Source organism: Novosphingobium sp., assembly GCF_031424035.1.
GTDB lineage: Bacteria > Pseudomonadota > Alphaproteobacteria > Sphingomonadales > Sphingomonadaceae > Novosphingobium.
Genome location: NZ_JANPGP010000035.1, coordinates 56,306 through 110,267 on the forward strand (window position 1 = coordinate 56,306; position 53,962 = coordinate 110,267).

The 53,962-nt window shown below is 63.1% G+C and carries 54 protein-coding genes (1 of these 54 only partly in view); 28 read left to right on the plus strand and 26 right to left on the minus strand.

Annotation, left to right across the window (positions count from 1 at the left end):
- From RMO89_RS05190 to radA, 7 genes are all read right to left on the minus strand, one after another.
- On the minus strand, positions 1-746 hold the beginning of the coding sequence (locus RMO89_RS05190) for an aminoacyl--tRNA ligase-related protein (protein WP_310531638.1). Its footprint begins 802 nt before the window's first position; only the first 746 of its 1,548 coding nucleotides appear in the window; it begins with the start codon at positions 744-746; its stop codon lies beyond the left edge, outside the window.
- A 58-nt stretch (positions 747-804) separates the two neighbouring features.
- Entirely contained in the window at positions 805-1,383 is a 579-nt protein-coding gene (gene phaR / locus RMO89_RS05195) for a polyhydroxyalkanoate synthesis repressor PhaR (RefSeq protein WP_310531639.1), read from the minus strand.
- 98 nt (positions 1,384-1,481) lie between these two features.
- Complete coding sequence (gene alr / locus RMO89_RS05200) at positions 1,482-2,516, minus strand: alanine racemase (protein WP_310531640.1); 1,035 nt, start codon at positions 2,514-2,516, stop codon at positions 1,482-1,484.
- Positions 2,506-4,146, minus strand: coding sequence for an MFS transporter (locus RMO89_RS05205; protein WP_310531641.1), 1,641 nt, complete (start codon positions 4,144-4,146; stop codon positions 2,506-2,508). Before RMO89_RS05205 ends, alr begins: the two co-directional genes overlap by 11 nt.
- 51 nt (positions 4,147-4,197) lie before the next feature.
- Positions 4,198-4,617 (minus strand): iron-sulfur cluster assembly scaffold protein, encoded by a 420-nt coding sequence (locus tag RMO89_RS05210; protein ID WP_310531643.1) that lies wholly within the window; start codon positions 4,615-4,617, stop codon positions 4,198-4,200.
- 10 nt (positions 4,618-4,627) lie between these two features.
- A complete protein-coding gene (locus tag RMO89_RS05215) occupies positions 4,628-5,161 on the minus strand; it encodes a CvpA family protein (protein WP_310531644.1) in 534 nt (177 codons plus the stop codon).
- An 11-nt stretch (positions 5,162-5,172) separates the two neighbouring features.
- On the minus strand, positions 5,173-6,540 hold the full coding sequence (gene radA / locus RMO89_RS05220; RefSeq protein ID WP_310531645.1) for a DNA repair protein RadA: 1,368 nt from the start codon (positions 6,538-6,540) through the stop codon (positions 5,173-5,175).
- 71 nt (positions 6,541-6,611) lie between these two features.
- Between radA and RMO89_RS05225 the strand changes: the two genes are divergently transcribed.
- On the plus strand, positions 6,612-8,936 hold the full coding sequence (locus RMO89_RS05225; protein ID WP_310531646.1) for a patatin-like protein: 2,325 nt from the start codon (positions 6,612-6,614) through the stop codon (positions 8,934-8,936).
- 177 nt (positions 8,937-9,113) lie between these two features.
- Here the strand turns inward: RMO89_RS05225 and dnaJ are convergent, their stop codons facing one another.
- Together dnaJ and dnaK are read right to left on the minus strand one after the other, a co-directional pair.
- Positions 9,114-10,250: a molecular chaperone DnaJ gene (gene dnaJ, locus RMO89_RS05230; protein WP_310531648.1), complete on the minus strand. Its 1,137-nt coding sequence runs from the start codon at positions 10,248-10,250 to the stop codon at positions 9,114-9,116.
- Positions 10,251-10,373: 123 nt separating this feature from the next.
- The gene (gene dnaK, locus RMO89_RS05235; protein WP_310531649.1) at positions 10,374-12,284 is read right to left on the minus strand and encodes a molecular chaperone DnaK; all 1,911 of its coding nucleotides are present in this window, start codon (positions 12,282-12,284) and stop codon (positions 10,374-10,376) included.
- 175 nt (positions 12,285-12,459) lie between these two features.
- Between dnaK and RMO89_RS05240 the strand changes: the two genes are divergently transcribed.
- The 4 genes from RMO89_RS05240 (at position 12,460) to RMO89_RS05255 (ending at position 15,340) form a co-directional block, all read left to right on the plus strand.
- Positions 12,460-12,942 carry a copper chaperone PCu(A)C gene (locus RMO89_RS05240; RefSeq protein ID WP_310531650.1) on the plus strand — a complete coding sequence of 161 codons (483 nt, stop codon included), beginning with the start codon at positions 12,460-12,462 and terminating at the stop codon, positions 12,940-12,942.
- Positions 12,943-12,945: 3 nt separating this feature from the next.
- Positions 12,946-13,446: a vgr related protein gene (locus RMO89_RS05245; RefSeq protein ID WP_310531651.1), complete on the plus strand. Its 501-nt coding sequence runs from the start codon at positions 12,946-12,948 to the stop codon at positions 13,444-13,446.
- 2 nt (positions 13,447-13,448) lie between these two features.
- Positions 13,449-14,057, plus strand: a complete 609-nt coding sequence (locus RMO89_RS05250) for a hypothetical protein (protein ID WP_310531652.1) — start codon at positions 13,449-13,451, stop codon at positions 14,055-14,057.
- Between the two features lie 110 nt (positions 14,058-14,167).
- Positions 14,168-15,340, plus strand: coding sequence for an indoleamine 2,3-dioxygenase (locus tag RMO89_RS05255; RefSeq protein WP_310531653.1), 1,173 nt, complete (start codon positions 14,168-14,170; stop codon positions 15,338-15,340).
- Here RMO89_RS05255 and RMO89_RS05260 read toward each other — a convergent pair.
- The 3 genes from RMO89_RS05260 to hrcA form a co-directional block, all read right to left on the minus strand.
- The gene (locus RMO89_RS05260; RefSeq protein WP_310531654.1) at positions 15,337-16,140 is read right to left on the minus strand and encodes an SDR family oxidoreductase; all 804 of its coding nucleotides are present in this window, start codon (positions 16,138-16,140) and stop codon (positions 15,337-15,339) included. The genes RMO89_RS05255 and RMO89_RS05260 overlap by 4 nt on opposite strands.
- 83 nt (positions 16,141-16,223) lie before the next feature.
- Positions 16,224-16,796 (minus strand): nucleotide exchange factor GrpE, encoded by a 573-nt coding sequence (locus RMO89_RS05265; RefSeq protein WP_310531655.1) that lies wholly within the window; start codon positions 16,794-16,796, stop codon positions 16,224-16,226.
- A 40-nt stretch (positions 16,797-16,836) separates the two neighbouring features.
- The gene (gene hrcA, locus RMO89_RS05270) at positions 16,837-17,877 is read right to left on the minus strand and encodes a heat-inducible transcriptional repressor HrcA (RefSeq protein ID WP_310531656.1); all 1,041 of its coding nucleotides are present in this window, start codon (positions 17,875-17,877) and stop codon (positions 16,837-16,839) included.
- An 83-nt stretch (positions 17,878-17,960) separates the two neighbouring features.
- Here hrcA and RMO89_RS05275 point away from each other — a divergent pair, with 83 nt between their 5' ends.
- From RMO89_RS05275 to RMO89_RS05300, 6 genes are all read left to right on the plus strand, one after another.
- On the plus strand, positions 17,961-18,392 hold the full coding sequence (locus tag RMO89_RS05275) for a BPSL0067 family protein (protein ID WP_310531657.1): 432 nt from the start codon (positions 17,961-17,963) through the stop codon (positions 18,390-18,392).
- Between the two features lie 25 nt (positions 18,393-18,417).
- Positions 18,418-19,134 (plus strand): ribonuclease PH, encoded by a 717-nt coding sequence (rph, locus tag RMO89_RS05280; RefSeq protein ID WP_310531658.1) that lies wholly within the window; start codon positions 18,418-18,420, stop codon positions 19,132-19,134.
- Between the two features lie 161 nt (positions 19,135-19,295).
- Positions 19,296-19,919 (plus strand): RdgB/HAM1 family non-canonical purine NTP pyrophosphatase, encoded by a 624-nt coding sequence (gene rdgB / locus RMO89_RS05285; protein WP_310531660.1) that lies wholly within the window; start codon positions 19,296-19,298, stop codon positions 19,917-19,919.
- A 181-nt stretch (positions 19,920-20,100) separates the two neighbouring features.
- A complete protein-coding gene (gene hemW / locus RMO89_RS05290) occupies positions 20,101-21,264 on the plus strand; it encodes a radical SAM family heme chaperone HemW (RefSeq protein WP_310531661.1) in 1,164 nt (387 codons plus the stop codon).
- A gap of 1 nt (position 21,265) precedes the next feature.
- Positions 21,266-22,162 carry a tyrosine recombinase XerC gene (locus RMO89_RS05295; RefSeq protein ID WP_310531662.1) on the plus strand — a complete coding sequence of 299 codons (897 nt, stop codon included), beginning with the start codon at positions 21,266-21,268 and terminating at the stop codon, positions 22,160-22,162.
- Positions 22,159-22,671, plus strand: coding sequence for an ACT domain-containing protein (locus RMO89_RS05300; RefSeq protein WP_310531663.1), 513 nt, complete (start codon positions 22,159-22,161; stop codon positions 22,669-22,671). The genes RMO89_RS05295 and RMO89_RS05300 overlap by 4 nt, the downstream gene beginning before the upstream one ends.
- A 92-nt stretch (positions 22,672-22,763) precedes the next feature.
- Here RMO89_RS05300 and gshB read toward each other — a convergent pair whose 3' ends face one another.
- From gshB to rsmI, 3 genes are read right to left on the minus strand one after another with little or no spacing between them, the layout of a single operon-like run.
- Positions 22,764-23,720, minus strand: coding sequence for a glutathione synthase (gene gshB / locus RMO89_RS05305; RefSeq protein ID WP_310531664.1), 957 nt, complete (start codon positions 23,718-23,720; stop codon positions 22,764-22,766).
- A gap of 14 nt (positions 23,721-23,734) precedes the next feature.
- Entirely contained in the window at positions 23,735-24,082 is a 348-nt protein-coding gene (locus RMO89_RS05310) for a YraN family protein (protein WP_310531665.1), read from the minus strand.
- Complete coding sequence (gene rsmI / locus RMO89_RS05315; RefSeq protein WP_310531666.1) at positions 24,079-24,906, minus strand: 16S rRNA (cytidine(1402)-2'-O)-methyltransferase; 828 nt, start codon at positions 24,904-24,906, stop codon at positions 24,079-24,081. Before rsmI ends, RMO89_RS05310 begins: the two co-directional genes overlap by 4 nt.
- Before the next feature lie 38 nt (positions 24,907-24,944).
- Here rsmI and RMO89_RS05320 point away from each other — a divergent pair, with 38 nt between their 5' ends.
- Positions 24,945-26,099, plus strand: coding sequence for a penicillin-binding protein activator (locus RMO89_RS05320; protein ID WP_310531667.1), 1,155 nt, complete (start codon positions 24,945-24,947; stop codon positions 26,097-26,099).
- Between the two features lie 84 nt (positions 26,100-26,183).
- Positions 26,184-28,184 (plus strand): DNA topoisomerase IV subunit B, encoded by a 2,001-nt coding sequence (parE, locus tag RMO89_RS05325; protein ID WP_310531668.1) that lies wholly within the window; start codon positions 26,184-26,186, stop codon positions 28,182-28,184.
- A 6-nt stretch (positions 28,185-28,190) separates the two neighbouring features.
- On the opposite strand, the gene RMO89_RS05330 is transcribed toward parE, so the two are convergent.
- Positions 28,191-28,628, minus strand: coding sequence for a nuclear transport factor 2 family protein (locus tag RMO89_RS05330; protein ID WP_310531669.1), 438 nt, complete (start codon positions 28,626-28,628; stop codon positions 28,191-28,193).
- An 86-nt stretch (positions 28,629-28,714) separates the two neighbouring features.
- Between RMO89_RS05330 and RMO89_RS05335 the strand changes: the two genes are divergently transcribed.
- The 5 genes from RMO89_RS05335 to ygiD are packed head-to-tail and all read left to right on the plus strand — an operon-like array spanning position 28,715 to position 32,877.
- Entirely contained in the window at positions 28,715-29,557 is an 843-nt protein-coding gene (locus RMO89_RS05335; protein ID WP_310531670.1) for a MoxR family ATPase, read from the plus strand.
- On the plus strand, positions 29,557-29,985 hold the full coding sequence (locus RMO89_RS05340; RefSeq protein ID WP_310531671.1) for a GFA family protein: 429 nt from the start codon (positions 29,557-29,559) through the stop codon (positions 29,983-29,985). Before RMO89_RS05335 ends, RMO89_RS05340 begins: the two co-directional genes overlap by 1 nt.
- A 3-nt stretch (positions 29,986-29,988) precedes the next feature.
- Positions 29,989-30,831 (plus strand): DUF817 domain-containing protein, encoded by an 843-nt coding sequence (locus tag RMO89_RS05345; protein WP_310531672.1) that lies wholly within the window; start codon positions 29,989-29,991, stop codon positions 30,829-30,831.
- 4 nt (positions 30,832-30,835) lie between these two features.
- Complete coding sequence (locus RMO89_RS05350) at positions 30,836-32,017, plus strand: VWA domain-containing protein (RefSeq protein WP_310531673.1); 1,182 nt, start codon at positions 30,836-30,838, stop codon at positions 32,015-32,017.
- A gap of 56 nt (positions 32,018-32,073) precedes the next feature.
- Positions 32,074-32,877, plus strand: coding sequence for a 4,5-DOPA dioxygenase extradiol (ygiD, locus tag RMO89_RS05355; protein WP_310531674.1), 804 nt, complete (start codon positions 32,074-32,076; stop codon positions 32,875-32,877).
- Here the strand turns inward: ygiD and RMO89_RS05360 are convergent.
- The gene (locus tag RMO89_RS05360; RefSeq protein WP_310531675.1) at positions 32,874-34,070 is read right to left on the minus strand and encodes a DUF1343 domain-containing protein; all 1,197 of its coding nucleotides are present in this window, start codon (positions 34,068-34,070) and stop codon (positions 32,874-32,876) included. The two genes, ygiD and RMO89_RS05360, sit on opposite strands and share 4 nt — an antisense overlap.
- Positions 34,067-34,609 carry a DOMON-like domain-containing protein gene (locus tag RMO89_RS05365; protein ID WP_310531676.1) on the minus strand — a complete coding sequence of 181 codons (543 nt, stop codon included), beginning with the start codon at positions 34,607-34,609 and terminating at the stop codon, positions 34,067-34,069. Before RMO89_RS05365 ends, RMO89_RS05360 begins: the two co-directional genes overlap by 4 nt.
- 45 nt (positions 34,610-34,654) lie before the next feature.
- On the opposite strand from RMO89_RS05365, the gene tyrS reads away from it, so the two are divergent.
- From tyrS to RMO89_RS05390, 5 genes are all read left to right on the plus strand, one after another.
- Positions 34,655-35,881 carry a tyrosine--tRNA ligase gene (tyrS, locus tag RMO89_RS05370; RefSeq protein WP_310531677.1) on the plus strand — a complete coding sequence of 409 codons (1,227 nt, stop codon included), beginning with the start codon at positions 34,655-34,657 and terminating at the stop codon, positions 35,879-35,881.
- A gap of 90 nt (positions 35,882-35,971) precedes the next feature.
- Entirely contained in the window at positions 35,972-36,310 is a 339-nt protein-coding gene (locus tag RMO89_RS05375) for a PilZ domain-containing protein (RefSeq protein ID WP_310531679.1), read from the plus strand.
- Positions 36,311-36,378: 68 nt separating this feature from the next.
- Entirely contained in the window at positions 36,379-37,650 is a 1,272-nt protein-coding gene (locus RMO89_RS05380) for an MFS transporter (RefSeq protein ID WP_310531681.1), read from the plus strand.
- A complete protein-coding gene (gene cysK / locus RMO89_RS05385; RefSeq protein WP_310531682.1) occupies positions 37,647-38,564 on the plus strand; it encodes a cysteine synthase A in 918 nt (305 codons plus the stop codon). Before RMO89_RS05380 ends, cysK begins: the two co-directional genes overlap by 4 nt.
- The gene (locus RMO89_RS05390) at positions 38,561-39,277 is read left to right on the plus strand and encodes a dienelactone hydrolase family protein (protein ID WP_310531683.1); all 717 of its coding nucleotides are present in this window, start codon (positions 38,561-38,563) and stop codon (positions 39,275-39,277) included. The genes cysK and RMO89_RS05390 overlap by 4 nt, the downstream gene beginning before the upstream one ends.
- On the opposite strand, the gene RMO89_RS05395 is transcribed toward RMO89_RS05390, so the two are convergent.
- The 5 genes from RMO89_RS05395 to RMO89_RS05415 form a co-directional block, all read right to left on the minus strand.
- On the minus strand, positions 39,274-40,557 hold the full coding sequence (locus RMO89_RS05395; RefSeq protein WP_310531685.1) for a cytochrome P450: 1,284 nt from the start codon (positions 40,555-40,557) through the stop codon (positions 39,274-39,276). The genes RMO89_RS05390 and RMO89_RS05395 overlap by 4 nt on opposite strands.
- Before the next feature lie 100 nt (positions 40,558-40,657).
- A complete protein-coding gene (locus RMO89_RS05400; protein WP_310531687.1) occupies positions 40,658-42,460 on the minus strand; it encodes an acyl-CoA dehydrogenase C-terminal domain-containing protein in 1,803 nt (600 codons plus the stop codon).
- Between the two features lie 20 nt (positions 42,461-42,480).
- Positions 42,481-42,924, minus strand: a complete 444-nt coding sequence (locus RMO89_RS05405; RefSeq protein WP_310531688.1) for a MerR family DNA-binding transcriptional regulator — start codon at positions 42,922-42,924, stop codon at positions 42,481-42,483.
- 36 nt (positions 42,925-42,960) lie between these two features.
- Complete coding sequence (gene hisI / locus RMO89_RS20465) at positions 42,961-43,563, minus strand: phosphoribosyl-AMP cyclohydrolase (protein WP_409035516.1); 603 nt, start codon at positions 43,561-43,563, stop codon at positions 42,961-42,963.
- Positions 43,564-43,620: 57 nt separating this feature from the next.
- Complete coding sequence (locus tag RMO89_RS05415) at positions 43,621-44,424, minus strand: ComF family protein (RefSeq protein ID WP_310531690.1); 804 nt, start codon at positions 44,422-44,424, stop codon at positions 43,621-43,623.
- A gap of 52 nt (positions 44,425-44,476) precedes the next feature.
- Here RMO89_RS05415 and RMO89_RS05420 point away from each other — a divergent pair, with 52 nt between their 5' ends.
- Entirely contained in the window at positions 44,477-45,211 is a 735-nt protein-coding gene (locus tag RMO89_RS05420; protein WP_310531691.1) for a methyltransferase domain-containing protein, read from the plus strand.
- On the opposite strand, the gene ppdK is transcribed toward RMO89_RS05420, so the two are convergent.
- The 3 genes from ppdK to RMO89_RS05435 all read right to left on the minus strand — a co-directional run bounded on the left by ppdK (position 45,195) and on the right by RMO89_RS05435 (position 51,003).
- Positions 45,195-47,864 carry a pyruvate, phosphate dikinase gene (gene ppdK, locus RMO89_RS05425; RefSeq protein ID WP_310531692.1) on the minus strand — a complete coding sequence of 890 codons (2,670 nt, stop codon included), beginning with the start codon at positions 47,862-47,864 and terminating at the stop codon, positions 45,195-45,197. The two genes, RMO89_RS05420 and ppdK, sit on opposite strands and share 17 nt — an antisense overlap.
- Before the next feature lie 239 nt (positions 47,865-48,103).
- On the minus strand, positions 48,104-50,104 hold the full coding sequence (glyS, locus tag RMO89_RS05430; protein WP_310531693.1) for a glycine--tRNA ligase subunit beta: 2,001 nt from the start codon (positions 50,102-50,104) through the stop codon (positions 48,104-48,106).
- Complete coding sequence (locus RMO89_RS05435) at positions 50,101-51,003, minus strand: glycine--tRNA ligase subunit alpha (RefSeq protein WP_310531694.1); 903 nt, start codon at positions 51,001-51,003, stop codon at positions 50,101-50,103. The genes glyS and RMO89_RS05435 overlap by 4 nt, the downstream gene beginning before the upstream one ends.
- A 130-nt stretch (positions 51,004-51,133) precedes the next feature.
- Here RMO89_RS05435 and RMO89_RS05440 point away from each other — a divergent pair, with 130 nt between their 5' ends.
- Genes RMO89_RS05440 through RMO89_RS05455 form a run of 4 tightly spaced genes read left to right on the plus strand, consistent with a single transcriptional unit; the run spans position 51,134 to position 53,770 of the window.
- The gene (locus RMO89_RS05440) at positions 51,134-51,328 is read left to right on the plus strand and encodes a helix-turn-helix transcriptional regulator (RefSeq protein WP_310531695.1); all 195 of its coding nucleotides are present in this window, start codon (positions 51,134-51,136) and stop codon (positions 51,326-51,328) included.
- The gene (locus RMO89_RS05445) at positions 51,315-51,959 is read left to right on the plus strand and encodes a hypothetical protein (protein ID WP_310531697.1); all 645 of its coding nucleotides are present in this window, start codon (positions 51,315-51,317) and stop codon (positions 51,957-51,959) included. The genes RMO89_RS05440 and RMO89_RS05445 overlap by 14 nt, the downstream gene beginning before the upstream one ends.
- A 45-nt stretch (positions 51,960-52,004) precedes the next feature.
- A complete protein-coding gene (locus RMO89_RS05450; RefSeq protein WP_310531699.1) occupies positions 52,005-52,913 on the plus strand; it encodes a TraB/GumN family protein in 909 nt (302 codons plus the stop codon).
- A gap of 2 nt (positions 52,914-52,915) precedes the next feature.
- On the plus strand, positions 52,916-53,770 hold the full coding sequence (locus tag RMO89_RS05455; protein WP_310531700.1) for a TraB/GumN family protein: 855 nt from the start codon (positions 52,916-52,918) through the stop codon (positions 53,768-53,770).
- Positions 53,771-53,962: the final 192 nt, after the last annotated feature.

The following is a 53,962-nucleotide window of genomic DNA, read 5'->3' on the forward strand; positions in this document are numbered from 1 at the left end:
AGGTAATGGCTGGTGCCGGCCTGCAGCGCCTTGCCGTCCTGCATCATCGCTTCGATCGAATAGGTCGCAACGGCGCCGGGGAAGCGCTCGTTCTCGGGCTTTTCACCGGCGATCACAGGCATGGCGAGCACGTCTTCGGAGAAGGAGCGGTACATCTCGAGCGCGCGCAACGTTTCTTCCATCGCGCCTTCGCGGTCGGCGTGGGCCGTGTGGCCTTCCTGCCAAAGGAACTCGCTGGTGCGCAGGAACATGCGCGTGCGCATTTCCCAGCGGACGACATTTGCCCACTGATTGGTCAGTAGCGGCAGATCGCGCCACGACTGAATCCACCGCGCCATGGCTGCGCCGATCACCGTTTCGGAAGTCGGACGAACGATCAGCGGCTCTTCCAGCTTGGCGTCGGGATCGGGCACCAGTCCGCCCTTGCCGTCAGCGATCAGCCGGTGATGCGTGACGACCGCCATTTCCTTGGCAAAACCGTCAACGTGCTCGGCTTCCTTGGCGAAGTAGGACAGCGGGATGAACAGCGGGAAATAGCAGTTCTGCACGCCTGCGGCCTTGATCCGCGCGTCCATCACCTGCTGGATGCGTTCCCAGATGCCGTAGCCCCACGGCTTGATCACCATGCAGCCGCGGACGCCCGATTCTTCGGCCATGTCAGCTTCGGAAATGACTTCCTGATACCATGCGGCGAAGTCGGCTTCGCGGGTGACGGAAAGGGCGTGCTTGATTTTGGGCTGATTCATGGCCGCGCTGTTAGCGGCACTTGGCCCGCACTTCAAATGGCCTGTTCAGCTGGAGGGGTTACTTGCCCAGCGAATCGAGCTTTTTCTGCATAGCCGCCATCTGCGCGCGCAGAGTGGAAAGCTCGTCCTCGCCTTCCGCAGTGGCAGGTTCCGAGGCGGCGGGATCAGAAGGCGCAGCGCCTTCCTGCTGCATCGCGCCCGGCATGAAGGCAGCGGTCGCGGCCTTGAACATTTCGAGGTTCTGCTTGGCGATCTTGGCCAGCGGATTGTTGCCGAAGCTTTCCTCGAAAGCGGAGCGCAGCTTCTGCTGATTATCGCGGAAATTGTCCATCGAGGCTTCGAGGTAGTGCGGCACCAGCCCCTGCATCGAATTGCCGTACATCGAGATCAGCTGGCGCAGGAAGTTTACCGGCAGCATCTGCTCGCCGCTGGCTTCTTCGTCCATGATGATCTGGGTGAGGATCTGGTGCGTGATGTCATCGCCGGTCTTGGCATCGACAACCTTGAAGTCGACGTTTTCGCGGACCATCTGCGCCAGGTGATCGAGCGTGATGTAGCTGGACGACTGGGTGTTGTAGAGCCGCCGGTTTGCGTACTTCTTGATGATTACGCAGTCGCCGTCTTTAACTTTCGCCATGTTTGGCACCCTTGTCCTGCACGCCCCTGCCGCTTCTTAGCACTTGCACCTAGTGCGGTGCAACATGAGTTATGCTGCGCAGCGGCAATCTGATCAGGTCAGCGCGAAAACCGGCGTCCCAGCAGGGTGAGAAGCTCGTATTGCGAAAGGCCTGAAATATGCGAAGCCTGCGGCAGGTCATAGTCCACTTCGACCCAGTCGCCCTCACTTAGCGTGGGTGCGGCGGAAAGGTCGATCACTGTCATGTCCATCGAAACGCGGCCCAGAACAGGCAATTCGCACCCGTTGCTGCGCAGCATTCCCTTGCCCGACCAGCAGCGCAAAAATCCGTCGGCATAGCCCAGCGCGACAACTCCGACGCGCATTGGGCGCGACGCAGTGAAGGTGGCGTTGTAGCCCACTGTATCGCCAGCGGACAGTTCACGCACTTGCATGATCTTCGCCGCAGGTTTCGCCACACTGGCGACTTCGCCCGTCAGTTCGGCGCGCGGTACACCGCCGTAAAGCGCCAGGCCCGGGCGGGTCAGCGTGCCGTGATATTCTGCGCCGAGCACGATTCCGGCCGAGTTTGCGAGGCTGTAATCGCGCGCCTGTACCGCAGCGCGCGCCTCCGTCCACCGTGCGCGCTGCTGGGCGTTGAGGGGGGAATCCTCATCCGCCGAGGCAAGGTGTGACATCAGTGTGCAGATACCCAGCCGGCTGACCAGTTCGTCGCCGAGCTCTGCCATCGGCAGTCCAAGCCGCTTGATCCCGGTGTCGACCATCAGGTCGCAGGCCCCGCCCCCGGCCTTCAGCCAGCGCGCCGCCTGCGCGAGCGAGTTGATCGTCGGGCGCAGGCCGGCCTGCTTCATGTAGGCAGTGTCATAGTCGCCCAGCGGCCCGTGAAGCACACTGATCGCGGCGGGGTCGATCACGCCGTCCAGTTCGGCCGCCTCGCCCGCATAGGCCACGAAGAAATCCCGGCAGCCGGCATCAGCGAGCACCTTGGCAACGCGCCGGGCCCCCAGCCCATAGGCATCCGCCTTGACCGCCGCCCCCGCACGCGCCTTGCCGGACAGCGCGTCCAGCCGCCGCCAGTTGGCGGCAAGCGCTTCGCGATCAAGGCGCAGCCGAAGCGGCGGTTCAGGCGTCATCTTCGAAGTCGCGCGGCGGTCCGCCCTTCAGGCCCCACATGGCGACGACGAAGGCCACGGCAACGATGATCCACGTGTACCACAGCCCCGAGAACGGATTACCATTGAGCGCGACGATCATGCTGGCTATCAGCGGCAGGAAGCCGCCGAAATAGCCGGTGCCGATGTGGTAGGGGATCGACATCGAACTGTAGCGGATCTTCGGCGGGAACATTTCGGACAACAGGGCCGCCACCGGGCCGTATGTCATGCCTGAAAGGAACATCAGGCCCAGCAGGCAGAGGAAGATCGTGAACAGGCTTCCGGCAGACGGCTGGATCTTCCTGAGGTCATAGCCCGCCTCGCCCAGCCAGGCCTGCAACTGCTTGCCGCGCGCGGCCTTGTCAGCGAAGGGATAGGCTTCGAGCGGTAGCGCCCTGCCGCCGACCGTCAGCATCAGTGCGCTGCTTTCAACGCGCTGGTAGGCAACGCCGACGCCGGCGAGATCGGCCAGCAATTTGCCGCAATCGGTCTTCTGCTCGGCGTCGAACAGGTTGTAAGAACAGTCCGGCCCGCCGACGACAACCGGCGCGTTCTGCGCAGCAGCAGCGAGACCGGGATTGGCGGCATTGCCAATCGCCCAGAATGCCGGGAACAGCAGCAGCAGCGTCAGCACATAGCCGATGACGATGGGCTTCTTGCGGCCGATCCGGTCAGACATTTGCCCGAAGATTACGAAGAATACCATGCCGCAGGCAGCAGCAAGGCCAACGACCACTTCCGCCGTGGTATCCGCCACCCGCATTGGTCCCTTGAGGAAGCTCAGCGCAGAGAACATCGCCGTGTACCAGATCACCGTCAGGCCGGCGGCGATGCCGAACAGGGCGATGAAGATGCGCTTCTTGTTGCCGGGGTAGGTGAAGCTTTCGACAAAGGGATTGCCGGCGATCTCACCCTCTTCCTGCATGGCGCGGAAGACCGGGCTTTCCGATAGCATCAGCCGCATCCACAGCGAGATGCCGAGCAGGATGATCGACAGCAGGAACGGCACGCGCCAGCCCCATGTGGCCCAGTCCTCGGGGCTGAGAAAGGCCTTGCAGCCGAGCACCACGACCAGACTGAGCACGAAGCCGCCGACCACGCTGGCCTGAACGAATCCGGTGAAGAACCCGCGCCGTTCGGGCGGCGCATGTTCGGCAACATAGATCGCGGCTCCGCCATATTCACCGCCGAGCGCCAGCCCTTGCAACACGCGCAGCAGGATCACGATGATTGGCGCGGCAATGCCGATCGATGCCGCAGACGGGATCAGGCCGACACCAGCGGTGGCGATGCCCATTAGGGTAACTGTGACGAGGAAGGTGTACTTGCGGCCCAGCTTGTCGCCGATATAGCCGAACAGGATCGCGCCGAGCGGGCGGAAGCCGAAGCCTACGGCGAAACCGGCCCAGACGAGCAGCGTTTCCAACGTGGCATTGCCTGATGGAAAGAAGGTCTTGCCAATGATCGCGGCGAGCGTGCCGTAGATGAAGAAATCATACCATTCGAACACCGTGCCCATGGAACTGGCTGCGATGACGAGCCTGATTTCCTTGTCGCTGGGTTGAACATCGCTTGGTTTGACGTCCGGATGCCGCGCTGGTTCGTTCATTTCTAGGTCCCCGCCCGATCAATTGCCGTTCCTCTAGCGGGCAGGCGCGGCTTAGGGAAGCGCATCCAGCGCGGATTTCCATGGCAAAAGTACCGCTCCGTGGCGCGCGGGATAGTCTTTTGCGGCATCGATGGCCGAAAGGCCGGGCCAGTCAGGCTGCGGCCCCTCGCCCTTTAGCCATGTTTCGATACTGGCCAATGCGGTCTGCAGGTCAGCCTTGCCCTGCCCTGGAGCTGCTTCGGCAAAAATCGCGGCGGAGGCTTGACCGATGGCGCAGGCCTGAGCGGAAAGTCCGATTTTCTCGATCGCGCCCGCATCATCCAGCGCCAGCGACATCGCCAGCACCGATCCGCAACTTGACGATCGGGCACGGCCTTGCAGCGGCATTTCCGGATCGTGCGGCCAGCGCGCGAGCTGCGTCGCCAGCGAGAGCACCTCAGGCGTGTAAAGCTTCATCGGATTGCTGGGCATTGTACCGCAATCACTGGCGGTTGAGGCGCTTCTGTTCTGCCCGCGCGGCTTCAGAGCGGCGTTCGGCGATGATCTTGACCAGTGCCTCGCTGCCTGAATTGACAAAGGGATAGGTCCGCGCCTGGGTCATCCACATGGGACGGCCGCCAACGCCGCGCAGGGTATCGAAGCCCAGCACCAGGATCGAAAAACCCATGACGATGATCAGCAGGCCCTTGATGCCGCCGAAGCCGAAGCCGATCAGCCGATCAATCGGGCCGATCAGGGAATCGCGGCTCATGTCACCCATGCGCTTGGCCAGCATCTTGATGATGAAATAGGGGATCAGCAGCAGCAGCGCGAAAGCGAGCACGGCGGCGGTGCCCAGCTTGTCGCCGGTAAAGGGGATCAGCTTTTCCGTGAGGGGGCTGTGAAGGTAATGGATCGCCAGCACGGCAACCACCCACGCGGCGAGGCTGAGGATTTCATGAATGAAACCCCGCATGAAACCGCTGGCCGCAGTAACGCCCACCACGATCAGTACACCGATGTCGAACCCTGTCATTAAGGCGAAAGTTACTCTTCCCCCACAACGCGGTCAACAATTTGCCGCAAGTGCGAAACGGCGTGCTGGCGCATGTCGGGAACGGACTGTCCATTATCTGACGCCATGACAGCAGCCTTGAAACCCAGCTTCGCCGCTTCGCGCTGGCGCAGGCCCGAATGAGCGACCGGTCGGACCTCTCCGGCAAGCGACACTTCACCGAACCAGACGTGACCATTGGGCAATGGCTTGTCACTGAGTGCGGAGACCAGCGCGGCGGCAACAGCAAGGTCGGCCGCCGGGTCAGACAAGCGGTAACCGCCCGCGACATTCAGATAAACCTCGGCGCTGGAGAAATTGAGCCCGCACCTTGCCTCGAGCACGGCGAGCAGCATCGCGAGTCGCCCGCTGTCCCACCCGACCACTGCGCGCCGCGGGGTTGCGCCGCTCTGTAGGCGGACAATCAGCGCCTGGATTTCTACCAGCACCGGCCGGGTGCCCTCCATCGCCGGGAACACGGCGCTGCCGGGAACGGCGTCTTCGTGGCCAGACAGGAACAGCGCAGAGGGGTTGCCCACTTCCTCAAGTCCTGCCCCCGCCATGGCAAAGACGCCGATTTCATCGACCGGACCGAAGCGGTTCTTGATCGATCGCAGGATGCGGTACTGGTGACTGCGTTCACCCTCGAAAGCCATGACAACGTCGACCATATGTTCAAGCACGCGCGGACCCGCGATCGAGCCGTCTTTGGTAACATGGCCGACCAGCACCAACGCGGAACCCGCCTCCTTGGCAAAGCGGATCAGTTCGAAGGCCGAGGCGCGGACTTGGCTGACCGTGCCCGGTGCGCCTTCGATCATATCGGAATGCATCGTCTGGATCGAATCGATGACGACAAGCGCCGGGGCGTCCATGCCGCCCAGTGTCGTCAAAATATCGCGCACCGATGTGGCTGAGGCGAGCAGCACCGGGGCTCCCGCCAACCCGAGTCGTTCGGCGCGCAGTCGCACCTGTCCGGTCGCTTCCTCGCCGCTGACATAGACGACGTTACCGCCGGCCTGTGCGATCTTTGCAGCGGCTTGCAGCAGCAGCGTTGACTTGCCGATGCCGGGATCGCCGCCCATCAAGATCGCCGACCCAGGGACCAACCCGCCGCCCAGCGCACGGTCAAATTCTGGCAGCCCGGTGGAGCGTCGCACCGGCATTTGCCCTTTGGCATCCAGCGCCTCGAACGCCAGCGGACGGCCGCCGCTCGACAAGTCATGCTTGGTGGAAAAGGTCGTCGCGGGCGCTTCCTCGCTCAACGTGTTCCATTCGCCGCAGTCGGCGCACTGGCCCTGCCAGCGGAATGAAACGGAGCCGCAGGCGGCGCAGACATATCGGCGTTTGGGCTTGGCCATGGCTGGCGATCTATCCGGAACGGATCGGGAACGCAATTGCCAAGTGCGCTTTTCCCCGCCAAGCATGCATCATGCGCCAAAAGGAACTCCGCATCGCGCTCGTCTGCTACGGCGGAGTCAGCCTCACCGTCTATATGCACGGCGTGACCAAGGAATTGTGGAAACTGGCGCGCGCCAGCCGCAATTTCCATGGCAATCGCCCCTGCACCGAAGGCAGCCAGACGGTCTATCGCCGGATGCTGGAGCGTGTCGAGCAAGCGCATGACCTGCGCCTGCGGGTGCTGATCGACATCATTGCCGGGGCCAGCGCCGGCGGGCTTAACGGCGTGTTCCTCGCTCAGGCGATCCATTCGGGGCAAAGCCTTGAGCCGCTGACCACGCTCTGGCTGGAAAATACCGACGTCGACAAGATGCTCGATCCCGATGCGCGGTTGTGGACCCGCTTCGTCAAGTTCTGGGCCGTGCCGCTGGTGCATTACTTGCTGACCCGCCCGGGCAATGTCGTCACCGTCAGCGTGGCGCAGGAAACGCGGCGCGAGGTGCGGGCAAAGCTGTCACGCTTTGTCCGCTCGCGCTGGTTCGAGCCGCCGTTTGGCGGTCTGGGTTTCTCGCGCGTTCTGGCCGGGGCGCTGGATTCGATGGCGGCGAGCACGACCGCTGATCCGCTGTTGCCCCCGGACCATCCGCTCGACCTGTTTGTCACCACTACCGACTTCAAAGGCCACAGCCAGACGCTGCGGCTCCACTCGCCGCCACAAGTCGAGGAAAGCGAGCACCGCGTCTCGATCGGCTTTCGCCGCAATGTGCCCGCAGAGGGCGGCACCGGCCTTGCCGATCCGCTCGAACTGGTTTTTGCTGCGCGCGCAACGGCGAGCTTTCCAGGCGCTTTCCCGCCGTTGCAGGCGCGAGAGATCGACCAGTTGGCAGACGAGCGCGGCGCAGAGTGGACCGGGCGCGAAGCCTTCCTCAAGCGCGTCTTGCCCGGCCATGCCCGCAAAGGCGATGTCGAGGATGTGGCGCTGATCGACGGCTCCGTTCTGGTCAACGCGCCATTTTCCGAAGCGATCAGCGTGCTGCACGATCGCCCCGCCCAGCGCGAGGTGGACCGGCGCTTCGTCTATATCGATCCCAAGCCCGATGAAGTCGGCGGGCTCGGCCATGATGATCCCCGCGCGCCGGGGTTCTTCGCAGTGATTTTTGGCTCGCTGTCATCAATTCCGCGCGAACAGCCGGTGCGTGACAACCTTGAGGAACTGGAACGCCAGAGCCGCGAGATGGAGCGGCTGCGCGGCATTGTCGAGGCGCTGCGTCCCGAGGTGGAGGATGCCGTGCAACTGACTTTCGGGCGCACGCTGTTCCTTGACCGGCCAACCGTGAAGCGGCTCACTGCATGGCGCGCCAAGGCGCAGGACGCGGCGATGCGGCGGGCCGACTACGCCTATCACGGTTATGGTCAGGCGAAGTTCGTCTCGATCATCGATGATCTGGCCAAGACGATCCATGAATATGTCCCGGCGATCGAGGAAGATCTGCTTTCCCGCACACTGCTGCGGTACTTGCGCATGCAGGGGCTCGATCACTTGTCGGCCATGCGCGGCGGGGCTTCGGAGGATGCCATTGCCTTTTTCCGCAGCCATGATCTGCAACACCGGATCCGGCGGCTGCGCCTGCTGGCGCGGCGGTTGACGCAGGACTGGGACGGCGATCCGGAGGTCACGCCCGCTGACCGCGATTTCGCGCGCGACGCGGTTTACCGGGCGCTGGCTGTCTATTTCGATGCGGACAGTCCGGAGCGGCTTGGCGCAAAGTTCACCGATCTTGCCGCGAACGTCATGGTCGATCCCGGTGCGGTGCTCGATCACATTGCCCAGACCCGCGACCTGCGGGCTGCGGACCTTGTCGCCGACACGATCCTTGCCGAAGCCATGGCGGAAATGCCGCGCGCGCTGCGGCGCAAGGTGCTGCTCGCCTACCTCGGCTTCCCGTTCTATGATGTGGTAACCTTCCCGCTGATGCACGGCGAGGGCCTCAACGAGTTCGATCCGGTGAAGATCGACCGCATTTCACCCGACGATGCCAATTCGATCCGCACCGGCGGCGCGGCCAAGTGCCTGCGCGGGGTGGAATTCTTCAATTTCGGCGCCTTTTTCAGCCGGGCTTATCGTGAGAACGACTACCTGTGGGGCCGGCTGCACGGGGCGGAGCGGATGATCGACCTGATTGCGAGCGCCCTGCCCGAAGGCCAGATATTCGACGCGCGCGAACTGGCGAAGTTCAAGCAGGAGGCGTTTCTGGCGATTCTGGACGAGGAGGAAGGCAAGCTGGTGGCTGACAAGGGGCTGGTGGCTGGGATCAGGGCGGAAGTTGAGGCCCGGATTGGGGGGGGAGATTCATGAAGCCTTGGCAATCGTGGACGTTTTTCTATGTTCTCGTCGCACTGATCGCATTTCTCAGCGCTGACCAGTGGAGCTCCCGACTGATCCTTTTTCTGGTCCTGATCGTTCCAATTACCGCGTGGGCGAGTTGGAAAAAACGAGAAGTCGAGAATTCAGACAGGTGAGTGGGTCCACGACCTACTCCGTCAGCCCTTCCCACACGTTCTTGATCCGGTCGAAGAAACCCTTCGACTGCGGGCATTCGTCGCCAGTCTCGGTTTCCTGAAGCTCGCGCAGCAGTTCCTTCTGCTTTGCGGAGAGCTTGGTCGGTGTCTCGACCTGAATTTCGACCACCAGATCGCCGCGGCCGCGTCCCTGCAGCACGGGCATGCCCGCGCCGCGCTGGCGGAGTTGCTTGCCGGACTGGATACCGGCGGGAATGGTGATCGTGTGACGCGTGCCGTCGAGGCCGGGGAGTTCGATCTCTCCGCCCAGTGCTGCCTTGGTAAAGGTGATCGGCGCGCGGGTGAGCAGCGTGGTGCCGTCGCGTTCAAACACCGAATGGCGCTTCACGTGGACGAAGATGTAGAGATCGCCCGCCGGCGCACCAAACGGTCCGGCCTCGCCCTTGCCGGTGAGGCGGATGCGGGTGCCGGTATCGACGCCCGAGGGAATGTTGACGTCGAGCGTCTGGCGCTGGTCGACCCGGCCTTCGCCGCCGCACGAACGGCAGGGGCTTTCGATCACTTCGCCGCGGCCGTGGCAGGTCGGGCATGTGCGCTCGACCATGAAGAAGCCCTGCTGCGCGCGGACCTTGCCGTGGCCGCCGCACAGGTTGCAGCGCCTCGTGCCGGTGCCGGGCGTGGCGCCCGAACCGTCGCAGGGTTCGCAAGCGACTGAAACGTCGATCTCGATCTGTTCGGACTTGCCGTGGAACGCCTCGTCAAGGCTGATTTCGAGGTCATAGCGCAGGTCCGCCCCGCGCCGTGCCTGGCCGCGACCACCGCCGCCGCCGCCGAAACCGCCGAAGATCGATTCGAAAATATCGCCCAGATCGTTGAACGGGTTGCCGCCCATGCCGCCTGCCCCGCCCATGCCGCCGTTCTCGAACGCGGCGTGGCCGTACTGGTCATAAGCGGCGCGCTTCTGCGGGTCGGAAAGACACGCATAGGCTGAACTGATCGCCTTGAACTTCGCTTCGCTTTCCGCGCAGCCCGGGTTCTTGTCCGGATGGAATTTCATCGCGAGCTTGCGGTACGACGACTTGAGCGTCGCATCGTCCACGCCGCGCGAGACTTCCAGCAATTCGTAATAGTCTATTTCGGCGCTGGGCATTCCAGTTCCCCTGAAAAACCTCGTCACCCCCGCGCAGGCGGGGGCCCATCTCTTGCGTCATGTCCAGGAGGATCGGCCGGAGATGGGTTCCCGCCTGCGCGGGAATGACGACAGTTTTTACTTTCAGCCCTTGTTGTCGTCGACTTCCGAGAACTCGGCGTCGACCACTTCTTCTTCGCCTGGCTTCGCTTCGGCGCCCGGCGAGGCAGCTGCGGCCTGTTCCTTCTCGTAGATCGACTGGCCCATCTTCATGGCCACTTCGGTCAGCGCCTGAGTCTTGGCCGTCATCGCATCCGCATCGCCGCTTTCGATCGCGGTCTTGGTTTCAGCAATGGCAGCTTCGACTTCGGCCTTGAGGCTGGCGTCGATCTTGTCGCCATGCTCTTCGAGCTGACGCTCGGTGGCATGGACAAGGCTGTCAGCGTTGTTCTTCGCCTCAGCCTCGGCGCGGCGCTTCTTGTCCTCTTCAGCGAACTTTTCCGCGTCCTTGACCATCTGGTCGATGTCGGAATCGGTGAGACCGCCAGAAGCCTGGATCTTGATCTGCTGTTCCTTGCCAGTGCCCTTGTCCTTCGCCGTGACGTGGACGATGCCGTTGGCGTCGATGTCGAAGATCACCTCGATCTGCGGCACACCGCGACGCGCCGGCGGGATGCCGACGAGGTCGAACTGGCCAAGCAGCTTGTTGTCCGCCGCCATTTCGCGCTCGCCCTGGAAAACGCGGATGGTCACGGCCTGCTGGTTGTCCTCAGCTGTCGAATAGACCTGGCTCTTCTTCGTCGGGATCGTCGTGTTGCGATCGATCATGCGGGTGAACACGCCGCCCAGCGTCTCGATGCCCAGCGACAGCGGGGTCACGTCGAGCAGCAGGACGTCCTTGACGTCGCCCTGAAGCACGCCGGCCTGGATCGCCGCGCCCATGGCAACGACTTCATCCGGGTTGACGCCGGTGTGCGGTTCCTTGCCGAAGAATTCCTTCACGACTTCGCGAACGCGCGGCATGCGGGTCATACCGCCGACCAGCACGACGTCGTCGATGTCGCTGGCCTTGAGGCCGGCATCGGCGAGTGCGCGCTTCATCGGCTCCTTGGTGCGCTCGATCAGGTTCGCGACCATCTTTTCCAGATCGGCGCGGGTGATCGTCTCAACAAGGTGAAGCGGCGTAGTGGCGCCGCCTTCCATGCGGGCGGTGATGAAGGGCAGGTTGATTTCGGTCGAAGCCGTGCTCGAAAGCTCGATCTTCGCCTTTTCTGCTGCTTCCTTCAGGCGTTGCAGGGCAAGCTTGTCGGTCCGGAGGTCCATGCCCTCCTTCTTCTTGAACTGCTCTGCCAACCATTCGACGACCTGGGTGTCAAAGTCTTCACCGCCAAGGAAGGTGTCGCCGTTGGTGCTCTTCACTTCGAACACGCCGTCGCCGATCTCGAGGATCGAGACGTCGAAGGTGCCGCCGCCAAGGTCATAGACCGCGATGGTCTTGCCGTCGTTCTTGTCGAGGCCGTAAGCCAGCGCAGCCGCCGTCGGCTCGTTGATGATGCGCAGCACTTCAAGACCGGCGATCAGGCCGGCATCCTTGGTTGCCTGGCGCTGGGCGTCGTTGAAGTAGGCGGGAACGGTGATGACGGCCTGCGTCACGGTTTCGCCGAGATAGGCCTCGGCGGTTTCCTTCATCTTCTGAAGGATGAAGGCGGAGACCTGGCTGGGCGAATAGTCTTCGCCGCCGGCCTTGACCCATGCGTCGCCGTTCTTGCCCTTGACGATGGGATAAGGAACCAGTTCGGTGTCCTTCTTGGTCACCGGATCGTCAAAGCGGCGGCCGATGAGGCGCTTCACCGCGAAAATCGTGTTGTCGCCGTTCGTTACCGCCTGGCGCTTTGCCGGCTGGCCGATCAGGCGTTCGCCATCCTTGGTGAAAGCAACGATCGAAGGCGTGGTACGCGCGCCTTCAGCATTTTCGATGACCTTGGGCTTCCCCCCATCCATCACAGCCACGCAGCTGTTGGTGGTGCCAAGGTCGATCCCGATTACCTTTGCCATTATTCCCTATTCCTCACGTCTTGCAGTTGGACACCGCTTTGGCCCCTCCCCGATAGTCGGCAGAGTGGCCCCGCGGCTCGTTCGAAGCGCGATATAGGTCTGCTTTCGCTTGGCACAAGGGTATCACGCACCTAAGTGATCCGGCGTATCAAACTGGTCCGAAAGGTTGCTTCCCATGCGTGCTCGTCTGCTTGCCCCCGCCCTTGCTGTTTCGCTTCTGCTGCTTGCGGGTTGCTCGGAGGGGAAGAACGAAGTCGTTGTCACGAAATCCACGGTTGAAGGCTTGCAAGTGACGGACCCGCGTCTGGTTCTGCCGATCGTCAAGGACAGCCCGGGTGCGGTCTATTTCACTCTCGTCAATTCCTCCGCCAAGCCGCGTAAGATCCTGTCGATCGAAGTCGCGGGCGGCGACATGGCGATGATTCACGATACGGTCGACAAGGGCGGCCATTCCTCGATGACCATGGCGCATGACGTGGTGGTCGCGGCGGGCAGCTCCATGGCCTTCGCGCCCGGCGGGCGGCACGTCATGGTCACAGGGTTGAAGCCCGGTCTCAAGCCGGGGGTGGACTCCGAGCTCAAGATCAACTTTGACACTGGAGATGCGCTGGTGACGAACCTGCCGGTAGTGGCACCGGCGGCTGCTGCGGGCAACTGATCGATGAATCATGCCTGCCCGGCAGGCAGGGAACGCCCCCTGACCGAAGGCGAGCGCGCACTTGTGCGCTCGGTCTTCGGTAGCGCGGTCGATCCCGATCCGGTGACGATCCGCCGGCGCAAATGGTTCCCCTTCCAGCCGGCGCGCGTGGTGATGGCGCCTATGGGCCACCTGCACTTCCACCCCGAGGGCACGCAGTATTGCGACGATTTCTCGCAGGCGTCGTGGTCGCTCAAGGGCCTGTTCATCCATGAAATGGTCCATGTCTGGCAAGCGCAGCAACGCGGAAGGTTCTGGCTGGTGCTGATGCGACATCCGTTCTGCCGCTATGACTATGAGCTGGTGCCGGGCAAACCGCTGGAGGCCTATGGTATCGAGCAGCAAGCCGACATCGTCCGCCATGCGTTCCTGCTTCGGAACGACGTGATAGTGGCTGGCAAGCCTCCGCGCAGCGCCTATGATGCCGTGGTTCGGTTCCCCGGGACCGGCTATGCTGGAGCCTGATGATGAAACGCTTGGTCCTTGTCTTTGGCGCCCTGCTGGTTTCGGCCCCGGCTCAGGCCCAGTCGGTTCCTGACCTTGGCAAGTTCCTGCCGATTGGCGCGGAAGTTGAAACGCGGGTCGACGCCGATCTGACGGGCGACGGGCTGGTCGATGTCGCTGCCGTGGCGGTGAAGGATGATGAGCGCCTGCTGGTGGTTGTGGCAGATTCGCCGCGCGGGCTCGTCAAGATCGGGCAGGCGGAGATGGATCCCAGCCCGCTGGGCAGCGCCGAACTCAAGGTATTGCGCGGTGTGCTTATCGTTGATGACCTGACCGGCGGCACCACCGCGCTGTCCTCGACCTATCGGTGGCGGTTTGATCCAATGGTGCGGAAGATGCGGCTGATCGGGGATGATGTTTCGCTCTACAGCCGGACCTGGGCGCATGATGGCCGCGATGTCAGTACCAACCGGCTGACCGGGGTGCAGATCTCCACATTCAAGAAGCTCAAGGGTCGCGGCGAGAACGCCAGCTATGCGCCTAGCAAGCCGATCCGCAAGACCGTGTCGCGCGATCCGATCTACATGGGCAGTGCGCCGACGCCGGAACGTACGATGGGTTGGGGCAACTGAGCGCCGGGGCAAATGAGGGGCAGTGCAAATTGACCGGCCTGGGCTTGTGAGGCCCCGCTAAACCGGTAACAACGGAAACCATTCCGGGCGGCCGAACCCGCGCCCGGCCCATGAGCGAAACCATGCAGTTATCCGACTATGGCATGTCGCGCGACCGCGGCTTCCTATCGCATTTCGAAATCGACGAGGTAGACCTCCCCGCTGAATTCGCCCCCTACCTCCACGCCGCCGAGACACTCTCGGGCCTGATCACTTCGGGCAAGGTGCGGCACTGGCTTAACCGCCTCCCCGCGATCGACCTCAGCGAATGGGCGCAGTCCGCCCCCGAAGAGCAGGTCCGCCGCGCCATGGTCCACCTCTCGTTCCTCGTGCAGGCCTACGTCTGGGGCGAGCATGACGCCCCTGCCCACCTTCCCGCCAACCTCGCCCGGCCGATGGTTGCCGTGGCCGACCGGCTTGGTCAGGCTCCGCTCCTGCCCTATTCGGGCTACGTGCTCGATAACTGGGCGCGGATCGACAAGTCCGCGCCGCTCGCGCTCGACAATGTCCGCATGGTTCAGAATTTTGCCGGCGGTGATGACGAGAACTGGTTCGTGCTGGTCCACATCGGCATCGAACTGGAAGCCGGCGTCCTGCTCGACAACGCTGTCAAGCTGATCGCCGCTTCCGATGTCGGCGATGCCGCGACTTGCGAGGCGCTGCTGCTGGAGAACCACGCCGCGTGGGAACGCATCTACGACGTGTTCAAGCGTATGCCCGAACGCTGCGATCCCTACGTCTATTTCCACCGTGTGCGCCCGTGGATTCACGGCTGGGCGAACAACCCGGCGCTGGGCGGCGGGCTGGTCTATGAAGACGTCGACAAGTTCGCCGGTGCGCCGCAGCCCTTCCGCGGGCAGACCGGATCGCAAAGCTCGATCGTGCCGTCGATGGACGCGCTGGTTGGCGTGCGCCACAGCGACGATCCGTTGAAAGCCTTTCTTGACGAACTGCACTTCTACCGCCCCGTCCCGCACCGCCGATTCATCGAAGACCTCGGCGCGAAATCAAACCTGCGTGCTTTTGTTGTCGGTTCAGGATCGGAAAGCCTGAAGGACGCGTTCAACGCCAACCTCGAGCAGGTCGTGCGGTTCCGCACGCGGCACCTCGAATATGCGGCGAGCTATATCAACAAGCAGGCGTCGAACGAGCCGGGCAACGATCCCGATGTCGGCACCGGCGGCACGCCATTCATGAAATACCTCAAGAAGCACCGCGACGAAAACGCGGCGCAGTTGGTCTAGCCCTCGCCGATCCGCCCGCCCGCAAAATCAGGCTGCGCCGGTTCACCGAACGCCGCGTAAAGCGCATCAACCCGTGCCTTGAGGGCATCGAGGTGATCAGGGTGGGTAATGATATGGAGCTGGTTTTCCTGGACCGCGCGAACGACCGCGCGGCCTAGCCAGACCGGCTCCATCATTTTGCCGGCGATCGCCGCTTTGATCTCGTCCGGAAGGTCGTCCATCTGGCCTTCGGACATGCGGCTGCGAGTCAGGCCGGGATAAAGGATCGAGACGCCGACGCCGAACGGCGCCAGCTCCTGCCTGATCGATTCCGATAGCGCCGCCACGGCAAATTTGCTCGCCGAATAGCAGGCGAAAGTGCCATGCGGCAGCTGGCCGTTGACCGAACTTGTGTTGACGATGTGGCCGCTTCCCCGCGCCTTCATCTCGCCCATGAAAAGATGACACCCCAGGAACACGCCGCGCACGTTGATCGCCATGACCCGGTCGAACTGGTCAAGGGTGATGTCCTCCATCGGCTTGAACGGCAGTGAAATTCCCGCGTTGTTGCACAGCACGTCGACTGGCCCGCACACAGCCTCAACGCCGGACTTCACCTGCGCCCAGCTTTCGGGCGAAGTCACGTCGTGCGGGAAAGCAATGGTGCCCCGCCCGATCCGCGCTGCCTCGGCCTGCGCCCAGTCGCCGTTGATATCGGTGATCGCCACCATTGCGCCAGCCTCGGCAAAGGCCTCGGCAATACCCGCACCGATGCCGCCACCTCCGCCGGTGACGACTACGACTTTGCCTGCGACGTCCATACGAAAACTCCTGCCGAAATATCGACAGGAGTGTCGCAAACCTAATCGCAATTGGAAAGGGTCGTCATTCCGCCCCGCCGATATCAATCCGGCTTTTTGGAAACCGCCACCATCGCGGGCCGCAGCAGGCGGTCCTTGATCATGTAGCCGGCCTGAAGTTCCTGCAGCACGGTGCCGGGTTCGGCATCGGCGGAAGGCACTTCGAGCATGGCCTGATGCTGGTTGGGATCGAGCGGCAGGCCGACAGCGGCGATGCGGCTGATGCCGTGGGCGCCGAACACCTTCTCGATCTCGCGCGCAGTGGCTTCAATGCCAGCGATGAAACTCTTTGCCTTGTCATCCTCGCGCAGATCCGCGCCAATCGCATCGAGCGCACGGCTGAGGTTATCCGACACCGAGAGGATGTCGCGCGCGAATCCGGTCGCGGCATAAGTGCGCGCGTCGGCCACGTCCTTTTCCAGCCGGCGGCGCACGTTCTGCGTCTCGGCCTTGGCGTAGAGAATTTCCTGCTTGGCGGCGTCAAGGTCGCTGCGAAGGTGCGACAACGCATCGTCGAGCGAATCGCTCGCCTTGTCGAGATCAACCAGATCCTCGGGTACGCCGTTCAATTCTGCTGCCACCGCGGGGTCGTCCTGCGGCTTGGTATCTTCGCTCATGTCTTCAAAAAACCCTGTGTTTATGTACCAAAGAACCGATCTAGCCGATCAGTTTGCCCAGTGAATGGGCCGTGAAATCCACCATGGGGACGACGCGCGCATAATTCAACCGAGTCGGGCCGATTACACCTACGACTCCGACGACCCGGCCCTCCCGGTCGCGATAAGGCGAAGCGATCACCGAAGAGCCGGAAAGCGCGAAAAGCCGGTTCTCCGCGCCGATAAATATGCGGGTCGCATCAGCCTCGCGCGCGGCGTCGAGCAGTTCGGCGACCGACTGCTTGCTCTCGAGATCGTCGAGCAACTGCCGCACCCGTTCGAGGTCGGTGATCGCTGCATCGTCAAGCAGGTTGGATGCGCCGCGCACGATCAGCACCGGGCGTTTGAGGGCATCTTCGCTCCACAAGGCCAGCCCGCGTTCGACCAGATCGCGGCTCGCGGCATCGAGCGCGCTCTTGCCCGAAGCGATCTCGGCGCGGATCGCGCGCACGGCTTCACTGAGCGTGCGGCCAACAAGCTGGGCGGAAAGGTAATTCGATGCCGCCTCAAGTGCTGATGGTGGCAGGTGCGCGGGCACATCGACCACGCGGTTCTCGATCCCGCCGTCCTCGCCCACCAGCACCGCCAGTGCCTTGCCGGGCGACAGCGCGACAAGCTGCAAGTGCTGCAAACGAGGTTCGCGGCGCGGCACCATGACGACTCCGGCGCAGGCGGAAAGGTCGGACAGGACACTGCTCGCCGCCGCCAGCGCCGCCTCGATCGGTCCCGGTGCGGCAAGCTGGCGTTCGATGGCCGTGCGCTCGGCATGGGTCGGCTCGGCTACCTGCATCATCCCGTCAACGAACAGCCGCAGCCCCACCTCGGTCGGCATCCGCCCAGCCGAGGTATGCGGCGCGGCGAGCAGGCCAAGATGCTCCAGATCATGCAGCACCGAACGGATCGAAGCCGGCGACAGGTTGAGCCCCGAAACGGCAAGCGTCTTCGATCCCACCGGCTGGCCAGTGGACAGATACCCTTCGACCACGAGACGAAAGATGTCGCGTGCGCGGGTGGTCAGTTCGGTGATGGGTGGGTTGGGCATTCGCGCAACGTAGACAGTGCTTTAATTTTGCCAAACCTTGTTTACGATAACGGGGGTGTCGAAAAGGGGGAAGGGGTCGACTTATGCCACATATTTCGAGCAACTACAAAAGCGCTTCCGATGCGCCCATCGGAAAATGGTGCTCAGCTCCGACTTCAAAATTGAAGCCAGTTTCAATCCTGCCAAAAGGGGCCGTGACCGATTCTCCTGATTACCTTGGCCAGTGCGTTTCGTATGTAAAGCGTGTCTGTGGCTCACTTACGTTGACAAAAACAGATAAGTGGAAGGCAGGAAAAAAGTTACAAAAAGGAGTTTCTATTAATTCTGGAACTGCCATAGCGTGGTTTAATGCAAAAGGAAAGTACAATTTCCACACGGCTATTTTTGATTCAAAGGACAGTAAAGGAATTTACGTTTACGAACAATATGTCATTCAAGGCGGGAAGGCATTATCAAAATCTTTTAAGACTTGGGCCCAAGTTGCCGAAAAGAACTACTGCGTGATTGAGTTGTGATTGTTTTATCAATAAGGAATTTTTAATGCGACCTTCCGGCCGTGCGCCTGACGAAATGCGCTCCCTCACTTTCGAGACGAAATTCACCATTCATGCCGAAGGTTCGGTGCTGGTGAGCTTTGGCAATACCAAGGTCCTGTGTACCGCAAGCGTCGAGGAAAAGGTGCCGTCGTTCCTGCGCGGTAAGGGCGAAGGTTGGGTTACGGGCGAATATTCGATGCTCCCCCGCGCCACGCACACGCGCGGCAGCCGTGAAGCGGCCAAGGGTAAGCAGTCGGGACGCACGCAGGAAATCCAGCGGCTGATCGGCCGTTCGCTGCGCTCGGTGGTTGACATGAAGAAGCTCGGCGAGCGCCAGATCGTGCTCGATTGCGACGTGATCCAGGCTGACGGCGGCACCCGCACTGCCTCGATCTCTGGCGCATGGGTGGCGCTGCGCCTCGCCATCGATGGCCTGATGGCCAAGGGGCTGATCACCGAAGACCCCATGCCGCGCCGCGTCGCAGCCGTTTCCTGCGGCATCTGCGAAGGCGTGCCGGTGCTTGATCTCGACTACATCGAGGACAGCTCGGCCGATGCCGACGCCAACTTCGTGCTGATCGAAGGCGGCCACATCGCGGAGGTCCAGGCCACGGCCGAAGGCGCGACATATGACGAGGAAGGCCTACTGCGCCTCCTGCGTCTCGCCCGCATCGGTTGCGACCGGATCTTCGCAGCGCAGGCTAAAGCGGTGGGTAGGTAATATGCCGATCCTCTCCAAATTTGCGCAGCACATTTGGGGTGGTGGATCGTCCGCAGGACGAGACGGAGGGGCATCGACGCCGACGGAGAAACCCCTCCGTCACCGCTGCGCGGTGCCACCTCCCCATTTGCACTGCGTGAAAATGGAGAGGATATGAAGCCATGACCAATCTCTCCGGAAAACTCGTCATCGCCACGCACAATGCGGGCAAGCTGAAAGAGATTTCCGCCCTGCTCGCGCCTTATGGTGTGGACTGCATTTCCGCCGGAGCGCTCGGCCTGGCCGAGCCGGAGGAAACCGGCACGACATTTGTCGAGAACGCGCTGATCAAGGCGCGCGCTGCCGCTGAGGCCAGCGGGATCGTCTCACTGGCCGACGATTCCGGCCTGTCAGTTACTGCGCTGGTCGGAAGGCCGGGTGTTTATACCGCCGACTGGGCCGAGCGGCAGTGGTTTGAGGGCAAACCCGGCCGTGACTGGTACATGGCGATGGGCAAGGTCGAAGGCATGCTCGCCGAATTGGGGCCGGACGTGGATCGCTCCTGCTGGTTCTCCTGCGTCCTGGCGATTGCATGGCCCGATGGAGAGAGCGCCGTCTATGAAGGCCGCGCCAACGGCACGCTAACCTGGCCCCCGCGTGGTACGATGGGTTTTGGCTATGACCCGGTGTTCGTGCCGCTGGGCGATACGCGCACCTTTGCCGAGCACGATCCGGAAGAAAAACACGCCATCAGCCACCGCGCCGATGCCTTTGCGAAGCTGGTGAAAGACCAGTTCGGGAATTGAACGCAATGTTCTCTTCCCGTCATCCTGAACTCGTTTCAGGATCCATTTCGCCCCAGGCTCTAAACACGCGGAGGTAAAGTCACGGCGCCGTTCGCTCGTAATCGGTCTGCTCCGGTCTAGAGGCACGATGGATGCTGAAACAAGTTCAGCATGACGTTGAAATTGATGTAGCAGGAAAACCATGGCCCGCGCGCTCTACATCCATTGGCCGTTCTGCCTGAAGAAGTGCCCCTATTGCGACTTCAACAGCCATGTCCGCGATTCGGTGGATGCGGCGCAGTGGCAGGCGGCGTTGATCGCCGACATGTGCCACGAAGCCGAAGTCGCTGGTGGCGAACCGCTTGAGAGCATCTTCTTCGGCGGCGGCACACCCAGCCTGATGCCGCCCGCCGTAGTCGCGGCGCTACTGGCAGAGGCCGAGAGGCTGTGGGGATTCGCGCCGGATATCGAAATCACGCTGGAGGGTAATCCCTCGTCGGTAGAGGCAGCGAACTATGCCGCGCTGGCGGGTGCCGGGGTCAACCGCGTGTCGCTGGGCCTGCAATCGCTCGATGATGCGGCGTTGAAATTTCTGGGGCGTCTGCATTCGGTTGATGAAGGCCTTGCTGCACTCGATGTTGCGCAACAATTCTTCAAACGCGTCAGTTTTGATCTGATCTATGCCCTTCCCGGTCAAAGCGAAAAGGCATGGGAATCAGAACTTTCCCGCGCAATATCCTTCGGAACCGGGCATCTTTCGCTCTACCAGCTGACCATCGAACCCGGCACCAAGTTCGAGACGATGGTGCGGCAGAACCAGTTCGAGCCGCTGGGTGAGGACACTGCAGCAAATATGTTTGCGCAGACCCGCGCCATGACCGCTGCCTTCGGCCTGCCCGCTTACGAAATCAGCAACCACGCCAAGCCGGGCGAGCGCAGCCGGCACAACCTCTCCTATTGGCATTACCGCGACACGCTGGGCATCGGACCGGGCGCGCACGGGCGGCGCATGGGCGAGACGACCGTGCGGCATCGCAAGCCGGAGAACTGGCTCGATGCCATGGCGCGCAATGGCCATGGCATTGCCGAATCGCGCAAGCTCGGCCGCCGCGAAATGGCTTCGGAGGCGATGCTGATGGGGTTGCGGCTGACCGAGGGGATGGATCTGGCACAGCTCTCTGCGCGCCTCGGCTTGCCGATGGCAGACCTGTTCGATGCTGACAGGCTAGCCTTCTATGAGCGACAGGGCCTCGCCTGGCAGCGGGGTAGCTGCATCGGCGTGACCGAGAGAGGGTTCGCACTGCTTGACGGCCTGCTTGGCGCGATCGTTCCGGACGCGCTGTTCGATACGGAAGAGACGGCCTGACTTGCGCGCCTCGGACATCCTCGAGGCTTGGCGCGGGCACCTTGGCGATGACCGCCGCCGCTCACCGCATACGGTGCGCGCCTATGTCGGCACGGCGGGGCGGCTGCTGGAGGAATTGGGCGATACTGATTGGTCTGCCCTTGCCCGGCTGGATGCGGCGGCGCTGCGGGGTCAGCTTGCCTTGCGGCGGGCCGAGGGCATCGGCAACGTTTCTGCCGCGCGCGAACTGTCAGCGCTGAAAGCCTTCATCCGCTTCGCTCGCGAGCGTTCGGGCCAGCCCGATCCCTCGCCGCCGCGCCTGCGCGGGCCGCGTATCAAGAAGGGCCTGCCGCGCCCTGTTACGCCTGACGAAGCGGTGAACCTCGCCGCCATGGTAGGTGACAGCGGCGTGGAGGAATGGATCGGCGCGCGCGATCGGGCCGTGTTGCTGCTGCTTTACGGCGCGGGGATGCGTATTGCCGAGGCGCTGTCGCTGACCGGCGCGGCCTTGCCACTTGGCGATGCGATCACCGTGACCGGCAAGGGCAACAAGCAGCGGGTCGTGCCCCTGCTGCCGATTGTGCGCGATGCGGTGTCGGATTATCTCGGCAAGTGCCCCTTCCCTGCGGAGCGCGACCAGCCGCTGTTTCGCGGTGCGCGCGGCGGGCCGCTGGCTCCGGGCATGGTGCAAAAGGCGATGGCGCGGGCGCGGATCGCGCTCGGCCTGCCGGCCAGCGCCACGCCCCACGCGCTGCGCCATTCCTTTGCCACGCACCTGCTAGGCGCCGGCGCCGATCTTCGCAGCTTGCAGGAATTGCTCGGCCACGCCAGTCTGGGTTCGACGCAGATCTATACCAAGGTGGACGCGGCGGTTCTGCTTGACGTCTATCGCAATGCCCATCCGAGGGAGCAGTCATGAAAGCGCGCATTATCCTCACCGTGCTCGGCAGCGACCGGCGTGGCCTCACCCGCGAACTGGCCGAGGCGGTTCATGCGGCGGGCGGAAACTGGCTCGAAAGCCACCTCGCGCGGCTTGGCGGCAAATATGTCGGCTCGGTGCTGGTTGAGGTCGATGCGGCGAACTTGCCGCTGCTGTCCGAGGAAGTGCTGGGGATCGACGCCAGCGGGTTGCAGGTGGCGATGGTGCCGGCCGGGAGCGATCCTGCTGACACCGGCAAGGTACTGGTGATCGAGCTGGTGGGGCAGGACCGCCCGGGAATCGTGCGCGAAGTCACCAAGGTGCTCGAAGCGGTCGGCGCGAACATCGATGGGTTTGAATCCGATGCGGTTCCGGGCGCCCAGACTGGCGAATTGTTGTTCAAGGCGAGGATCGAACTCACCATCCCTGCCTCTGCCACGCCCAGCGAAGTTCAGGACGCGCTGGAGGCAATTTCCGGCGAGATCATGGTCGATTTCAGCTTCGATTGACGTCGTCCCGGACCTGATCCGGGACCGCAGGCCTCATCGATGCAACCTTGCGCCCAAAGGCAAGCGGTCCCGGGTCAAGCCCGGGACGACGGTTACATCGCGGCGTAACGCACCTCGATCGCGTCCCAGATCATCGCCGGAGTATCGGTGCCGTTGAAGCTGTCGATGGCGACGATGCCGGTGGGTGAGGTCACGTTGATCTCTGTGAGCCACTTGCCGCCGATCACATCGATGCCAACGAACACCAGACCGCGCGCCTTGAGTTCGGGGGCGAGTGTCGCGCAGATTTCTTCCTCGCGCGCCGTCAGTGTTGTCGCCTCGGCATAGCCACCGACGGCGAGGTTTGAGCGGAATTCGCCTTCGCCGGGGCGGCGGTTGATGGCTCCGGCAAACACGCCGTCAACCAGCACGATGCGCTTGTCGCCTTCGGAAATGTCGGGGAGGAACGGCTGGATCATGTGGGGTTCCACCCAGGCGGCGTCGAACAGTTCACTGAGCGCGCCCATGTTGCTGCCATCTGCCGGGATGCGGACCACGGCCTTGCCGCCGTTGCCATGGAGCGGCTTCATCACCAGATCGCCGGGATGGCGCGCGTGGAAATCGCGGATGTCCTCGATCCGGCGGGCGACGAGCGTCGGCGGCATGAAACGCGCGTAATCCAGGACGAAGACCTTTTCGGGTGCGTTGCGCACGCTGGCCGGATCGTTGACCACCAGCGTATGACCTGCCAGCCGTTCGAGCAGGAAGGTCGCGGTGATGTAGCCGAGGTCGAACGGCGGATCCTGCCGCATCAGGATGACGTCGACATCCTTGGCCAGATCGATCTTGCGCGCCTCGCCCTTCTGGAAATGGTCGCCGGGGACGCGCTGGACTGTCACCGGGCTGGCCCATGCGGTTAACCGGCCTTCATCGAGGGCAAGGCTCTTCACGTCATAATGCCAAACCTCGTGCCCGCGCGCCTGCGCGCTCAGCAGCAGCGCGAAGCTGGAATCGCCGGTGATGTTGATCGTCTCGATCGGGTCCATCTGGACGGCGACGCGAAGGGTCATGTTTAGATTCCCGATTACATTGATGCGTTGACGATGTGGCGCGGCCAGCGACCGGGTGCAAGCAGCAGGACGTCGATCCGCATGTCGTCCCCCGCCTCCATCCAGCGATGCGCCACAGCCTCTACCGCCGCGCGCACACGCCGCAAGCGCCATTCGTCAATCGCGTAGTCTAGGTCGGCATGGTTGGCGCGCCATTTGACCTCGATGAAGGCCACGAGATTGCCGCGCCGTGCGATCAGGTCGATCTCGCCGCGATGCGTTTTGACTCGCTGCGCCAGCACACGCCAGCCCTTGAGCCGCATGTACCATGCCGCGAGCATTTCGCCGCGCCTGCCTCGCCGCTCGGCCTCTGCGCGCTTCACTTGAGTTCCATCGCCCGCGCATAAAGCATCTTGCGGTCAAGCCCGGTCGCCTTGGCCACTTGCCCCGCCGCCTGACTGGCCTTGGCCCCTGCGAGGGCCTCGCGCAGCAGGGCATCAACATCGTGGTCTTCGGGTTCAGCCGGCAGCGGCGGCGCGATCACCAGCGCGATCTCGCCCTTGGGCGGATGGGCGGTGTAATGCGCGATGAGGTCCTGCGCGGTGCCACTGCGGCATTCCTCGAATTTCTTGGTCAGCTCGCGCGCCACCGCCACTTCTCGGCCCGGCAGGACGTCGTCGATTGCCGCAAGCGCATCGGTGAGCCGGGGCGATGTTTCGTAGAACACCAGCGTGGCCGGAACCGCTGCCAGTTCGGCCAGCGTTTCGCGGCGCGCCTTGTCCTTCGATGGCAGGAAGCCGGCAAACAGGAAACGGTCGCTGGGGATGCCCGAGAGCGTGATCGCCATGATCGCCGCGCTCGCTCCCGGCAGACTGGTCACGGCAATGCCGCGCTCGCGCGCCATGCGGACCAGTTTGAAACCGGGATCGGAAATCAGCGGGGTGCCGGCATCGCTGACGAGCGCCAGCGGCCCCTCGCCCGCCAACCGGAGCAGATATTCGCGGGTTTCCTCGCTGGCATGGTCGTCATAGCGCACCAGCCGCTGCTTGATGCCGAGGTGATGCAGCAGCTTTCCAGTGACCCGCGTATCCTCACAGGCTACCGCTGATACGCCACGGAGCGTCTCTACAGCCCGCAGGGTTATGTCACCCAGATTGCCAATTGGCGTCGCGACAATGTAGAGCCCGGGGGCAAGCGCTGTGTCCATCGGGAATTAATGGACCGGCCAGCGGGGAGCATCAAGGCATGATCGAAGGCAAGTTTTCCAGGCGGGGACTGATGGCGGCAACAGGACTGGTGCTGCTCGCCGGGTGTCAGGTCGTGCCAAAGGGCGCTCCGCAGAGCTCAGGCCCCGCCACGCAGGTGCCCAATGCCAACGTCCTGCCCGTCGACCAGCAGCGCCACCGCGTGGCGATCCTGTTGCCCACGAGCGGACCGAATGCCGGCGTCGGGCAAGCGCTGGCCAACGCTGCGAATATGGCCGTGCTCGATACCAATGCGACCAACCTGCGCATCACCACCTACGACACGTCGAGCGGTACGGCTGACGCCGCCACCCGCGCGATTGCCGATGGCAACAAGCTGATCCTTGGCCCCTTGATGGGCGACGAGGTTGCCGCCGTGGCCCGCATCGCGCGCCCCGCACGGGTGCCGATCATCGCCTTTTCGAATGATGCCTCGGTCGCTGGCCGCGATGTTTTCATCATGGGTAGTCTGCCCAACCAGTCAATCGAACGGACAATCGGCTGGGCGCGCTCGAAGGGCGCCCGGCGCTTTGGTGCGCTGCTGCCCGAGGGCGATTACGGCCTGCGCGCCAATGCCGCGCTTAACACGGCGGTGATGGAAGCTGGAGGCACGGTCGTTGCCAGCGAGGTTTTCGCCCGCAGCAATCCATCAATCATCAGCGCCGCCAAGCGCCTCAAGGCCAAGGGTCCGCTCGATGCCGTGCTGATCGCCGATGGCAGCCGCTTTGCCGTTCTCGCCGCGCCGCAGCTTCGCCCTCGCGGCGTTGGGCCGCGCCTGCTCGGCACCGAATTGTGGAGCGGTGACAATGGCGCGCTGACCAGCCCGTCGCTGCGCGGGGCATGGTACGCGGCGGCGTCCGATGGCCGTTTCCTCCAGTTCTCGGAGAGCTACCGCAACCGCTTCGGCGCCCAGCCGCACCGCATGGCGACGATGGGCTATGATGCCGTGCTGCTCACTCTGCGCGTGGCGCGGACGTGGAAGCCGGGAACGACCTTTTCGACGGCCAAGCTGCTCGATCCCGAAGGCTTCCTCGGGCTCGACGGCGTGTTCCGGTTTGGCGCGAACGGCGTGGTCGAACGCGCGCACGAAGTGGTCGAGATCCGGCAGGGCGGCGTTACCGTGGTGAGCCCCGCCCCGGCACGCCTGCCGAACTGAAGCCTGCCTGCGCAGCGGGACGACTGAAGATAAGTCCCGGCTCCTCCTTGCGCGCGGAATCCCTCGCGTTCTAAAGCTTTGGCCATGTCCGACGATCTTTTCGAAGCCCTGCCCAAATCCGCCGCTGGCGAAAGCTATGACGGCTCCGCGATCGAAGTGCTGGAGGGGCTGGAGCCCGTCCGTCGGCGCCCGGGCATGTACATCGGCGGGATAGACGAACGCGCGCTGCATCACCTCGCCGCCGAAGTGCTCGACAATGCGATGGACGAAGCGGTGGCAGGCCATGCCAACCGTATCGAGGTATTGCTGGAAGAAGCCCCCGGCGCGGCGGGAAAGCTGACGATTATCGACAACGGCCGCGGCATCCCGGTGGACGAGCATCCGAAGTATCCGGGCAAGTCGGCGCTCGAAGTCATCCTCACCACGCTTCACTCGGGCGGTAAGTTTTCGGGCAAGGCCTATGCCACTTCGGGCGGCCTGCATGGGGTCGGCGTTTCGGTCGTCAACGCCCTGTCATCGCTGACCCGCATCGAAGTTGCCCGCAACAAGGAACTTTACGCGCAGGAATTCTCGCGCGGGTTGCCGACAGGGCCATTGCAGCGGCTGGGGGGCACGCCGAATCGTCGCGGGACGTCAGTGACCTTCATCCCCGATACCGAGATTTTCGGCGACGACGCCAGGTTCAAACCGGCGCGCCTGTTCAAGCTGGTGCGGTCGAAGGCCTACCTGTTTGCCGGGGTAGAAATCCGCTGGAAGTGCGCGCCTTCGTTGGTCTCAGACGAGGTTCCGGCCGAAGCCGTGTTCCAGTTCCCCGGCGGCTTGGCCGATCACCTCAAGGAACAGATCGGCGCGCGCGAATGCATTACCACGCAGTTCTTCTCGGGAACGCAGGACTTTCCCGGCGAAGAACAGGGCCGCGCCGAATGGGCGGTGGCATGGCCGCTGTGGTCGGACGGGGCCTATTCCTGGTACTGCAACACCATCCCGACACCCGATGGCGGCACCCATGAAGCCGGGCTTCGTGCGGCACTGACCAAGGGTATTCGGGCTTTTGCCGATCTTGTTGGGCAGAAAAAGGCGAAGGACATCGCGCCCGAGGACGTCGTCACCGGCAGCGAAATCATGCTCTCGGTCTTCATCCGCGATCCCCAGTTCCAGAGCCAGACCAAGGACCGCCTGACCAGTCCCGAGGCCGCCCGCCTCGTCGAGAACGCGGTGCGCGATCATTTCGACCACTTCCTCACCGACAATATGGAGCGCGGCAAGGCGCTGCTCGGCCATGTCCTTGAACGCATGGACGAACGCCTGCGCCGCAAGGCAGAGCGCGAGGTCAAGCGCAAGACCGCGACCAACGCGCGCAAGCTGCGTCTGCCGGGCAAGCTCACCGATTGCACTGGCGAGGGCGATGCCGAAACCGAACTGTTCATCGTCGAAGGCGATAGCGCCGGTGGCTCGGCCAAGCAGGCGCGCGACCGCAAGAGCCAGGCGATCCTGCCGATCCGCGGCAAGATCCTCAACGTCGCCAGCGCGACCGCGGACAAGATCCGCGCCAATACCGAAATCGCCGATCTCGGTCTCGCGCTCGGCTGCGGCTTCCGCAAGGACTGCAACGCCGATAACCTGCGTTATGACCGCGTCATCATCATGACCGACGCGGATGTGGATGGGGCACACATCGCCACGCTGTTGATGACCTTCTTCTTCCAGGAAATGCCGGAACTCGTCCGGCGCGGGCACCTCTATCTCGCCCAGCCGCCGCTGTACCGCCTGACCTGCGGCAAGGAGAGCGCCTATGCCCGCGACGAGGCACACCGCACCGAGCTGGAGAACGGCCGCTTCAAGGGCAAGAAAGTTGAAGTCGGCCGGTTCAAGGGCCTTGGCGAAATGAACCCGCAGCAGCTGCGTGAAACCACAATGGATCCGGCGAAACGCTCGCTGCTGCGTATCACCCTGCCGCCCGAATACGAAGGCCGCGCAGCGGTGAAGGACCTCGTCGACCGCCTGATGGGCCGCGATCCCGCACAGCGCTTCATGTTCATCCAGAACCGGGCCGGTGAGCTCGATCCGGAATTGATCGACGCCTGATCCCGGTCAGCCAGTTATTGCGTCAAAGTGCAGGTAGGATAACCGGGATTCCTTGATCCGCCATTTGCCGTCGGGGCAACGGACATAGCGTTCGTGATAGTGGCCATAGCCGGTGTGACCGATATGACCTGAAGCGGCGGCACGCTCGGCGCTCATCTGCACGCGGTCCTGCATGGCCCAGATGACGTTGGCGGCATCGTCGCCGTCAAACACCACTTCCGGGTTGTGGACCTGGTGCGAGGTCTTCGCATCCTCGATCGATCCGCGCACCGTGGCGATTGCCTTGTCGCGTCCTTCGATCCGGTAGCCGCCCGCCGGGGTCGAATCGAGCACCAGATCCTCGGTGAAGACATCGGCCCATCCCTGCCAGTCCTTGGTGTCCATGCAGCGGCAATAGCGCGCCTTGGTTTCGCATATCGCCTGCCAGTCGTCGAAACCGGGCATCGCTTCTCTCCCTGCATTGCCTCTTGCCGCACTGCAAAGCACAGCTTACCGGCACTCGCAAAGAGCCATGACAGGACTGATCGCCGATGCGTTTCGAAGGTACGAGCAATTACGTCGCCACTGATGACCTGAAGGTCGCCGTCAACGCCGCCGTCCTGCTGCGGCGCCCGCTGCTGGTGAAGGGCGAACCTGGCACCGGCAAGACCGTCCTCGCCCATGAAATCGCCAAGGCTATCAATGCCCCGCTGATCGAATGGCACGTCAAATCGACCACGAAGGCGCATCAGGGACTCTACGAATACGATGCGGTCGCCCGCCTGCGTGACGGCCAGCTGGGCGATGAGCGCGTTCATGACATCAACAACTACATCCGCAAGGGCAAGCTGTGGGAAGCCTTCACCGCGCCCGAGCTGCCCGTCCTGCTGATCGACGAGATCGACAAGGCTGACATCGAGTTCCCTAACGACCTGTTGCAGGAACTCGACCGGATGAGCTTCGACGTTTACGAAACCGGCGAGCGTGTTGCCGCCAAGGAACGCCCGGTCGTGGTCATCACCTCGAACAACGAAAAGGAACTGCCCGACGCGTTCCTGCGCCGCTGCTTTTTCCACTACATCAAGTTCCCTGACCGTGACACGATGCAGGCGATCATCGACGTCCACTTCCCCGGCATCCAGAAGACGCTGGTGAGCAAGGCGATGGAGATCTTCTACGAGGTCCGCGAAGTCCCGGGCCTGAAGAAGAAGCCCAGCACCAGCGAGCTGCTCGACTGGCTGAAGCTGCTGCTCAACGAGGATATGCCGCTCGACGTCCTGCAGAACCGCGATCCGACCAAGGCTATCCCGCCGCTGCACGGTGCGCTGCTCAAGAACGAGCAGGACGTGATGCTGTTTGAACGGCTCGCCTTCATGGCGCGGCGCCAGAGCTGATGACGGCGCCTTACACCGGGCGCTGCGCCTGCGGTGCCGTCACCGCGACGATCAAGGGCGAGCCGCTCGCCGTGGCGCAGTGCTGGTGTCGTCAGTGCCAGAAGCTGGCTGGCGGCGCGGCCACGGTCAATGCGCGGTTTGATCTTGGCGATGTCGAGGTCAGCGGTGAACTAGCCTCGTATGGCTACACTGCGGCCAGCGGCAATGCCTACACTCAGATGTTCTGCCCAAGCTGCGGCAACCCGGTGATGGCCAAGACGTCGGGGCGGCCTAACGCGCGGACTTTTCGCCTCGGTTTCCTTGACGAGGGACACGGACTGAAGCCGACCATTTCGATCTGGCTGTCGGAAGCCCCGGACTGGGCCGTCGTCGATCCGGCAATCGATCAGCATCAGGAACAACCGCCCATCCCGCCGCCGGCCGACTGAGCCTTGGCTGGCCAGCGCCACACCCGTTTCGCCGCGATCCGCGGGCGGCTTGAGGCTTTCGAGCCCCGTCCCGGCTGGCATTCGTGGATTTACGAGTTTCTGCTGTTCGGCTTCAAGCAGGCATGGGCCTGCCTGTTCGGCGCGCTGATGCTTGGCCTGCTGCTGGCGACGCACCTGTTTTATCCGAACGATGCGGCGCTGGCGCGGTACGATTTCCTGACGCTCTCGGCCTTGGCGATACAGGTGGGAATGCTGGCCTTCCAGCTGGAAACGCTGGAAGAGGCCAAGGTTATCCTGGCCTTTCACATTGTCGGCACGGTTATGGAGCTGTTCAAGACCGCCTTCGGATCGTGGGTTTATCCGGAACCGAGCCTGCTGCGGATCGGCGGCGTGCCGCTGTTCTCGGGCTTCATGTATGCCGCCGTGGGTAGCTATATCGCGCGGGTCTGGCGGATCTTCGATTTCCGCTATTCGGCTTACCCGGTGAAGTGGCAGACGCAGGTGCTGGCGGCCGCGATCTACATCAACTTCTTTGCCCACCACTGGCTGCCCGACGTGCGGCTGGTGCTGTTCGCTGGCATCGGCCTGCTGTTCTGGCGCACCCGCGTCCACTTCCTCAACTGGCGGTCGCACCGCTGGATGCCGCTGCTGCTCGGCTGGTTCCTCGTCGCGCTGTTCATCTGGGCGGCGGAGAACATCGCGACCTTTTCCAACGCCTGGATATACCCGGACCAGAAGCACGGCTGGCAAATGGTCTCGCCGGCAAAGCTGGGCGCGTGGTATCTGCTGATGTATATCTCGTTCGTGCTGGTGGCGACGGTCCACGGCACGCGCAAACCGGATTGAACCCATGCTCCTCAATTTCCTCGACGAACTGCGCCTCGCCGGCATCCCGGCCTCGATCAAGGAGCACCTCGTGCTGCTCGAAGCGCTCGACCGCGAGGTGATCGAGCAGACGCCCGAGGCGTTCTACTACCTCGCCCGCACGACCTACGTGAAGGACGAGGGTTTGCTCGACCGCTTCGATCAGGTCTTTGCCAAGGTCTTCAAGGGCATCCTCACCGATTACGGCCAGCAGCCGGTCGACATTCCCGAGGATTGGCTGCGCGCCGTGGCAGAACGCTTTTTCACGGCCGAGGAAATGGAAAAGATCAACGCGCTCGGTTCGTGGGACGAGATCATGGAGACGCTGAAAAAGCGGCTCGAGGAACAGGAAGGCCGGCACCAGGGCGGCAACAAGTGGATCGGCACCGGCGGCACCTCACCCTTCGGTCACTCAGGCTATAATCCCGAAGGCGTGCGCATCGGCGGCGAAGGCAAGCATGGCCGCGCCGTGAAGGTCTGGGAACAGCGCGACTTCAAGAATCTTGATAACACCAAGGAACTCGGCACCCGCAACATCAAGATCGCACTGCGCCGCCTGCGCAGGTTCGCCCGCGAAGGCGCAGCGGAAGAACTTGATCTGGAAGAGACGATCCGGGGGACGGCGCGTCAGGGGTTCCTCGATATCCAGATGCGCGCGGAGCGGCGCAATGCGGTGAAGGTGCTATTGTTCCTTGATGTCGGCGGATCGATGGACCCGTTCATCAAGCTTGTCGAAGAACTGTTCAGCGCGGCAACGACCGAGTTCAAGAACCTTGAGTTCTTCTACTTCCACAATTGCCTCTACGAGGGCGTGTGGAAGGACAATTCGCGCCGCCGGTCAGAGCGCACGCCGACCTGGGATGTGCTCCACAAGTACGGCCATGACTACAAGGTGATTTTCGTCGGAGATGCGGCGATGAGTCCTTACGAGATCACCCATCCGGGCGGCTCGGTCGAGCATTTCAATCCCGAGGCCGGTGCAGTGTGGATGCAGCGCGTGTGCAATACCTATCCGGCGACCGTCTGGCTGAACCCGGTGCCCGAGCGGCAGTGGGACTATTCGGGATCAACCAAGGTGATGCGCGAGATCCTGTCGGACAACATGTACCCGCTGACGCTCGATGGCCTCGATGCCGCCATGCGCGAACTGACCCGAAAGAAGCACTAGGTGCGGGTGAAGCGATCCTTGGTTGAAGCAGCGCGGCAAGGACCCAGATTGAAGCCATGACGACACGTATGCCCGCCCTGTTCCTCGGTCACGGCTCGCCGATGACCGTGATTACCGACAATCCCTACCGCGCCAGTTTTGTCGCGCTGGGCAAGGTGTTGCCCCGCCCCAAGGCAATCCTGGCGATCAGCGCGCACTGGGAGACGCAGGACGGCAAGGTTCACCTCACCGCCGGTGAGGCGCCGCGCACAATCCACGATTTCGGCGGCTTCCCGCCGGAGCTGTTCGCCATGCAATACCCTGCGCCGGGTTCTGCAAAGTTGGTTGATCGAGTGGCGGAACTTCTCGGCGAAGAGCGCGTGGTTCGCGACGAAAGCTGGGGCTTTGACCACGGCACCTGGACCGTGCTCCAGCCGATGTACCCGGAAACCGATATTCCCACGGTGCAGCTGGGGCTGGACCGGACGCTGGACGCCGATGCACATATCGCCATCGGCCGCGCGCTCGCGCTGCTGCGGGACGAAGGTGTGCTGATCGTCGGCAGCGGCAATGTCGTGCACAACCTGTCGCTGTGGCGGCAAACGCAGGGCACGCAGCCGGAATGGGCGCTCGATATCGGACGGCGGGTAGTTTCGGCGGCGCAGTCGGGAGACGAAGAGGCGCTAGCGCACTTCGCGCCGGACGACCGGGCGGCGGCGATGGCGATCAACTCAGCCGAGCATTACCTGCCGCTGCTCTATGTGATCGGCGCAAGGCTGCCGGGGGACGATGTGGCCGTGTTCAACGACGACGTCGACGGGGCGCTGTCGATGACGTCATTCCTCGTCGGCGATGCCGGCATGCTGGACGGAATCGCCTAGTAAAGCAGGTGCGGTGCGATCGCCTCGCGCCATTTGGTTTCGTCGCTGCTGGCAATGAGCTCAAGATCGGCGGGGGTTGCGGCCGGGTTGTCCACCCACTCACGAAGCGCTGGCCCGCCGTTGATCACATCAATCGCCAGCCGCTCGAATTCGTACTCGTAAGGGAAGTCGCGCCACAGACCATAGTCCGGATAAAGGTTCCGGATCGCCTTGAAAGCCAGCGCCTGCAAGCGCCACGGACGGAAGGCATGGTGATCGTAAAATGGCCCTTCGGCATGGATCATCAGCCCGCTGCACAGGGTCTTGGCGTGTTTGTGGAAAGTCGGCTCGAACCAGCACTCGCGGATCGCGCAGCCCGCCAGCCAGTCGGGAGCAAAGCGCCGCATTTCGGCGAGCACTGCCTTGGCATCGAGATCGGGCGCGCCGAACAGCACCTCGAGCGGACGGGTGGTGCCCCTGCCCTCGCTGACCGTGGCACCTTCGATCATCACGGTGCCCGCATAGGCGCGGGCCATGTTGATGTTGGCGGCATTGGGGCTCGGGTTGATCCACACGCGATCGGTGGGCCAGCCGAAGCCGGGTCCTTCGGGCTGCCAGCCGTCCATTTCGACCACTCGGTAAGGCACCTTGAGGCCGAAATGCGCGATGAACCAATGCCCCATCTCGCCCATGGTCAGCCCGTGGCGCATCGGCATTGGCCCCGCCCCGACGAAGCTTTCCTGCCCGGGCACGAGCAACGTGCCCTCGACCGGCCGGCCGGCGGGATTGGGGCGATCGAGCACCCAGACTTCCTTGCCATGTTCGGCGGCGGCCTCAAGCAAGTAGAGTAGCGTGGTGACGAAGGTATAGATTCGGCAGCCAAGGTCCTGCAGGTCAAACAGGAACACGTCCGCTGTGCTCATCATCTGGCCGGAGGGGCGGCGGACCTCGCCGTAGAGGCTGAACACCGGGATGCCGTAAAGCGGATCGGTTTCGTCCGCCGTTTCGACCATGTTGTCCTGCTTGTCGCCCTTCAGCCCGTGCTGCGGGCCAAAGGCCGAGGTGACATTGACCCCAGCCGCGATCAACGCGTCGAGCGAGTGAGTCAGGTCCTCGGTCACGCTCGCCGGATGGGCGATCAGCGCAACGCGTTTGCCCTCAAGCGGTTTGCGTAGAGCGGGGTCTGCCAGCAGGCGATCGATGCCGAATTTCATGTCTGCTCCGGTGGCGGAAGTGTTGCGGCGAAGCAAGTGGGCGCGTGGAAATCAGGTGCGCAGGGCGGGTGGGCGATGGCCCAATAGCTTTTCACCCCGCCCTCTTCCTCGATCACTGCGGTTAGACCGAGCTGCAAGGGGCGCGGCGGCAGCACGCTGGCGCGCAATTGCACATCAAAGGTGAGGATATGGGCGTGGCGGCGTTCCTGGCTTTGCGGCGGCGCAACCATTGCCCGCTCGGCCATGCCTTCGCGGTATCCTGTGAAGTCATAGGCCGCCCAGCGGCCGGAGGGAGAGAAGTTGAACTCATGATAGGAATCGCTGTCCGGTGCCCCGAGAAACAGCTCGAAACAGGTGGTCTGCCACAGGCCATCTTCTCGCCCCGGTCCGACAAATTCCGGCACAATCAGCGCGCCCGTACCTTTTATCCGCCAGCGGAAATGCAGATAGTTATCGCGGTTGCGCACGACATAGGCGTCAACCGAGCGCACCTTCAGCGCTGGTGTATCGGGGTGGCAAATCAGGCGATACGTTTGCAAGCGCGCTTCTCCATGCTAGGCGCGCGCCCGAAACCGGAAGACGCCATGACCAGCTACACATCCTCCCTGCTCCGCCTGCTCGACGAGCGCGGCTACATTCACCAGCTGACTGATGCCCACGGGCTCGATAAGCTTGCGAACGAGGCTGTGGTGCCCGGCTATATCGGCTTCGATGCCACGGCGCCATCGCTCCATGTCGGCAGTCTGGTGCAGATCATGATGCTGCGCCGCCTGCAGCAGACCGGTCACAAGCCGATTGTCGTCATGGGCGGCGGAACCACCAAGGTGGGCGATCCGTCGGGCAAGGACGAGAGCCGCAAGATGCTCACCTCCGAGGGTATCCAGGCCAACATCGCCTCGATCCGCACGGTGTTTGAGCGGCTGTTGAAGTTCGGCGATGGCCCGACCGATGCGATCATGGTCGACAATGACGAGTGGCTTTCGCAACTCGGTTATATCGAACTGCTGCGCACGGTCGGACCGCATTTCACGATCAACCGCATGTTGACCTTTGATTCGGTGAAGCTGCGCCTTGACCGCGAGCAGCCGCTCACCTTCCTCGAATTCAACTACATGATCCTGCAGGCCTACGACTTCCGCGAACTTGCGCTGCGCCACGGTTGCCGCTTGCAGATGGGCGGGTCCGACCAGTGGGGCAACATCATCAACGGCATCGAACTGACTCGCCGGATGGAAGGCAAGGAACAGTTCGGCCTCACCACGCCACTGCTGACCACGGCGGATGGCGCCAAGATGGGCAAGACGGCCGCCGGTGCAGTCTGGCTCAATGAGGAGCAACTGTCAGGCTATGACTTCTGGCAATACTGGCGCAACGTCGATGACCGTGACGTCGGCAAGTTCCTGCGCCTGTTCACCGATCTGCCGCTGGACGAGATTGCGCGACTCGAATCACTTGAGGGTAGCGAGATCAATGTGGCCAAGGCCGTGCTCGCCAACGAAGTGACTGCGCTGTGCCGGGGCGCCGATGCCGCCAAAGCAGCAGAGGCCACGGCTTCCGCCACCTTTGCGGGCGGCGGCATTGGGCAAGATCTTCCGGTGCTGGACCTGCCCGCAGAGGGCATGGGAATCATCGATGCATTGGTGGGAATCGGATTCGCGGCGAGCCGGGGCGAAGCCAAGCGATTAATTTCAGGTGGCGGCGCGCGGATCGAAGGTGAAGCGGTCACTGATGAAAACCACCACATTCCGGGTAGTTGCGAGCTTCGTATCTCGTCCGGAAAGAAGAAGCACGGGGTATTGAAGCCCGCCTGACCCGGCAAAATGTTTCCGCGTTTTACTCTTTTTTCGCCATTTTGCGGCAGAGACTTGCCGTAGGTCGCGAACAAGGAGTCGCCAGAGCCAATGCCAGTCGGAGCACAACTTACGGTCACCGATATGCGCCGCGCTGCGCGTCATCCGGTAGACCACAAGGTCATCGGCGAACATCGCCGGCTCGGTGACTTGCACATGCATATTGTGAACATCTCGGCGCATGGATTCATGGTCGATGGTGACCTGCCCCTGACTCGCGGAGAGCGGATTGTCATCCGTTTGCCTCATGTCGGCCGGATCGAAGCGCACCTGATCTGGGTCACCGAAGGTCGCGGCGGATTTCAGTTTGAACGAATCGTCCGGCCGGACGATTTCTTTGCCCTGATTGACACGCTCCAGCCGAACCCGCGCCTGCGCCGTTCGCGTTAAGCCCAGCTTTCCTTCGGACAACCAAGGCTCTGCTTGGCAGGGGTGATTCCTGCTGCCATTGATCGGCGGTGACTGAACCGACCAGCCCGTTCCAGATTGCGGCCTTCCGGCACATCTGGCTTTCCCGCTTTTGCGCGGTGGTCGCAACCACCGGCATGGTCGTCATCCTCGGCTACCAGATCTATGACGTGGCGCGCAGCGACTATGCGATGAGCATCGTCGACGCCTCGTTCCTGCTGGGCCTGCTGGGGCTGGCGCAGTTCGTGCCCTATGCGCTGCTGAGCCCGGTTTCCGGCGTCTTTGCTGACCGGTTCGATCGTCGGCGGATCGCCCTGTTTGCCACCTTGCTCGACCTGCTGATTGCCGCGGCGCTGACCTATGTCACTGCTGTGGGCACGCATTCCCTGCCTGTGCTTTTCGCGCTCGCGGCTGCCCACGGTGCAGCTCGGGTGTTTCTGGGCCCGTCGCTCAGCGCGATGGTGCCCAATGTCGTCCCTGCTCCATTGATGCCCCGCGCCATCGCCATCAGCTCAACCGCGTGGCAATTCGGTTCGCTGATCGGGCCTACGGTTGCCGGACTGCTGTTTGCCGCGCTCGCCTGGTCGCCGCATGCGTTAGCGACGGTCTTGCTGGGATTGTCGGCGGTGTCGTTGCTGACGATCGGACCCGTGCCGCAAGCTGCAAGCGATCGCGAGACACATCCGATCCGCCAATACATCGAAGGCTTCCGGTTCCTGCGGCGCAACCGTTTCCTGCTGGGCTGTGTCACGCTTGACCTGTTTGCCGTGCTGATGGGCGGGGCGACCGCCCTGCTTCCGGTGTTCGCCCGTGACATCCTGCACGTGGGCTCCGAAGGCCTGGGCCTGATGCGCGCCATGCCGGGAGCAGGCGCGGCGGTCGTGGCGTTTGTGCTGTCGTGGAAGCCGATCGAGCGGGAGGTCGGCACGAAGATGCTGGTTGGCGTCGGGGCTTATGGTCTCGCCACCGTAGGCTTTGGCCTGTCGACCAATTTCGTCTTCTCGCTCGGCTGTCTGGCGGCGCTCGGCGCGGCGGACATGGTTTCGGTCTATATCCGCTCGGCGCTCGAGCAATTGAGCACGCCTGACGAAATGCGCGGACGAGTCGGCGCGATTTCCGGGCTGTTCATCTCGGCATCGAACGAACTGGGCGAGATGCAGTCCGGAACGGCGGCGGCCCTGCTGCACAGCGCGGTCGCAGCGGTTGTGTTTGGCGGCGTCGGAGCCATATTGGTCACCATCGCCTGGGCATTCATCTTCCCGGAACTCAAGAACGCACGGACATTCGCACCGCAATATCGCGAAAAGGAGCAAGCGCCATGAAGGTCGATTCGATCCTCGAAACCATCGGCAACACCCCGCACATCCGCCTTTCGCGGCTGTTCCCCGACCATGAGGTCTGGATCAAGTGCGAGCGCGCCAATCCCGGCGGTTCGATCAAGGACCGCATCGGCCTCGCCATGATCGAGGCTGCCGAAGTGGATGGCAGCCTGAAACCGGGCGGCACCATCGTCGAGCCGACCAGCGGCAACACCGGGATCGGTCTGGCCATGGTATCCGCTGTGAAGGGCTACAAGCTGATCCTGGTCATGCCGGATTCCATGTCGATCGAACGCCGCCGGCTGATGCTGGCCTATGGCGCAACCTTCGATCTGACGCCGCGCGAAAAGGGCATGAAGGGCGCGATCGCCCGTGCGCAGGAACTGCTGGCCGAAATCCCGGGCAGCTGGATGCCGCAGCAGTTCGAGAACCCGGCGAATATCGAAGTCCACGTGCGCACGACCTCGCAGGAGATCCTTGCCGATTTCGCCGAGACGCCGATCGATGCCTTGATCACGGGCGTCGGCACCGGCGGGCACCTGACGGGCTGCGCGGAAACGCTCAAGAAGGCTTGGCCAGAGATGAAGGCCTATGCCGTAGAGCCGACGCTGTCGCCGGTCATCTCGGGCGGCCAGCCGGCCCCTCACCCGATCCAGGGCATCGGCGCGGGGTTTATTCCCGGCAACCTGCACACCCAGTCGATCGATGGCGCGATCCAGGTCGATCCTGCCGATGCCAAGGAATGGGCGCGCCAGTGTGCGACTAAGGAAGGCATGCTCGTCGGCATCAGTTCGGGCGCAACGCTTGCGGCGATTTCGCAGAAGCTGGCCGATCTGCCCGCCGGGAGCCGCGTACTCGGCTTCAACTATGACACCGGCGAGCGCTACCTTTCGGTTCCGGACTTCCTGCCCGAATGAGCGCTCTGGAGCGGCTAGATTACCGCGATGGTGACATCGGCCTGACGGGTTGGCTGGCCCGTCCGTCAGGACCGGCGCGCGGTGCCTTGGTGGTGTATGCTACCATTGCCAACGTTACCGCGCCCATCGAGCGGCGCGCAGCCATGCTTGCCGAGGCGGGGTTTCTCGCGCTGATTGCTGACTTCTACGGCGAGCCGGTTGCGGATTTCGAGGCCTCGAAGCCGCTGGCGGAAAAACTGCGCGCCGATGTCGATCACTATCGGCAGCGACTTTCCGCAGCGTTGGCAGTGCTGCGTGAGCTTCCCTCAGTTGGCGGCCTCCCCATCGGCGCGGTAGGCTATTGCATGGGCGGACAGGCCGTTCTCGAACTGGCGCGTGCCGGCGAAGACTTATCGTTGGTGGCCAGCTTTCATGGCATCCTCTCCACCGGGCGCAAGGCAGATCAGCCGATCCGCCCGCGCATACTCGTGTGTCACGGCGATGCCGATCCGCTGGTCCCACGCGAACAGGTGGCGGAATTCTGGGAGGAAATGGATGCCGTGGCTGCCAACTGGCACATCCACGCCTACAGCGGCGTGAAGCACGGTTTCACCGATCCGGGCAGCGATGCCCGCGGCATGGCGGCGATCGGCTATGACGCGAGCGCCGACCAGCAGTCATGGGCTGCGCTGATGAGCCTGTGTGACGAGGTTTTCGGGTTGCAGCCGGACTAGGCTACGTCCCAGACAATCGGCAGGTTGCGGATCGAGAGCAGGAACGGGAAGACGGTCGTGTCCGTCCCTTCCTTCACCTTGAACGGTCCGATCCGCTTGAACCATTCGTCGAGCAGGATGCGCAGCTCGCGCCGGGCCAAGGGTGCGCCAAGGCACAAGTGAACTCCGCCGACGAAAGTGAAGTGCCGGTTCGCCTTGCGCGCCGGGTCGAATGTGCGTGGGTCATCAAACTGGGCGGGGTCGAAGTTGCCTGACGGATTGAGACACTGGAAAGTGTCGCCAGCCTTGATCTGCTGTCCGTGCCACTCAAAATCGCATTTGGCGGTGCGAGTCGAACTCAGGATCGGCTGGGTGCGGAGGAATTCCTCGACGACGCTGGGGATCAGTCCGGGATCGGCGCGAAGCTGCTCCTGAATCTCCGGTTGTAGCGCCATGCGGCGGAACATCTGGCTGATCGTTGCGGCCACCGTATCCAGCCCGCCGAGCCAGAGGAACCAGACCATGCCGATCTTCTCGTCATCGGTAAGCGGCTTGCCTTCGATCGTGCCGTGAACAATCGATGAGACCAGCCCGTCATCGGGATTGGCTTCCTTTTCAGCGATGAAACCGCGCAGGAAATCGAGCACCGACCGCAAGGCCCAGGCCATCTTCTCGTGTGTGCCGCCGTGGAGGATGTTCCATTCCCACTCGAGGAACTCCTCGAACATGGCGGCGGGGAAACCCATCAGGCCCATGAAGATGCGCACCGGAAATATGCGACCGAAGTCATGGGCGATGTCGACTTCGCCCTTGTGCTGGAACTCCTCGATCATCTCGACCACGACCGCGCGGATATCGTCCTGCATCCGGTTGACCCGTGCCGGCGAGAAGTGCGGCATGAGAAACAGGCGGTACTTCTGGTGTTCGGGCGGATCGATTGCCAGCGGGATCGAGCGGAACGTCTCGCCGATCATCCGCTGAAATTCGGCCGTTCCCTTGTTCGAGAAAACCTCGTTATCGGAATAGACGCGGTTGATGTCGGCGTAATGGGTGACCACCCAGGTTCCGCGCCCGCCGCCCGCGCCGCCGGAGGCACCGACCTGTAGGTTGTTCGGTGACGCTGGTTGATAGAGCAGCGGCGGCACGCCAGCACCGGATAGCCAGGCACACGGCTCATAGGGATCGACCAGGTCATTGGGCATCATTCCCGATGCCCAGCCAAGGTCGACCTTCAGTTCATCGGGAATGTGATCCGGCGTCGGCCAGTCCACCCGCATTTCGGCGATGGTCTTCGGATACATGCGCGTGCTCTCCCTTGTGAGGGAAAGCTGCCAGCAGGCGAGCAGGCGCGCAATGCACCTGCCCGCCTGATCACCGGGGGGATATCGCCGGAGGCACGTCTCAGGCCGTGGCGAAGGCTTCCAGCGGCAGGGTCATCATCGTTTCGCTGCCCGCTTCCATCTTGCGGCGCAGGGCTCCGGCATCCGGCGTGTAGCGCTCGCCATAGTACTTGGCGGTGACAAGCTTGGTTTCATAGAACGCCGTGTCGCCGCTGCCGGAAGCCAGCGCTGCCGATGCCACCTTGCCCATTCGCAGCCACATCAGGCCCAGCGTCACGATGCCCATGATGTGCATGTAATGATGCGCGCCTGCGCCGGCGTTGTTCGGGTTGGTCATGGCGTTCTGCATCAGCCACATGGTCGCGGCCTTGAGCTCGCCATTGGCCTTCTCGACGCGGCCAGCCAGATCGGCGAGGCGTTGGTCGCCCTTGGCTTCGGCGCATTCTGCATCGACCATGGCGAAGAAGGCCTGAACCGCCTTGCCGCCATTCATCGCCAATTTGCGGCCGACAAGGTCCATTGCCTGCACGCCGTTCGCGCCTTCATAGATCATGGCGATACGGGCATCGCGTACGAACTGGCTCATGCCGTGTTCCTCGATATAGCCGTGGCCACCAAAGATCTGCTGCATGTTCACTGCAACGTCGAAGCCCTTGTCTGTGCCGTAGCCCTTGATCACCGGGGTCAGCAGGGTGATCAGCGCATCGGCATCGGCGCGTTCCTGCTCGCTGGCGGATTTATGCGCGAGATCTACGAGGAGGCCACCCCACATGGCCAGCATGCGCATGGCTTCGGTGAAAGCCTTGGCATCCATCAACATGCGGCGCACGTCGGGATGAACAAACAACAGGTCGGCCTTCTGCTCGGGATCGACGGGGCCGGTCAGCGCCCGGCCCTGACGGCGATCACCGGCATAGGCGACCGCGTTCTGATACGCGGCTTCCGCCTGGCCCAGGCCCTGAATGCCGACGCCGATACGCGCCGCGTTCATCATGATGAACATGGCGGCGAGGCCCTTGTTCTGTTCGCCGACCATCCAGCCCTTCGCGCCGTCGTAGTTCAGAACGCAGGTCGCATTGCCGTGGATGCCCATCTTGTGCTCGATCGAACCGCAGGAGACGGGATTGCGTGCCCCTGGGTTGCCGTCGGCATCGAGCAGGAACTTCGGCACGATGAACAGCGATATGCCCTTCACCGAATCGGGCGCGTCAGGCGTCTTGGCGAGGACGAGGTGGATGATGTTCTCGGTCAGGTCATGCTCGCCGGCCGAGATGAAGATCTTGGTGCCGGTGATCGCATAGGAGCCATCCGCCTGCGGCACTGCCTTGGTACGGATCATGCCGAGATCGGTGCCGCAGTGCGGCTCGGTCAGGTTCATGGTGCCCGACCACTGGCCGGAAATCATCTTGGGCAGATAAGTCTGCTGCAGTTCGGGCGAGCCCTTTGCCTTCACCGCAGCGACCGCGCCGCTCGTCAAGCCTGAATACATGGCGAACGACTGGTTGGCTGAGACGAGGTATTCCTCAAGCAGCATCCCCAGCACGTGGGGCATCCCCTGCCCGCCAAGGTCTTCCGGCTGCGCCAAAGTGCCCCAGCCCGAATCGACAAAAGCCGCATAGGCTTCCTTGAAGCCCGCCGGAGTGGTCACCGTGCCATCGGGGTGCCGCTTGCAGCCTTCCTGATCACCGGAAAGATTGATTGGCGCGACGACTTCACTGACAAATTTGCCGAGTTCCTCGACGACGGTGTCGACCACATCGGCGGTCGCATTCTCGAAGCCCGGCAGGTTGCCATAGCTTTCGAGTTTCAGGACCTCGTTGATAATGAAACGCGAATCGCGCGTCGGAGCCTTGAAGATGGGCATGGGGGTGGACCTCTCTCTTATCAGTTTTTCTTGAGGGGAAGTTCGAGCGATTCGATCTGTTCGACAAAGGCGGAAAGTTCGGCAATCGCGGCATCGAGATCGGCGCGCTGTCGCTCCATCAGCTCGATGCGGGCGCGGCATTTTTCGGTCGTAACACGGCGCTGTTCAACACGGCCGTCACCAAGATCGTAAAGATCGATCATCTCGCGCACTTCGGTCAGGCTGAATCCCACGTTCTTCGCGCGCAAAATCCAAGCGAGCCGGGCGCGGTCACGTTTCGAGTAGATGCGGGAAAGTCCCTGCCGACTCGGCGAAATCAGGCCTTCATCCTCGTAGAAACGAAGTGCGCGGGCGGTGACGCCAAATTCAGCAGTCAGGTCGGAAATGGTGAATTGCTCACGGTCGAGTGCATCAGGGCGATCGAGGTGGGCACCGGCGTGCGGAAGTGTTGCGAGACTGGCCATGCCTCGCCTTGTATCTTCCCTTTACGTAAGCGTCAACTAGATGCGGATGAGCTTGTCGCCCTCCAGTCGCCGATAGAAGCAACTCGGCGCGAGCGTGTGGCATGCAGGGCCCGCGGGGAAGCATCGCAGGACGATTGCATCCTGGTCGCAGTCGACAAGGATATCCTCGACCTTGAGGACATGGCCTGAGCTTTCGCCCTTCATCCACAGCCGCCCGCGCGACCGGGAATGAAAATGTGCAAAGCCTGTCTCCTGCGTCTTGGCGAGCGCCTCGGCGTCCATGTGGGCAAGCATGAGCACCGACCCATCCGTTGCATCGATCGCTACAGCCGTAAGCAGCCCCGCGGCGTCGAACTTTGGCATGAAGGTTTGGCCCTGTTCGCGGTCTTCAGTCACAGGATCGTTCATTGGGAACTTTCTATCGAAATTCAGTGTCAGCGCGCGATGCTTGTTGCACGATAACCACAACTTCGAGGCAAAATCCATCGCGCCATCGCTTGTCCCTTTCCTTTCGACGCGTTGTCGAAGAAACAGGCTGCGCAGCTGGGAGGCTGCCCCGCCGGGACTGGCGGCGTCTCCAAGACGCCAAGGTACAGGGAAAGGTATCGACCGCCGAAAATCAGGCAGGTCGGACCGCATGAGGGTTTAGGGCGAGGCGAGCGTGGGGGCGCTTGTCGTTACCGGGAAACCGGCGCTTTAGAGTTTCGTCACGAGAACGCTCGGAGCTTCGGTTCCGGGCGTTTTCGTTTGCGCGGTATCGTTGGCGTGCGGAAGCGCTTCGTCAAGCACCCGGGCGAAGCAGGCGATCCGTACTTTTTCGGCACCGGCGCGGCGCAAAACCGATACGCAGGCAGAGCTGGTCGCGCCGCTGGTCAGCACGTCATCAACGAGCAGGATCTTTGCCCCATTCACTTTGGCGGCACGACGGACATTGATCCTGATCGCACCGCTCAGCGCCCTTGCGCGGCCCCTGCGGCCAAGCCCGCCAAGACTGGGCGTCTGGCGATGGCGTTCAAGCGCATCGACCAGCAGTGTTGCCCCTCTTGCCCGGGCAATTTCGTGGGCCAATAATGCCGCCTGATTGAACCCGCGCCGCCAAAGTCGCCAACGATGCAGTGGGACCGGAACCACGATCCAGTCCGGCCCGATATCCCCCAGCCGCGCGATCATCAGCCGGGCGAGCAGCGGCGCAAGCGCGATCCGGTGACCGTGCTTGAAGGCGAGAACAAGCCGGCGGGACGCTTCGTTGTATAACGTGCCTGCCGCAATCCCGTCATGCTTCGGCGAATCAGCAAGGCATGGTGCGCAGACGGCTCCGTCGGGCATGCCATCCGGGAACGGGCGCTGGCACAGGCTGCAACACGGCGCACCCGGTATCGCCAGTTCGCTCCAGCATGCAGTGCACAGGCCCTGCTGCTCGGAAAGTCCCTCGCCGCACAGCGGGCAGCGAGGCGGGAACACCAGGTTGACGATCGGAGCGATGGCGGCGGGCACCTGCATGACCGGCCGACTATCGCTTGCGCTTCCTCCGGACGCAAGGCAGGAGCCGCGCATGTCCCGCGTTCCACCCGCGATCTTTTCCCCGAACCGTCGTGCGATGGCGCAGCTGCGGGCGGACCGGATGCAGTCGCTGCCGGTTGCCGCGCGTTTCCTCGTCGAGGATGTCGCAGACGATCTGGCGGACCGTTTGTCCTTCCTGCGCCACGCCCCGCAGCGATCACTGGTGATCGGCGACCGCGCCGGAGTGCTGGCCCGGACCTTGCCCGCGGCCTCCGCCGTCGCCCCCTTCGACCTGGAACAACCCTGGCCGGTCGAGGGCTACGACCTCATCGTCCTGTCGTTCATGATCGACACCGCCAACGACTTGCCCGGCGCGCTGATCCATGCGCGCCGAGCGCTGGCTCCGGGCGGGCTGGCATTCGTCACCCTCCTCGGCGCCGGGTCGCTGCCCGTGCTGCGCGAGGTCATGCTTGCCGCCGATAGTGACCGCCCTGCCCCCCGGCTCCACCCGCAGGTCGATGTCCGGGCCGGTGGTCAACTCCTGCAGCGCGCCGGCTATGCCAGCCCGGTGGTCGACAGCCGCAGCTTGAAAGTCCGCTACGGCCAGCTTGAAAGCCTTGTCGCAGACCTCCGTGCCCAAGGCCTCGGCAATGTTCTCGCCGACCGTGGCCCACAGCTGAACCGCGCCGCCCTTAACCGGGCCCGCGAAGCCTTCGCCGCACTGGCGGACAACGAAGGACGCGTTACCGAGACCTTCGAAATCCTGACCCTCAGCGGTTGGCGGTAATCGCCGCCTGAGCCGCCGCCAGCCGGGCAATCGGCACGCGGTACGGCGAGGCCGAGACGTAATCCAGGCCCTGCTCTTCGCAGAACGCGATGCTCGCCGGATCGCCGCCATGCTCGCCGCAGATGCCGAGCTTGATGTCAGGACGCGTCGCCCGTCCGCGCTCGGCGGCAAGGCCGACCAGCTGGCCAACGCCTTCGATATCCAGACTGACGAACGGATCGCGGGCGAAGATGCCCTGTTCGACATAGGCCGACAGGAATTTCGCCGAATCGTCGCGGCTGAGGCCCAGCGTCGTCTGCGTCAGATCGTTGGTGCCGAACGAGAAGAATTCTCCGACTTCGGCAATTTCACCCGCCATCAGCGCGGCGCGGGGCAGTTCGATCATCGTGCCGACATGATAGGAGATCGTGCGGCCCTTCTCCTCGAAGACCATCGTTGCAGTGCGATCGACCAGCGCCTTCAGGATCTCGAGTTCCTTGCGCGTGGCGACCAGCGGGATCATCACTTCGGGCACCGGAGCATCGCCGGTTTCCGCGACATCGCAGGCCGCCTCAAACAGCGCGCGTACCTGCATTTCGTAGATCTCGGGGAAGGTAATGCCCAGACGGCAGCCCCGATGGCCGAGCATCGGGTTGAACTCGTGCAGCTCCCCGGCGCGGCGCTTCAGCGTGGGAACGCCGATGCCAATGGCCTCGGACAGTTCCTCGAACTCGGCGTCGGCGTGGGGCAGGAATTCGTGCAGCGGCGGGTCGAGCAGGCGCACGGTGACCGGCAGGCCGGCCATGACCTCGAAGATCGAGTGGAAGTCGGCGCGCTGTTCGGGCAGCAGCTTGGTCAGCGCGGCGCGGCGGCCAGCCTCGTCTTCGGCGAGGATCATCTGGCGCACGGCGGAAATGCGGCTTTCCTCGAAGAACATGTGCTCGGTGCGGCACAGGCCGACGCCTTCTGCGCCAAAGCCCCGCGCGGTGCGGCAATCGTCGGGCGTCTCGGCATTGGTCCGAACTTTCATACGGCGATGCCGGTCGGCCCATTCCATCAGCACGCCGAAGTGGCCGACGAGTTCGGGTTCGATGGTCGGCACCTTGCCCGCCATGATCTGTCCGGTAGAGCCGTCGAGCGTGATGACGTCACCCTCGGCAAGGTCGCGTCCGCCGATCTTTAGCGTCCGGTTCGCCATGTCGATCGAGACGCAGCTGGCGCCCGAAACGCAGGGGCGGCCCATGCCGCGCGCCACCACGGCGGCGTGGCTGGTCATGCCGCCGCGCGCAGTGAGGATGCCGCGCGCCGCGTGCATCCCGTGAATATCCTCAGGGCTGGTCTCGACGCGGACAAGGATCACCGCATCGCCGCGTTCGGCGCGCTTTTCCGCCGTATCGGCATCGAGCACGATTGCGCCCGAAGCCGCGCCGGGGCTGGCCGGAAGGCCAGAACCCAGCACGTCTCGCGGCGCATCGGGATCAAGCGTCGGGTGCAGCAACTGGTCGAGCGCCATCGGATCGATGCGGCAGATCGCCGTCTTCTCGTCGATCAAGCCTTCTTCGACCATCTCCACCGCCATGCGCAGTGCGGCTTTGGCCGTGCGCTTGCCCGACCGGGTCTGGAGCATCCACAAGTGGCCGCGCTCAACGGTGAACTCGATGTCCTGCATGTCGCGGTAGTGGTTTTCGAGCAGGTCGAACACGGCGGCCAGCTCTCCGTAAGCAGCCGGCATCGCCTCTTCCATCGACAGCGGCTTGGCCCCGGCCTTCTCTCGCGCAGCGAGCGTCAGGTACTGCGGCGTGCGGATCCCGGCGACAACGTCCTCGCCCTGGGCATTGACTAGCCATTCGCCGTAATAGGCGCGCTCGCCGGTCGCGGGATCGCGGGTGAAAGCGACGCCGGTGGCCGAGGTATCGCCCATATTGCCGAAAACCATGGCTTGCACGTTGACCGCCGTTCCCCAGTCACCGGGAATGTCGTTCAGCCGGCGATAGACCTTGGCGCGGTCCGAATCCCATGAATCGAACACGGCGCGGATCGCGCCCCACAGCTGTTCGTGCGGGTCCTGCGGGAAATCGCGGCCCAGTTCGCTGCGGACGATGGATTTGTATTCGCTGACAATGTCTTGCCAGTTCTCGGCCTGCATCTCAACATCGGCGTAGAAGCCGTTGTCTTCCTTGGCGATCTCAAGCACGTCCTCGAACAGGTGGTGGTCGAGGCCGAGCACTACGTCGGAATACATCTGGATGAAGCGGCGATAGCTGTCCCAGGCGAAACGCGCATCGCCCGAGGCGCTGGCGAGGCCCTGAACGGTTTCGTCATTGAGGCCGAGGTTAAGCACGGTGTCCATCATGCCGGGCATAGAAACCCGGGCGCCCGAGCGGACGGAGACGAGCAGCGGATCGGCGGCATCGCCGAATTTCTTGCCGGCGGTCGCCTCGATATGACGGAGCGCTTCTGCGACTTCACCCTTCAGTTCGGGCGAGAAATCCGCGCCCAGAGCGAGGTAGCGGACGCATTCCTCGGTCGTGATCGTGAAACCCGGAGGCACCGGCAGGCCGATGCCCGCCATTTCCGCCAGGTTCGCGCCCTTGCCGCCGACAATCGTCTTGTCGCGGCTGCGCGGATCATCGCTGCGGACCGTACCACCGAAGGGATAGACGCTAGAAGTCATGGAAAACCGCCATTTCCTGAACCGACGAATCGTGTGCCGGTGTGATCGCGGGCCTAACCTCTGCCCGTCGGTAAGTCAGGGAAATTTTGCGATGCAGCATGAAATGCCTGCTTTGCGCGGGGCGCAATAGCCTTGCCCGCGCAGGGTGACAGGGTGTCACCCTGCCTGTTACCCATAAATAACACACAAAATCAATGCTTTGTTCCCTGAATGACAGGGTGACACCTGTTCCGTCGGCGCTACCCTTCGATGCGCGAGAAATCAGCCACGCCGTGCACGGCATCGCGCAGCTGCGCGAGCAGCGAGAGGCGATAGGCGCGCTTGGCGGGGTCGGCATCGTTGACGGTCACCTGGTCAAAAAACGCATCGATCGGCCCGCGCAGGCTTGCGAGCGCCGCCATGGCCCCCGCAAAGTCCTCTGCCGCGACCGCTGCCGACGCTTTCGGCCCGGCAGCGTCAAGCGCGTCGATCAGGGTCTTTTCCGCCGTTTCGGGCGTGTAGGACAGCGAAATGTCCGACGCCGCTTCGACGCCTTCCTTTTTGAGGATATTCGCCGCGCGCTTGTAGCCGGAGAGGAGGTTGGTGCCGTCCTCGGTGCCGACAAAGGCCTGAAGTGCATGGACACGGGCGAGCAGGCGGACGAGATCGTCCTCGCCGCCGAGCGCGAACACAGCGTCGATCAGGTCGTGGCGGACGCCGGCTTCCTTCTGCTGGACCTTCAGGCGGTCAGCGAAGAAGGCGAGGACTTCACCTTCAGCCACTCCGAACCTCAGTCCATTTGTCGTGATGATCTGAATGATGCCTAGAGCTGCGCGACGAAGCGCAAAGGGGTCTTTCGATCCCGTCGGCCTTTCGTCAATGCCAAAGAAGCTACGAATCGTATCCAGCTTATCCGCCAGCGCCACGGCCACGGTTACCGGCGCGGTCGGCACGTCATCGCCCTGCCCGACCGGCTTGTAGTGACCGGCAATGGCATCGGCCACGGCGTCAGGCAGGCCTTCGGCGCGGGCGTAGTAGCCGCCCATCAGGCCCTGCAATTCGGGAAACTCACCGACCATTTCAGTGACGAGGTCGGCCTTGCAAAGCTCCGCCGCCTGCCGCGCGAGGGCGGGATCACAGTTCGGAACAATACCTTCACTCGCCAGCCATTCGGCTAGCTTGGCAACGCGCTCGACCTTGTCGGCAACGGCGCCCAGCTTCTCGTGGAAGGTAATCCGCGAGAGCTTCTTTGCCTGCTCCGCCAGCTTAGTCTTGCGGTCCTGCTGCCAGAAGAAACGCGCATCGCTGAGCCGTGCCGCCAGCACCTTGCGGTTGCCCGCCACGATACCCGCGCCGCCGTCCGTCGCCTCGATATTGGCCGTGCAGACGAAGGCGTTGGCGAGCTTTCCATCGCTTTCGCAGACGAAATACTTCTGGTTGGTGCGCGCGGTCAGCTGGATCACTTCGGGCGGAACTTCGAGGTATTCCTCGTCAAAGCGGCCGAGCAACGGCACCGGCCATTCGGTGAGGCCGGCGTTCTCGATCACCAGTCCCTCATCCTCGACGAGGGTTAGCCCGGCAGCTTCTGCAGCCGCCTTGGCGCGCGAACGGATCAGGTCCTGCCGGTCGGCGTGATCGACGATGACGTGGCAGGCGCGGAGTTTTTCCTGATAGTCGGAAACGCTGCCGATGGTGATTTTGCCCGGGCAGTGGAAGCGGTGGCCCCGGGTGGCATAGCCCGAGGCGATGCCGCCGACTTCGCAGGCGACAAGCGCTTCGCCAAAGATCGCGACGATGCCCGAAAGCGGGCGGACCCAGCGCATGGATTCGGTGCTGATCGAGGCGGCGCCCCAGCGCTGCGACTTGGGCCATGGGAAAGCGCGGACGATCGCGGGGATGGCCTCAGCCAGCACTTCGCTGGTAGCCCGACCCGGTTTTTCGCTGATGGCAAAGAGCACGCCGTCACGCTCAGTCAACTGGTCTTCGGTCAGCCCGGTCTTGCGCAGGAAGCCTTCGAGCGCCTGCGGCGGGGCGCCAACACGCGGGCCCTTCACTTCTTCCGAAACGGCGGCTGTCGCCTCCGGCAGGTTGCGGGCGATCAGGGCAAGGCGGCGCGGGGTCGACCAGACGGTGACTTCGCCCACGGCAACACCGGCGGCGCTCATTTCCTTGCGGAACAGCTTTTCGAGGTCAGCGCGCGCGCCGGCCTGCATGCGGGCGGGAATCTCTTCCGAGCGCAATTCGAGGAGGAAATCGCTCATACGGTCCACCCTGGATACTTCGCTTCCCACTGGGCGCGGTTCTTTTCGATCCATGCCTGGCACGATCCCTTGGCGAGATCGCGCACGCGGCCGATGTAGCTGGCGCGTTCCTGCACCGAGATCACGCCGCGCGCCTGCAGCAGGTTGAACAGGTGGCTCGCCTCGATGGCCTGATCATAGGCGGCGAGTGGGATTTCCGCCTCGATGCAGCGCTTGCACTCGGCCTCGGCGTGCTGGAAGCCCTTGAACAGGGCCTCGGTGTCGGCAATCTCGAAGTTGTATTTCGAAAGCTGCTGCTCGTTTGCGAGGAAGACGTCGCCGTAGCTCACGCCCTCATTGTTGAAGCGCAGGTCATAGACGTTGTCGACGCCCTGGATGTACATCGCGAGGCGTTCGAGCCCGTAAGTCAGCTCGCCCGCCACCGGCTTGCAATCGAACCCGCCGACCTGCTGGAAATAGGTGAACTGGGTGACTTCCATGCCGTCGCACCAGACTTCCCAGCCAAGGCCCCAGGCACCGAGCGTCGGGCTTTCCCAGTCATCCTCGACAAAGCGGATGTCGTGCGCCAACGGATCGACGCCAATCTCGGCGAGGCTCTGCAGGTACAGCTCCTGCAGGTTTTCCGGGTTCGGCTTCAGGATCACCTGATACTGGTAATAGTGCTGCAGCCGGTTCGGGTTCTCGCCATAGCGGCCATCGGTCGGGCGGCGGCTCGGCTGCACATAGGCGGCCTTCCACGGCTCCGGCCCAAGTGCGCGCAGCGTGGTCGCGGGATGGAACGTCCCTGCCCCCATGCGCATGTCATAAGGTTGCAGGATCAGGCAGCCCTGCGCGCTCCAGAACGAATGGAGACGCAGGATCATGTCCTGGAAGGAAAGCGGTGCAGAAACCTCGGCCATGCGCGGCCCTTTGGCCGATGGAGGGGCGCAAATCAACCTTCGGATGGTGATGTGTCAGGTTGTCTTGACACTGTCAGCGAATCGCGACATATAGTCATGTACACCTGACATAAGGACAGGTCTTAATGACATGAACAACAAGCTCAAGGTGCTGCGCGCGATGCGCAACTGGAGTCAGGCGGATCTTGCCGAACACCTCGACGTGTCCCGCCAGGCGGTGAACGCGATCGAGACGGGCAAGCACGATCCCTCGCTTCCGCTCGCTTTCCGTATTGCGCGGCTGTTTGAACTTTCGATCGAGGAGATCTTCGATGACCAACACTGATGATATCCGCAGCGAGGGAATGTCGCCGCTCAAGCGCGCGGCGCTGGTGATCGGCGGGGTGCTGATCGCCGTATTCGCGCTGGGTGTAATGGCCGGATATACCAAGGCGGCGCTTGAGGGCGGCTCGTTCGGCTGGAAGTCTCTTGTGGTTTACTTGGTGGCTGCTGGATTGCTGCTGGGTGGCACCTGGATGGTCCGCCGGGGCGTAACGAAGTTCGCGCTCTCTAAATCACCAAAGATGCGCGAGTACCAGTTGGTCGTGCTGGGCACCTGCCTGCTTGGCGCGGTGCTGGGCGGATTGATGCAGCTGGGCGCGCCCGCCGGCAGTGAGGCCGGGCTGAACATTCTGTCCTATAACGCGCCGATCAGCCCGGCAGTTGCGGCAGTCATGCTTGCTTCGCTGCCGCTGCTCGCCTGGCTCTATTACCGCTGGCACAAGACTGCCGACGAGCACGAGCAGGCCGCCTACAATTTTGGCGCAGTCCTTGGCATCTACACCTATTTCTTCGCTTCGATCGGCTGGTGGGTCGCCTGGCGCGGCGGGCTACTGCCCGAACCCGATGGCCTCGCGATTTTCTGGGCGGTGATCATCGTCTGGTCGATTGGCTGGATATGGCATCGCTTCCGCTGAATTTATCCCCTTTTCTCAAAGCTGTTTCGCCTTAAGGAGTCCCCCATGAAATTCATCTCGAAATCCTTCGCTTGCGCCGCCGCGCTTGCCATCACATTCGCCGGCGCACCTGTGTTCGCCAAAACGGCCAAGCCCGCCGCCGCAATGCCGTCCGCGGCCAAGCCGGCTCTGTGGAAGCTGTCGGATCCTGACACGACGATTTACCTGTTCGGCACGATCCACGTTCTGCCCAAGGGCATAACCTGGCTCGAAGGCCCGGTCGCCACGGCGCTTGACCGCTCGGACATGCTGGTCACCGAAATTCCCGAAGTTCAGCCAGCATCGATGCAGGCGCTGGTCGGCAAATTGGCAGTGCTGCCCAAGGGTCAGTCGCTGAAGACAATCCTGCCGGCCAAGGATTATGCGCTGGTCAACAAGGCGCTCGCCGATAACGGCATTCCGGCCGGCGCGCTCGATCCGCTTGAGCCGTGGTTCGTTGCAGTCACGCTGTCCACTCTGCCCCTGCTTAAGGAAGGCTATTCTCCGGAAAGCGGCGTCGAAGCGGCGCTGCAGGCGCGTAACAAGGCGGCTAAGCGTCCGCAGATCGGTCTGGAAACGGCTGAATTCCAGCTCGGCATTTTCGATGCCCTGCCGCAGAAGTCGCAGGTTTCCTACCTTCGTGAAGTCATAAAGGGCATGCCCAAGCTTAAGGGCCAGATCGATTCCATGGTCCGCTACTGGGCGGTCGGCAACCATGAGAAGCTGGGCCAGATGATGAATGCCGATCAGACCGATCCGGCGCTGATGAAGGCGCTGCTGACCAACCGCAATCGTGACTGGACCGGCTGGATCAAGCAGCGGCTCGACCAGCCCGGCACGGTGTTCATCGCCGTCGGTGCCGGCCACCTTGCCGGCAAGGACAGCGTGCAGTCGATGCTGAAGAAGCAGGGCTACAAGCTCACACGGGTGCAGTAACAATGCGAAGGCTGCTTGCCGCCCTCACCCTGGTTGCTCTTGCTGCCTGCTCGCGCCTTGATGAGGCGAAGCCGGCGATGTGGGAAGTCACCGGACCGGGCGGCGAGCATGCCTGGCTGTTCGGCACGATCCACATGCTGCCGCGCGCAGCGGAATGGCGATCGCGCGATATCGATCAGGCGCTGGCGAGCGCCGATATGATCGTGCTGGAAATTGCCAATATTGAAGACACGGGCGGCATGGGTGCGGTCTTTACCGAACTGGCCAATAGCCCCGGGCTGCCGCCGCTGAGCGAACGGGTCGATCCAACGGTTCGCCCGGCGCTGCAAAAGCTCTACACCGAAACCAAGGCGCAAGACGCTACCTTTGCCAATGTCGAGACATGGGCTGCGGCGCTCACTCTGGCGCAACTGGCTAACAAGACCGCGCAGTCAGATCACGGCATCGACCTCGCGCTGGTCAAGGCCGTTCCCGGCAAGCCGCGCGGCGAACTGGAAGGCACGCGGCGGCAACTGGCGATCTTCGATACCCTGCCGGAAAAGGAACAGCGCGACCTGCTTAATGCCGCGCTTCGCGATGACCGCGACGAGGCTGGCGAAGTGGAACTCGCTGAGGCATGGCGCAAGGGCGACATGGCGCTGATCGCCCGCGAAACCCGCACCGGCATCCTTGCCGACCCTGAACTGCGGCAGGCGCTCTATTCGAACCGCAATTCCGCCTGGATCGTCCAGATCGAGGACATGCTGCGCAAGGGGCATCGCCCGTTCGTGGCCGTGGGCGCGGCGCACCTTGCCGCCGATGATGGCCTGCCCGCGCTGATGCAGAAGCGGGGCTGGAAGGTGAAGCGGGTTCAATAGCCCACGCCGGCCCCGCACTGCTGCTGCCGTCATTCCTTGCATTTCCCACGCAACCCCGCTAACGGCGCGCCCTTCCCGTCATGGTCATCCCTGGAGGCGTGACGGAGAAGTTGTACAATTTTTCGTTTTTCGAAAGGCTAGTCATATGAGCGATACTCTGACCCTGCCGGCCGAGACGCGTGATCGGGCAGG

What these genes read in the sequence shown, in the direction of transcription:
- phaR (WP_310531639.1), bottom strand. Translation starts at nt 1,383, where the DNA reads ATGGCGAAAGTTAAAGACGGCGACTGCGTAATCATCAAGAAGTACGCA.
- alr (WP_310531640.1), bottom strand. Translation starts at nt 2,516, where the DNA reads ATGACGCCTGAACCGCCGCTTCGGCTGCGCCTTGATCGCGAAGCGCTT.
- RMO89_RS05205 (WP_310531641.1), bottom strand. Translation starts at nt 4,146, where the DNA reads ATGAACGAACCAGCGCGGCATCCGGACGTCAAACCAAGCGATGTTCAA.
- RMO89_RS05210 (WP_310531643.1), bottom strand. Translation starts at nt 4,617, where the DNA reads ATGCCCAGCAATCCGATGAAGCTTTACACGCCTGAGGTGCTCTCGCTG.
- RMO89_RS05215 (WP_310531644.1), bottom strand. Translation starts at nt 5,161, where the DNA reads ATGACAGGGTTCGACATCGGTGTACTGATCGTGGTGGGCGTTACTGCG.
- radA (WP_310531645.1), bottom strand. Translation starts at nt 6,540, where the DNA reads ATGGCCAAGCCCAAACGCCGATATGTCTGCGCCGCCTGCGGCTCCGTT.
- RMO89_RS05225 (WP_310531646.1), top strand. Translation starts at nt 6,612, where the DNA reads ATGCGCCAAAAGGAACTCCGCATCGCGCTCGTCTGCTACGGCGGAGTC.
- dnaJ (WP_310531648.1), bottom strand. Translation starts at nt 10,250, where the DNA reads ATGCCCAGCGCCGAAATAGACTATTACGAATTGCTGGAAGTCTCGCGC.
- dnaK (WP_310531649.1), bottom strand. Translation starts at nt 12,284, where the DNA reads ATGGCAAAGGTAATCGGGATCGACCTTGGCACCACCAACAGCTGCGTG.
- RMO89_RS05240 (WP_310531650.1), top strand. Translation starts at nt 12,460, where the DNA reads ATGCGTGCTCGTCTGCTTGCCCCCGCCCTTGCTGTTTCGCTTCTGCTG.
- RMO89_RS05245 (WP_310531651.1), top strand. Translation starts at nt 12,946, where the DNA reads ATGAATCATGCCTGCCCGGCAGGCAGGGAACGCCCCCTGACCGAAGGC.
- RMO89_RS05250 (WP_310531652.1), top strand. Translation starts at nt 13,449, where the DNA reads ATGAAACGCTTGGTCCTTGTCTTTGGCGCCCTGCTGGTTTCGGCCCCG.
- RMO89_RS05255 (WP_310531653.1), top strand. Translation starts at nt 14,168, where the DNA reads ATGAGCGAAACCATGCAGTTATCCGACTATGGCATGTCGCGCGACCGC.
- RMO89_RS05260 (WP_310531654.1), bottom strand. Translation starts at nt 16,140, where the DNA reads ATGGACGTCGCAGGCAAAGTCGTAGTCGTCACCGGCGGAGGTGGCGGC.
- RMO89_RS05265 (WP_310531655.1), bottom strand. Translation starts at nt 16,796, where the DNA reads ATGAGCGAAGATACCAAGCCGCAGGACGACCCCGCGGTGGCAGCAGAA.
- hrcA (WP_310531656.1), bottom strand. Translation starts at nt 17,877, where the DNA reads ATGCCCAACCCACCCATCACCGAACTGACCACCCGCGCACGCGACATC.
- RMO89_RS05275 (WP_310531657.1), top strand. Translation starts at nt 17,961, where the DNA reads ATGCCACATATTTCGAGCAACTACAAAAGCGCTTCCGATGCGCCCATC.
- rph (WP_310531658.1), top strand. Translation starts at nt 18,418, where the DNA reads ATGCGACCTTCCGGCCGTGCGCCTGACGAAATGCGCTCCCTCACTTTC.
- rdgB (WP_310531660.1), top strand. Translation starts at nt 19,296, where the DNA reads ATGACCAATCTCTCCGGAAAACTCGTCATCGCCACGCACAATGCGGGC.
- hemW (WP_310531661.1), top strand. Translation starts at nt 20,101, where the DNA reads ATGGCCCGCGCGCTCTACATCCATTGGCCGTTCTGCCTGAAGAAGTGC.
- RMO89_RS05300 (WP_310531663.1), top strand. Translation starts at nt 22,159, where the DNA reads ATGAAAGCGCGCATTATCCTCACCGTGCTCGGCAGCGACCGGCGTGGC.
- gshB (WP_310531664.1), bottom strand. Translation starts at nt 23,720, where the DNA reads ATGACCCTTCGCGTCGCCGTCCAGATGGACCCGATCGAGACGATCAAC.
- rsmI (WP_310531666.1), bottom strand. Translation starts at nt 24,906, where the DNA reads ATGGACACAGCGCTTGCCCCCGGGCTCTACATTGTCGCGACGCCAATT.
- RMO89_RS05320 (WP_310531667.1), top strand. Translation starts at nt 24,945, where the DNA reads ATGATCGAAGGCAAGTTTTCCAGGCGGGGACTGATGGCGGCAACAGGA.
- parE (WP_310531668.1), top strand. Translation starts at nt 26,184, where the DNA reads ATGTCCGACGATCTTTTCGAAGCCCTGCCCAAATCCGCCGCTGGCGAA.
- RMO89_RS05330 (WP_310531669.1), bottom strand. Translation starts at nt 28,628, where the DNA reads ATGCCCGGTTTCGACGACTGGCAGGCGATATGCGAAACCAAGGCGCGC.
- RMO89_RS05335 (WP_310531670.1), top strand. Translation starts at nt 28,715, where the DNA reads ATGCGTTTCGAAGGTACGAGCAATTACGTCGCCACTGATGACCTGAAG.
- RMO89_RS05340 (WP_310531671.1), top strand. Translation starts at nt 29,557, where the DNA reads ATGACGGCGCCTTACACCGGGCGCTGCGCCTGCGGTGCCGTCACCGCG.
- RMO89_RS05350 (WP_310531673.1), top strand. Translation starts at nt 30,836, where the DNA reads ATGCTCCTCAATTTCCTCGACGAACTGCGCCTCGCCGGCATCCCGGCC.
- ygiD (WP_310531674.1), top strand. Translation starts at nt 32,074, where the DNA reads ATGACGACACGTATGCCCGCCCTGTTCCTCGGTCACGGCTCGCCGATG.
- RMO89_RS05360 (WP_310531675.1), bottom strand. Translation starts at nt 34,070, where the DNA reads ATGAAATTCGGCATCGATCGCCTGCTGGCAGACCCCGCTCTACGCAAA.
- tyrS (WP_310531677.1), top strand. Translation starts at nt 34,655, where the DNA reads ATGACCAGCTACACATCCTCCCTGCTCCGCCTGCTCGACGAGCGCGGC.
- RMO89_RS05375 (WP_310531679.1), top strand. Translation starts at nt 35,972, where the DNA reads ATGCCAGTCGGAGCACAACTTACGGTCACCGATATGCGCCGCGCTGCG.
- cysK (WP_310531682.1), top strand. Translation starts at nt 37,647, where the DNA reads ATGAAGGTCGATTCGATCCTCGAAACCATCGGCAACACCCCGCACATC.
- RMO89_RS05390 (WP_310531683.1), top strand. Translation starts at nt 38,561, where the DNA reads ATGAGCGCTCTGGAGCGGCTAGATTACCGCGATGGTGACATCGGCCTG.
- RMO89_RS05395 (WP_310531685.1), bottom strand. Translation starts at nt 40,557, where the DNA reads ATGTATCCGAAGACCATCGCCGAAATGCGGGTGGACTGGCCGACGCCG.
- RMO89_RS05400 (WP_310531687.1), bottom strand. Translation starts at nt 42,460, where the DNA reads ATGCCCATCTTCAAGGCTCCGACGCGCGATTCGCGTTTCATTATCAAC.
- RMO89_RS05405 (WP_310531688.1), bottom strand. Translation starts at nt 42,924, where the DNA reads ATGGCCAGTCTCGCAACACTTCCGCACGCCGGTGCCCACCTCGATCGC.
- hisI (WP_409035516.1), bottom strand. Translation starts at nt 43,563, where the DNA reads ATGCGGTCCGACCTGCCTGATTTTCGGCGGTCGATACCTTTCCCTGTA.
- RMO89_RS05415 (WP_310531690.1), bottom strand. Translation starts at nt 44,424, where the DNA reads ATGCAGGTGCCCGCCGCCATCGCTCCGATCGTCAACCTGGTGTTCCCG.
- RMO89_RS05420 (WP_310531691.1), top strand. Translation starts at nt 44,477, where the DNA reads ATGTCCCGCGTTCCACCCGCGATCTTTTCCCCGAACCGTCGTGCGATG.
- ppdK (WP_310531692.1), bottom strand. Translation starts at nt 47,864, where the DNA reads ATGACTTCTAGCGTCTATCCCTTCGGTGGTACGGTCCGCAGCGATGAT.
- glyS (WP_310531693.1), bottom strand. Translation starts at nt 50,104, where the DNA reads ATGAGCGATTTCCTCCTCGAATTGCGCTCGGAAGAGATTCCCGCCCGC.
- RMO89_RS05435 (WP_310531694.1), bottom strand. Translation starts at nt 51,003, where the DNA reads ATGGCCGAGGTTTCTGCACCGCTTTCCTTCCAGGACATGATCCTGCGT.
- RMO89_RS05440 (WP_310531695.1), top strand. Translation starts at nt 51,134, where the DNA reads ATGAACAACAAGCTCAAGGTGCTGCGCGCGATGCGCAACTGGAGTCAG.
- RMO89_RS05445 (WP_310531697.1), top strand. Translation starts at nt 51,315, where the DNA reads ATGACCAACACTGATGATATCCGCAGCGAGGGAATGTCGCCGCTCAAG.
- RMO89_RS05450 (WP_310531699.1), top strand. Translation starts at nt 52,005, where the DNA reads ATGAAATTCATCTCGAAATCCTTCGCTTGCGCCGCCGCGCTTGCCATC.
- RMO89_RS05455 (WP_310531700.1), top strand. Translation starts at nt 52,916, where the DNA reads ATGCGAAGGCTGCTTGCCGCCCTCACCCTGGTTGCTCTTGCTGCCTGC.